Origin of the sequence: Xanthomonas cannabis pv. cannabis (assembly GCF_000802365.1) — a bacterium.
GTDB classification, from domain to species: domain Bacteria; phylum Pseudomonadota; class Gammaproteobacteria; order Xanthomonadales; family Xanthomonadaceae; genus Xanthomonas; species Xanthomonas cannabis.
In genome coordinates this window covers 1-57,671 of record NZ_JSZE01000014.1, presented here as the reverse complement: position 1 = coordinate 57,671, position 57,671 = coordinate 1, and the positions used below count along the sequence as shown (strand labels likewise).

Sequence of the window (57,671 nt, the reverse complement as noted above, 5' to 3'; positions counted from 1 at the left end):
CCACCACCTCTCCATCGCGGTTGTGCACTTCGTTCTCGAACCAGCGCAGATGCTTGCCGCCACCGGCAGTGGCTTCACGCAGCTCGGCCAGTACCTGGTCGTCGATCACGAAGTCCGCACTGACCGTTCCGCGCCCGGGTTTGATGAAATCGATGCTGCCGGCCTTGTCCCAGACGTAATAGTCGCGGCCCAGGTTCTGCATCACCAGCAGCATCCAGAACGGGTCGGTCATGGCGAACAGGCTGCCGCCGAAATGGGTGCCGACGTAGTTGCGATTCCACGGACGCTGCCGCAGTTCCACCCGCGCAAAACGGTAGTCGGCCGACAACACGGTGACGTGGATACCTGAAAACAGATACGGCGGCCACAGGTTGACGCCGAGTTTGAACAGGGAGGCGCGCATGCGGGCCGGAATCCATGGCGGGGCGGGTGCCCAGCATAACATTCGCATACGTATGGATGGGGCTTGGCCCGCACCTCGGCCTGCCCGCCGGTGTTCGTAGGAGCGGACTTGGCCGCGACGAGGTATGACCGCTGGTCGCCAATCGAGAGCTTCCCCGGTAAGGCTGCGTCGCGGCCAGGTCCGCTCCTACATGTCCATCTGGCGCCGCAGTGCCATCGGCTGTCAGAACACCAGCGCCGACATCTTGCGGCGATACCGGCCGACCAGGTCTTCGTCCTCGATCACACGGAATGCATCGATCAGGCTGCGGCGCGGCAGGTTGTCCTCGAAGCTACGGTCCTGGCGCAGCATTTCCAGGAACTGTTCCAGCGCTGCCTCGTCGTTGCCGTCGAGCAGGTGGCGCACGCCGAGCAGGTGGCGGGCGCGCAGGTCGGCGCCATTGGCGGCCACGCTGGCCTGCAAGGTGTCGGCATCGGGGGCGTCCTTGAGCACATTGGCAAAGCCCAGCCGGGCCTTGGCGCGCACCGCGCGGTCGTCGGTGGCCAGGTTGGCGGGCAGGGCGTCGATCAACTGCTCGGCCTCGGCGGTGTCGCCGGTCTTCAGCAGCGCCAGCGCCAGGTCCAGCTTGAGCTCGTCCTTGTCCGGCTCGGCGGCGATGGCCTCACGCAGGGCCGCTGCCTGCGCCTGCGGGTCGAGCGGGGTGGGAGCCACTTCTTCGACCACCTGCGCCTCGGCCGGCAGCACGCCATGCTGGGTCAGGAATTCGCGCACCTGGCCTTCCGGCATCGCGCCGGGGAAGCCGTCCACGATCTCGCCGCCCTTGACCAGGAACACCGTCGGCACCGAGCGGATCTGGAACGCCGCCGCGACCTGCTGTTCCTTGTCCACATCGACCTTGGCCAGCTCGAAGGCGCCGTGGTAGTCGGCGGCCAGCTTTTCCAGGATCGGCGTCAGTGTCTTGCAGGGCCCGCACCAGGTGGCCCAGAAGTCCACCAGCACCGGTGTCGTCAACGATTTCTGCAGGACCTCGGTCTCGAAGGTGTCGGTGGTGACATCGAATACATGCGGTTTGTCGGACATGGGCTTCCTGAAAGTAGTGACGGCAACAGTGGAGGGTAATGGTGGCAAACCCGGCCGACACAAGTCCGGCGCGGCTGCCAGGCCCAAGGGGTTCACGCCGCGCCCGCCCGGCACGACAATGCCGCGTCCTGGTGGCGCGCATGCGCCCCGCACCGGAGCACCACAATGGCAAGTACCGACAGCGCACAGCGCTACCTGGGCCTGATCGCGGCCACCGTCTTCGTGCTGGCGGTGGCCGGGTTTGGCGCCACGCTGCCCGGCTATCTGCAGGCCAGCCACCCGGTCGCGCTGCTGGGCGCGGCCGGCGTGCCGCACGCGCTGGGCTTCAACCTGCTGGCCTTCGTGCTCGTCGGCGTGCTGGGCATGGTGACGGGGGTCAGCCTGCTGGCGCGCATGCCGCCCAAGGCCGGCTGGAGCCTGCGCGTGGGTGGGCAACTGATCGTGCTGGCGGGGCTGGCCTTCGTCGGCATGGGCATGCTGCCGCTGGACCCCACCGACCTGGACGGCCGCGCCAGCCAGGCGCATGCCACAGCGTGGCTGTTGTGGGCGGTGGCCTTCGTGCCGGCCATGCTGTTGATCGCCGCGGCGCTGCTCAACGGGGCCGACACCCGTGGCCTGGCCTGGCTCAGCCTGGTGGCCGGGCTGCTGGTGGCGGTGCTGGCGTTCGGCCCGCCCGGCCTGCTGCGGCAGGCGATTGCCCAGCGGCTGGCGTTCCTGGCCTGGGTCGGCTGGCTGGCATTGGCCGCCTGGAGTTGGCCGGCCAAGTCGCCCGTGCTGCGGTAACGGTTTGGAGCACCTGCTGCACTGCGGTACCCTGTACCGCTTTGCACCGCCCGAGCATCCGCTCCCAATGTCCACCGTCGAACCGAACGCCTACGACCCCCAGCAGGTCGAATCTTCCGCCCAGCAGTTCTGGGATGCCACCCGCGCCTTCCAGGTCGACGAGAACTCGGACAAACCGAAGTTCTATTGCCTGTCGATGCTGCCGTACCCGTCCGGTGCGCTGCACATGGGCCATGTGCGCAATTACACCATCTCCGATGTGGTGAGCCGCTACAAGCGCATGACCGGCCACAACGTGATGCAGCCGATGGGCTGGGATGCGTTCGGATTGCCGGCGGAAAACGCGGCGATCAAGAACAAGACCGCGCCGGCCAAGTGGACCTACGCCAACATCGACCACATGCGCGGGCAGCTCAAATCGCTGGGCTATGCGATCGACTGGTCGCGCGAGTTCGCCACCTGCACGCCCGAGTACTACGTGCACGAGCAGCGCATGTTCACCCGGCTGATGCGCAAGGGCCTGGCCTATCGCCGCAACGCGGTGGTGAACTGGGACCCGATCGATCAGACCGTGCTGGCCAACGAGCAGGTCATCGACGGCCGCGGCTGGCGCTCCGGCGCGCTGGTGGAAAAACGCGAGATCCCGCAGTGGTTCCTGCGCATCACCGACTATGCGCAGGAACTGCTCGACGGCCTGGACCAGCTGGACGGCTGGCCGGATTCGGTCAAGACCATGCAGCGCAACTGGATCGGCCGCTCGGAAGGGCTGGAGATCCAGTTCGACGTGCGCGACACCGACGGTGCACCGCTGGACCCGCTGCGCGTGTTCACCACCCGCCCGGACACGCTGATGGGCGTGACCTTCGTGTCGATCGCCGCCGAGCATCCGCTGGCGTTGCATGCGGCCAAATCCAATCCGGAGCTGGCCGCGCTGCTGGAAACGCTCAAGCACGGCGGCGTCTCCGAAGCCGAGCTGGAAACCCAGGAAAAACGCGGCATGCCCACCGGCCTGACCGCGGTGCATCCGATCAGCGGCGAGCAGGTGCCGGTGTGGGTGGCCAACTTCGTGCTGATGGGCTACGGCACCGGCGCGGTGATGGCGGTGCCCGGCCACGACCAGCGCGATTTCGAGTTCGCCAACAAGTACAAGCTGCCGATCGTGCAGGTGGTCAAGCTGCGCGAGCCGCGCAACGACGACGAGCACAGCTGGGACGCCAGCCAGTGGCGCGACTGGTACACCGACAAGAGCCGCCCGCTGGAGCTGATCAATTCGGCCGAGTTCGACGGCCTGGATTTCGGCGGCGCCTTCGAGGCACTGGCCGAGCGTTTCGAGCGCAAGGGCCAGGGCCAGCGCCGGGTCAATTACCGCCTGCGCGACTGGGGCGTGAGCCGCCAGCGCTATTGGGGCTGCCCGATCCCGGTGATCTATTGCGCCAAGTGCGGCGCGGTACCGGTGCCGGAAGACCAGTTGCCGGTGGTGCTGCCGGAGAACGTGGAATTTGCCGGCACCGGTTCGCCGATCAAGACCGACCCGACCTGGCGCCAGACCACCTGCCCGGACTGCGGCGGCCCGGCCGAGCGCGAGACCGACACCTTCGACACCTTCATGGAGTCGAGCTGGTACGTGGCGCGTTACACCAGCCCCAACGCACGCGACATGGTCGATCGCCGCGCCAACTACTGGATGCCGGCCGACCTGTACGTGGGCGGCATCGAGCACGCGATCCTGCACCTGATGTACTTCCGCTTCTATCACAAGCTCATGCGCGACGCGCGGCTGGTGGACAGCGACGAGCCGGTGACCAATCTGCTCACCCAGGGCATGGTGATCGCCGACACCTTCTATCGCGATGCCGATAACGGCGGCAAGGACTGGATCAATCCGGCCGACGTCGAGATCCAGCGCGATGAGCGCGGCCGCGTCACCGGCGCGGTGCTGATCGCCGACGGCCAGCCGGTGCACATCGGCGGTACCGAGAAGATGTCCAAGTCCAAGAACAACGGCGTGGACCCGCAGTCGATGGTGGCCAAGTACGGCGCCGACACGGTGCGGCTGTTCTCGATGTTCGCCGCCCCGCCGGAGCAGTCGCTGGAGTGGAACGAGGCCGGCGTCGATGGCATGGCGCGCTTCATGCGCCGGCTGTGGGTGCAGGTGCACAAGCATGTGGGCGAGGGCGCTGCCGTTGCACTGGACGCCGCCGCGCTGAGCGCCGAGCAGAAGGCGATCCGCCGCAAGACCCACGAAACCATCGGCAAGGTCAGCGACGACTATGGCCGCCGCCACAGCTTCAACACCGCGATCGCCGCGGTGATGGAACTGTCCAACGCGCTGGCCAAGTTCGACGATGCCAGTGCGCAGGGCCGGGCGGTGCGCCAGGAAGCCCTGGAAGCGATGGTGCTGCTGCTCAACCCGATCACCCCGCACGCCAGCCACACGCTGTGGCAGGTGCTGGGCCACGGCGAGACGCTGCTGGAAGACGTGGCGTTCCCGCAGGCCGATGCCGGCGCGCTGGTGCGCGATGCGCTGACCCTGGCGGTGCAGATCAATGGCAAGCTGCGCGGCACCATCGAGGTGGCCGCCGATGTCGGACGCGAGCAGATCGAAGCGCTGGCCCAGGCCGAGCCGAACGCGGCCAAGTTCCTGGAAGGGCTGAGCGTGCGCAAGATCATCATCGTGCCCGGCAAGATCGTGAATATCGTGGCGGGCTGATCGTTGCCGATCGCCGGTCCGGGCAGTGTCGCGGACCGGCGTGGCGACGCGCAGGTGAGATTGCCGCAGTGGCGTGTGGTCATTCATTTCACCGGCGCGTGGCGACGCGTTTGTCATTCCCGGGCGCCGCGTTTTTCGCGGCGCCCTCTCAAGCCCCGTTCACGCGGTGTCGGGCAGGCTAGCCGCCTGTTGCCGCCGCCGGGGCGCTCATCCAGACTGTGCCCATGATTCGATTTCCTACTGCCTTCGCTGCGTCCCTCGTGCTGGTCTCCAGCCTCACCGCCTGCGGCTTCCATTTGCGCAATTCGCTTGCGTTGCCGCCCGACACCCCGGCAGTGAAGGTGCAGTCCGCAGTGCAGTACAGCGAACTGGCCAAGTTGCTGCGGCGCGGCCTCAAGGCGGCTGGCGCCACCCTGGCCGATGAAGATGCCAAGACCGGCTTTGCGCAGGTGCAGGTGCTGTCCGAGCGTTGGGGCGACCTGCCGATCGCCATCGACAGTCAGGGCCGTGCCCAGGAATACAGCCTGCGCTATGCTGCCATCTTCACCGTTACTACGGCCAACGGCTCGGTGCTGGTGCCGCAGCAGGTGATCGAGCTGTCGCGCGACTACGTGTCGCCACCGGTGGATGCCACCGGCACCGCCACCGAGCGCGAGATCCTGGCCGACGAACTGCGCAAGGACATGTCCGCATCGATCCTGCGTCGCATCGACAGCGTGGTGCGTGCGCGTATCCAGCGCGGCGAAAGTCTGGAGAGCACCCCGACCGCGCCGCTGCCGCAGGCCACCACGCCGCCGGTGCAGCCGTCCACGCCCGAGTCGAGCGTGCCGGCGTCGCTGCCACCGGCGCCGACCTCGAACAACTGAGCGCGTGGGTATCGATACGACGACGCAGTGGCCAGGCAGGCACCGCCGACTGGCGCCGGCTCGCGCGCTGGCGGCGGCGCGACTGCTGACTCCGCGGGCCATGACGCGCCAGCGGCGCCTGGTCGCTGCCAGTCTGCACGCGCGGTCCTAGCCCATGGAACTTCGCCCAGAACAGCTCGCCGGCCAGTCCAGCCAGCCCTTGCAGCCGGCCTATCTGATCGCCGGCCCGGAAACCCTGCGTGTGCTCGAAGCCGCCGACGCCATTCGTGCGCGCGCGCGCGCCGAAGGCATTGGCGAGCGCGAGGTGTTCGATGCCGACGGTCGTGATTTCGACTGGAACCAGCTGGATGCCAGCTTCAACGCGCCTAGCCTGTTCAGCCCGCGCCGTCTGGTCGAGGTGCGCCTGCCCAGCGGCAAGCCCGGCAAGGACGGCGCCGAGGTCATCACCCGTTTTTGCGCCAATCCGCCGCCGGACGTGGTGCTGCTGATCACCGCCAACGACTGGAGCAAGGCGCACCAGGGCAAGTGGGCCGAGGCCGTGGGCCGCATCGGCACCATTGCGGTGGCCTGGGCGATCAAGCCGCACGAATTGTCCGACTGGATCGAGCGCCGCCTGCGTGCACACGGCCTGCGTGCCGACGCGGCCGCCGTGCAGCGGCTGAGCGAGCGGGTGGAAGGCAATCTGCTGGCCGCCGCGCAGGAAATCGACAAGCTCGCCCTGCTGGCCGACGGCAAGATACTGGATCTGGAGGCGATGGAATCGCTGGTGGCCGATGCCGCGCGTTACGACGTGTTCCGCCTGGCCGAAACCACCTTCTCCGGCCAGCCGGTTGCGGTAGTCCGCATGCTGGCCGGGTTGCGCGCCGAAGGCGAGGCAGTGGCCGCGCTGATGCCGATCCTGATCAAGGAACTGTTGCGCACCGCCGCGCTGGCCAAGGTGCAGGCCAACGGCGGCAACCTGGCCGCTGAAATGAAGTCGCAAGGCATCTGGGAAGCGCGCCAGGCCCCGTTCAAGCGCGCGCTGCAGCGCCACCCCGAACCGCGCCGCTGGGAGCGTTTTGTCGCCGAGGCCGGCCTGGTCGACCGCATGGCCAAGGGGCGCGCCGACGGCGATGCCTGGGTCGGCCTGGAACGCCTGCTGGTGGCGGTCGCCGAAGCGCGTGCGGTGAGATTGCTGGCGTGAAGGCCGGGAGAGCCGGGACCCGGGACCCGGGACCCGGGTCCCGGCTCCACCTCTACTACGGCGGCACCTTCGACCCGATCCACCTGGGCCATCTCGCGATCGCCTGTGCGGCGCGCGACGAGCTGCAGACGCGCGTGCAGCTGATCCCGGCGGCCGATCCACCGCACCGCCCGGCGCCCGGCGCCACCGCCGCGCAGCGCGCGCACATGCTGGAGCTGGCGCTTGCCGATCGCCCGGGGCTGCTGCTGGATACCCGCGAACTGCAGCGCGCCGCGCATAGCGGTGCGCCGTCCTACACCGTGGACACCTTGCGCGACCTACGTGCCGAACTTGGCCCCGGCGCGCCGATCGCCTGGCTGCTCGGCGCCGATGCCTTTGTCGGGCTTGAGCATTGGCACGAGTGGGAGGCCTTGTTCGGGCTGGCGCACCTCGTGGTGGCCGCACGTCCGGGCACCGCGCTGGAGCTGGCCGAAGCGCCGCAGCTGGCTGCGGCGGTGCAGGGCCGCTGGGTCGCCAGCGCCGACGACCTAGTCACTGCGCCGGCGGGTCGCCTGTATCTGCTGCATCAACCGTTGCGCGGCGAATCGGCCAGCGCCGTGCGCTCGCGTATTGCTGCGGGCGGCGCCTGGCAGGCGCTGGTGCCGCCGCCGGTGGCCGGAGTGATCCAGCGCGAGGGCCTGTATGGCAGCGCCCGGCCGGCTAGCTGAACACGCGTCCGCCCGGACCGGCCTATAATTCACGCCAATTCCATCGAGTCGCCGCTTTGACCAGCCAAGCCCAAGTCATCAAGACCTCCCTTCCGAATCCGCCGCCGTCGGTGCCGGCCCTGTTGGCCACCGTGCGCGAAGCCGTGGAGGAACTGAAAGCCAAGGACGTGGTCGAGATCGATGTGCGCGGCAAGTCCAGCGTCTGCGATTACATGGTGATCGCCTCCGGCACCTCGACCCGCCACGTCAAATCGATCGCCGACGAAGTGGTCAAGTTCGCCAAGCGTCTGGACGTGATGCCGCTGGGTGTGGAAGGCGAGCGCGAAGCCGAGTGGGTGCTGGTCGACCTGGGCGATGTGGTGGTGCATGTGATGCTGCCGCGCGTGCGCGAGTTCTACGCACTGGAACGTCTGTGGACCGTGGGCGATCAACGCCCGTCCGACGAAGACGAGTCCGGCGCAGTCGAAGACTGACAACGCCCGGCATGCCGAAAAAAGCCCGCGTATCGCCGGCTTTGCCCGATTCGCAGGCATTACGGCAACTGCGCGGCCAGCCAGCGCGGGCGGGCGGTGCGCCGCTATCGCCGGCGCGCAAACGCTTTGACCGGCTGCTGCACGATCTGCAGGGCCACCGGTCCCGATTGCAGGCCTGGCAGGTGGCGCTCGCCCAGTGGCGCGAGCGCTATCACGGCGAACTGCAGCCCTTGTTGGACCTCCGCCGCGAGGCCGACGTTGCCCTGGTCGAACAACTCGACCGCGCGTCTGTCGCCATCAAGTTGGGCAAGGCCGAACGGCAATTCCTGTCCGAGCTGTTGTGCGATATCGCCGGCCCGTTGATCGAGGCCGGGCACGAGGCGCTGCGGCCGATTTACGATCGCCATAGCGCGGTGAGCTATGCGCAGGAAGTGTCCGAATCCGACGCGTTGATGAAGCAGATTCTTGGCGACGCCTACGGGCTGGATGCCGACGAACTGGATGGCATCGATTCGCCCGAGGAGCTCTACGAACGCGTCAGCGAGCGCTTGCAGCAGGAACACGCGCAGCAACAGCAACGCGAGACGCAACGTCGCACGCGCGCCGAAAAGAAAGCGGTGGCCGGCAATGCCGAACCGCCTCCGCTGCGCGAGCTATACCGCAAGCTGGCCGGCAATCTGCACCCCGACCGCGCCAAGGACAGCGACGATCACGCATCGCGCACCATCCTGATGCAGCGGCTCAATGCCGCCTACAAGGCCGGCGATCTGCTGGGCCTGCTCGAACTGCAGGCAGAAATCGGCCTGCTGGATGCGCAAGGCGTGGACGCAATGAGCCCGGCACGCTTGCAGGACTACAACCGCGAACTGGATCGGCAGTGCAAGGCGTTGCAACAGCAGGTCGCGCAGCAGGCGACGCAGTTCTGCCAGGAGTACGGACTGGAGCTGCCATCGCGTCCCAAGCCTGAGCGGCTGTCCCGGTTGATGGCGCAACTCAAGCGCGATGTCGAAGAGGATCTGTGGGATGCCCAGCAGAGCCTGCGCGAGCTCGCCGACCCGTCGGCGTTCAAGCGCTGGCTCAAGCTGCAGCGCGCCATGGCGGGCATGCCCGACGCGCCCTGGTTCTGACGGGCGCGCATTCGCCAACCAGCGGAAGTCGGCCGATCCCGCAGCTCACCTGAGCGATGCCGGACGCAACACCTTGTCCGCCCGGCATCGCTGGTTTTGCAACACGCTCATGAATACGCGTATAGCAGCCATCGCAAGGCGGCTGGGCAACGCCAACCGCCGACAGCCGCTTTCCGCCAATGACCGGCAAATCATGGCCGGACATTCACGACCGGCCATGATCGCGCGGGTCCACCGCGACGTTTACAACGGGCCGCGTTCCCACGGCCCGGTGATCGCCAGGGTGATGCCCGGGGTCTGGATATTGACGAACAAGGTGCGCGCCAACGGGTCCCAGCACGCACCGCAGAACTCGGTGTCGCGGTAGTCGCCTTCGGCAATGGTCTTGCCGGCATCGGCGATCTGCTGCGAGGTCAGCTGCACGTTGTTCTTGGCCAGATAAAACGATTCGCCGTTGCGGGTCAGGCCCAACAAGCGTGCGCCAGGGCCGTATTCGTCCGGGCTTTCGCCGCCGTCTTCGCACAGCACCACGCCGCCGCGCGCGCTGACCGTCACGTTGTCCGGGTTATGTGCGGCCAGCTGGTTGCCGCTGACGAATAGTGCGCTCAGGCGCTGGGTAAACAGGTCCAGCACCCACACCGCGCCATTGCCGTAACCGCGGCGTCCCTGCGCATCCACACCGGTGCTGGTGTCCACGATGAACAGCTTGCCGTAGCTGTACCAGATGCCCTCGCCGCGGCTCATGCGCAGCGCGCCATCGGCCCAGGCCTGCGCGAACGGCCCGCTCAAGGTGTCGTTGGCGCCGATGTCGGCAAAGCCGGCCGGTGCGGCGATGCTGTCCAGATCGGGCTCGGCGATATCCACCCACTCCAGCTGGAACTGCTGGCCGATGCTGGCCACGGTCAGGTCGGCATTGCGACGCCCGCGCACGCGTGCGGCCTGCAGCCGGCCGCCGTTTTCCAGCGAACCGTTGCGGCCGCGCCGGTCGTTTGGAATGAAGCGGTACAGCCCGGCCTTGTTGCGGTCGTCCTCGGTGAGATAGACGATGCCGGTGCGCGGATCGATCGCCACTGCCTCGTGGCTGAAGCGGCCCAGCCCGACCAGCGGGCGACCAGTGGTGCGCTGGCTGTCCGGGTCCACTTCGAACACGTAGCCGTGCTTGCGGCCGGTGCTGGATACTGCGTTGGTCTTGATCTCCTCGCAGCTCAGCCAGGTGCCCCACGGGGTCGGGCCGCCGGCGCAGTTGACCAGGGTGCCGCCCAGGCTGGGCTCCAGGCTGCCCCAGCCGCGGCGGCCGTAACTCAGCGTGGTGGTGCCGCCGCCGGCCAGTTGGGTGCCGCTGACGATGCCGGTGTCGTACATCGCCGGTGCGCGGAACGGCGTGGTCGCACCGCGTTCGTGGTTGCGGATCAATACGTATTCCAGGCCGCGCAACGGGTCGCTGCCCGGACGCCAGTCGGGCCGACGCAGGCCGACCACGGCCATGCCGTCATGGCGGTCGGGGCAGGGCTGGCCATCGTCCATGCGGTCGCCGCTCCAGCCGAACGAGCGGTAGCTGAAACCGCGCGGCAGCTGCAGCAGCGGCAGTCCGGTGCTCTGGTCGGCGACCGGTGCGAGCGGGCCATACCGGCTGGGCACCGGGGCAAGTTGCAGCGGCGGCGAGGAACTGTTGGCGGCCTGGGCCTGGCGCGACTGCAGCGCACTCAAACTGCCAAGCGCACCCGCGGCCATCACGGCAGCGCTGCCCTTGAGCACCTGGCGGCGGGCGGGATCGAAAATCGGCATCGAACGACTCCTGCGGGCTGGGTAGTGCGCCGACCCTAGAAGCCCGCTGTAACCGCACCATGACACCGCTGTGATCGACCCGGTTCCGATGCCCAGGCTGTGACGCGGATATCATGTGGTCATGAAATGCCGACTTATCGCTACCGGCGAGCGCGCACCGGCCTGGGTGGCGCAGGGCTTTGCCGAATATCAGAAACGTCTCTCGCACTGGATGCCGCTGGAGCTGGTCGAGATCGAACCCGGCCTGCGTGGCAAGGGCCGCGATGCACAACGCGCCATCGACGACGAAGGCCGCCGCGTGCTCGCCGCACTGCCCAAGAACGCCTACGTGGTTGCGCTGGACATCCCGGGCCGCCCGCTCAGTTCGGAACAGCTGGCCCAGCGCATGGAACACTGGCGCGGGCAGGGCCGCGATCTGGCGTTTCTGATCGGCGGCCCCGAAGGTCATGCCGCCGAGGTGCTGAAATCCGCCAGCGAAAGCTGGTCGATTGGCCCGCTGACCCTGCCGCACATGCTGGTGCGCCTGATCGTCGCCGAGCAGCTGTACCGCGCTGCAGCGATGCTGGCCAACCATCCGTATCACCGCGCCTAAGCGGCATGCGCGAGGGCAGTATGCCGCGTCTCGCCGCTGCGCTTTCGAGATGGGTGTGCGGGCGAGTAGACGCGCGCATCCTCAATCCGATCCGCGAGACCGCACGTCGTCGCGTGCACGCAAGGCGCACTGCAACGATGCGCATGCAACAGCTGAAACCGTGGCCTTGCAGCAGCCGGCTGCGCAACGCCAGACCATGCGGCGACCGGGCATCCGGATCGCCGCAGGTGATGACGCATCAGTTCAACGAAAAACTCACCGGCACCAGGCCGTAGGCCTGCACGGCCTGTCCGTTCTGCATCGCCGGCTGGAAGCGCCAGTTGCGCAGCACCTGGCTACGAGCCGCCAGATCGAGCGCGCGATGACCGCTGCTGGTCTGCACGCTCACCTCGGCCGGGCGCCCATCGGTGCCGACCAACACGCGCAGCAGCACCGTGCCCTGCTGCCCGGCACGCAGTGCCGCCACCGGGTAACTCGGCGCCGGTGAGCTCAGGTACTGCAACTGGCCTGCCTCGACCGGGCCGCTGGGCTCGGCAATCGCCGGCGCGCTGTCAGACACCGCCTCCGAGACCGCAGGTAAGGCGAACGTTGCGTTGTCGACCGCCGCGGGCTCACTGATCACCGGGGTCTGCACCTGCACCGGCACCGTGGTCGGCGGTGTGTGCGTTGCCTTCGGCTTGAACTTCACCTCGATCGGAAACACCGGGGGCGGCGGCGTCTCGATGGTGATGGGCATGACCCAGCGTTCTTTCGGTGCGGGCTGCTGCGGAATTGCCCGGTACGAGAGCGGTATCAACAACAACCCGCCGGCCAGCAGATGCAAGGCCACTGCCGTGCTCATCGCCAGAACGCGCGACGTGTCGATGCCGGTGGATCGGGGAGAAACCTGCGATTGCGTGCGAACCATCATCCACCTCCTCAACGGAACTGCGGAAAGGACCAGCGCGACCCGGACGCACTACACCATCCGGTAGCGTAGGTTTACCGCGACCTCTGCGCGGGCACAAGCGATTTCGACGCGCTGGAGGTCGGCTGGTCGATTCGCCCCGGTCGCATCGATCCGCACACATTTGGCACGCCTGACTCGTGCCGGAAGCGGGGTGGGTGCCATCGCAAGGCGAGGCAACACAATTTTTGGCGTGCCCAACAAAAAACTGCCCTCGGGGAGGGCAATCTGGAAAGCAAGCCGAACGCGGTTGCGGTCAGGTCAACGCCCCAACTCGAACGTCACGTCCAGGTTGATCGACAAGGTGCTCTCGCCCGGGGCGACCTGGGTGTCCATCTCGGCCTTGGCCGAGCGCATCGAGGCGGCCATCATCATCGGGCGCACGCCGCCGCCGCTGCGGCCTTCGGAGATGCTGACGATGCGGCGCACCTTCAGGCCCAGCGACTTGGCATAGGTGTTGGCGCGGGCCTGGGCCTTCTTCAGCGCGGCCACGCGGGCCTCGTCGTAGGCCGGTTCGGGCTGGTCGACCGAGAAGCTGGGGCCGTTGATGTCGTTGGCGCCCTGGGCGACCAGCGCGTCCAGCACCTTGCCCAGGCGCGAGATGTCGCGGACCTTGAGGCTGACCGTGTTGCTGGCCTGGTAGCCGTTGATCTTTGGCGCTTCGTTTTCCTTGTAGGTGTACTGCGGGCTGAGGTTGATGCCGGTGGTCTGCACGTCCTTGTCGGCGATGCCGGCGGCCTTGATCGCGGCCATGACCTTGCTCATCTGTTCGGCGTTCTGGCGCATGGCGGCGTTGCCGTCGGCGGCCTGGGTAACCACGCCGGCAGACAGCGTGGCGATGTCCGGTATGCGCTTGGCGTCCGCTTCGGCCGACACGTTGAGCAGGGTGCCGTCGTTGGGAATGGTGTAGCTCGGAGCGGTCTGGGCGTGGGCGGTCATGGCGGTTCCGGCAGCGATGGACAGGGCCAGCAACAACGGTTTGAGGGTGGTACGCATGAGATCTCCTTGTCTGTAGGGGAAGCGTGTTGCCGGTTCGATGAACATGTTGTGAGTCGAACGCGACCACTGCCGCCCGGATCGGCAAGCGGGCGGGGAGGGGCAACAGGTATGCTGGACGGATGCTCTATCTCGCCTCCCGGTCGCCGCGCCGGCAAGAACTGCTGCAACGCTTGGATGTGCCTTTCCAGACCCTGCAACTGGACGTGCCCGAACTGCGCGCGCCCGACGAATCGCCTGCGCAATACGTGCAGCGCGTCGCGCTGGACAAGGCGCGTGCCGGCCTGGCGCAGGTGCAGTCCAGCGACCCCGATGCGATCGTGCTCGGCTCCGATACCGAGGTGGTGCTGGGCGAGCGGGTGTTCGGCAAGCCGGTCGATGCGGACGATGCGATCGCCATGCTGAGCCTGCTGTCCGGGCGTACCCACCAGGTGCTCACGGCCGTGGTTCTAGTCTGCGCGCAACGCGCCCCGGTGCAGAAGCTGGTGGTGTCGGAGGTGACCTTCGCGCCACTCGATGCTGCGCAGATCGCCGCGTACGTGGCGTGCGGCGAGCCGATGGGCAAGGCTGGCGCGTATGCGATCCAAGGCCGCGCCGAACGTTTTATCAGCCATCTGTCCGGCAGCTATTCCGGCGTGATGGGATTGCCGCTGTTTCACACCTCGCAGTTGCTCACAGCCCTCGGAGCGCATTGATGTCGGAAGAGATCTTGGTCAACGTCACCCCGCGCGAAACCCGCGTCGCGGTGATCGAGAACGGCATGCTGCAGGAGCTGCATATCGAGCGCGGCTGGCGCCGGGGTGTGGTCGGCAATATCTACAAGGGCAAGGTGCAGCGGGTGATGCCGGGCATGCAGGCGGCATTTGTCGAGCTGGGTCTGGAGCGCGCCGCGTTCCTGCACGCCAACGACGTGGTGCGCCCGGCGCCGGCACCGGCCAGCGTGGTCGATACCGAAGAAACCCCGATCCCGCCGCCGCCGGCGGCCGCGGTGCCGATCGTGGAACTGCTGCGCGACGGCCAGGACATCGTGGTGCAGGTGGTCAAGGACCCGATCGGCACCAAGGGCGCGCGGCTGACCACGCAGATCAGCATCCCCTCGCGTTATCTGGTGCTGCTGCCGCAGTCGAAGATCGTCGGGGTGTCGGCGCGGATCGAGGACGAGGCCGAGCGGCTGCGCCTGAAGACCATCGTCAGCGAGGTCTCGGCCCAGCACGGCGGTTTCGGCTACATCATCCGCACCAACGCCGAAGGCCAGCCGGCCGAAGCGCTGGCCGAGGACATCGCCTACCTGTCGCGGGTCTGGAACGTGGTCGAGCGGCGCGGCCGCGAGGCACCGCCGTGCAGCATCATCTACGAAGACCTGAGCCTGCCGTTGCGTGCGGTGCGCGATCTGATCCGCCGTGACGTGGAGAAGGTCAAGGTCGATTCCAACGAGACCTTCGTGCAGTTGCAGGCATTCGTGGCCAAGTACATGCCGGTGCTGGCCGAGCGGCTGGAGCTGTATACCGGCGACCGGCCGATCTTCGACCTGTACGGGGTCGAGGACGAGATCGGGCGCGCGTTGAACAAGCAGGTGCCGCTCAAGTCCGGTGGCTACCTGGTGATCGACCAGACCGAGGCGATGACCACCATCGACGTCAACACCGGTTCGTTCGTCGGCCAGCGCAATCTCGAGGAAACCGTGTTCCGCACCAACCTGGAGGCCGCGCAGGCGGTGGCGCGGCAGCTGCGGCTGCGCAACCTGGGCGGCATCATCATCATCGACTTCATCGACATGGACGATGCCGAGCACCGCCGCCAGGTGCTGCGCACGCTGGAGAAAGCGCTGGCGCGCGATCACGCCAAGACCACCGTGTACGAATTCTCGCCGCTGGGCCTGGTCGAGATGACCCGCAAGCGCACCGTCGAAAGCCTGGAGCGGCAGCTATCCGAAACCTGCGGCCAGTGCAGCGGGCGCGGCACCATCAAGACCGCCGAGACGGTGACTTACGAGATCTTCCGCGAGATCACCCGCGCGGTACGCCAGTTCGATGCCGCGCGGCTGCTGGTGATCGCCTCGTCGAAGGTCGTCGCCCGCATCACCGACGAAGAGTCGGCCGCGGTGGCCGAGCTGGAGGAATTCCTCGGCAAGAGCATCCGCTTCCAGTCCGACGACCAGTATCTGCAGGAGCAGTTCGATGTGGTGCTGCTGTGAGGCGGGGAATGGAGAGTCGGGAATCGGGAATGGGGGTGGAGCGAAAGGCGCTCTGCGGGGTGCCGGTGACATCTTTAGAATGGCGGCGCGCGCGGATGGATGATCGTGTGCGCGGCGCGGTTTGTGCTCCTGCGATTCCCTATTCCCTATTCACCATTCCCCGCCGTTAATGCCCACCCCGCTGCGCCGCCGTCTCCGTCTGTTTCGCCGCTATGCGATCACTGCCACCGCGCTTGCGCTGGTGGCGATCGCGTTGCTGGTGGGTGCGGCCAGCCAGGCGTTGCCGTTGGCCGAGCAGCGGCCGCAGCAGATCGCCGCATGGCTGAGCGAGCGCGCCGGCCAGCCGATCGCGTTCGATCGCCTGCAGACCGAATGGACCCGGCGCGGCCCGTTGCTGCGGCTGGATGGCTTGCGGATCGGCCCGCATGGCGAGGTGCGTGTGGGCCAGGCCGAAATCCTGCTGGCGATGTACGCCGGCCTGTTGCCCGGCCATTCGCTGACCGAGGTGCGTCTGCGTGGCCTGGCGCTGACGCTGCAACGTAGCGACGATGGCGTGTGGTCGGTGCAGGGTCTGCCGGCCGGGTGGCGTTCGGACCCGCTGGAAGCATTGCGCCGGCTCGGCGAGATCCAGGTGGCCGAGGCGCGCCTGCGCGTGGCCGCGCCGTCGATCGGCGTGGATACCACGCTGCCGCGCATCGACCTGCGCCTGCGCGTCAACGGCTCGACGGTGAAGGTCGGCAGCCGCGCCTGGATCGACCTGCAGCGCGCACCGTTGACCACGGTGATCGCGTTCGATCGCGACAGCGGCGACGGCAGCGCCTATGCACAAGCCGACCCGGCCGAGCTGGCCGCCTGGGCGGCATTGCTGCAGTTTGGCGGTATGCGCGTGGACGGCGGCGGCGGACGCCTGCAGGCCTGGGCGCAGCTGCGCGCGCGCCGGATCACTGCAGTCACCGTGGATGCCGATCTGCAGCAACTGCGATTGTCCGGCGCGGCATTGCCCGAGCAGACCGCACGCCGCACGCTGGTGTGGGAGCGGCTGCAGGCGCGTGCGCGCTGGCAGACCATCGACGGCGGCTGGCGCATGGATGCGCCGCTGCTGCGCTTGGGCCAGGCGGCCAGGCTGCAGCGGCTGGACGGGCTGAGCATTGCCGGCGGGCGCCGTTATGCGGTGGTGGGCAAACACCTCGATGTCTCGGGCCTGATCGCGGCGGCCGCCTTGAGCGAGCAGCTGTCGCCTGGCCTGCGGCGCTGGCTGAGCCTGTCCCGTCCGCAGTTGCGCCTGGCCGATCTGCAGATCGCCGGCGAGCAGGGCGGAGCGGTGCGCGCGCACGGCCGGATCGAGGAACTGGGCTTTCTGCCGGTGGGCAACGCGCCGGGCATCAGCGGCCTGCGCGGCCGGATCGATGGCGATGCACAGGCGATCCAGCTCGACCCCGCAGCGGATGCCACGCTGCGCTTCGACTGGCCGACCGGGTTCGGAGTGGTGCACGAGCTGCAGCTGGCCGGCAGCATCGTGGGCTGGCGTGACGGTGCCGGCTGGCAGGTCGCCACGCCGGCGTTGCGCGTGCAGGCCAGGGACTATGGTGCCAGCGTGCGCGGCGGGCTGTGGTTCCAGAACGATGGCAGCCGCCCGCGCATCCAGCTGGCCACGCAACTGGACGATGTCGCCCTGCCGGTGGCGCGCAAGTTCTGGATCCGCTCCAAGATGAGCAAGGCGGCCATCGACTGGCTGGACACGGCGGTTGCCGGTGGCGTGATCACCGGCGGCACCGGCCTGGTCAGCGGCGATCTGGACGACTGGCCGTTCGACAACAACGACGGGCGCTTCGAGGCGTTTGGGCATATCCGCGATGGCGTGATCCGCTTCCAGCCGGACTGGCCGGCAATGGAACAGGTGCAGGCCGACCTGCGCTTCGTCGCCAATGGATTCTCCCTGCAGGGCAGCGGCGATCTGGCCGGCACCCCGATCAGGCAACTGGAGGCCGGCATCCCCAGCTTCACCACCTCTGAGCTGTACGTGCGCGCCTCTACCCAGGCCGATGCCGCGCAGCTGTTGGGCATGCTGCGCAAGAGCCCGTTGGAGCGCCGCTACGGCGACACCTTGCGCAATCTCACGGTGTCCGGCCCGGCGGCGGTGAGCTTCGATCTGCTGCGGCCGTTACGCACCCACGGGGTGGGCGGTCACCTGCAGGGCACGGTGGCACTGCAGGGCGCCAGGCTGGCCGACGCGCGCTGGAACCTGGCCTTCGACCAGGTCAGTGGCCAGGCCGAGTATCGCGACAGCGGCTTTGCGGCCGAGCAGCTGAGCGTGCAGCACCAGGGCCGCAGCGGCACGCTGGCGCTGCGCGCCGGTGGCTTCGTGCAGGACCCCGGGCAGGCGTTCGAGGCGCGGCTGGGTGCCACCCTGGATGCCAAGGAATTGTTCGACCGCGCACCGCAGATGGAGTGGCTGCGCCCCTACGTGCATGGCAGCGCACCATGGCAGGTGGGGGTGGATGTGCCACTGCCGACGCCCGGCCAGCCCGATGCGCAGGCCATGCTGACGCTGCGTTCCGAGCTGGTGGGCACCACCCTGGACCTGCCCGCGCCGCTGGACAAACCCGCCGCCCGGCCGCTGGATACCCAGGTCAAGGTGGCGCTGCCGGTGGGCGATGGCGATATCGACGTGGCGTTCGGCAAGCTGGTGGCGCTCAAGGCCAGCAGTCACGGCGAGCAAACCGGCGTGCGCGTGGTGATGGGTACCGACACCGTGAGCGAGCGCCCGCCCGCGAACGGGTTGGTGGTGACCGGCCGCACCGCCTCGCTGGATGCGATCGACTGGATCAGCCTGGCGCGCGGCAGCAGCGCTGCAGACACGCCGGCGCTGCCGGGCCAGCCGGCCACACCCAAAAAAGATGCCGTTCCCCTGCAGCAGGTCGACGTGCAGGCAGACAGGCTGCTGATGATCGGCGGCGTGTTTCCGCAGACGCGGCTGCGGTTGCGGCCGACCCGCGACGCAGTGGCGGTGACGCTGGATGGCCCCTCGCTGGCCGGCCAGCTGACCGTGCCCAATGCCGACGGTGGCACCGTGCAGGGCAAGCTCGGCACCGTGCGCTGGCAACCGGTGGCCGAGGCCCCCGAGCCTGCGGCGCCGGAGCCCGGCGATCCGCTGGCCGGTGCCTTGCCCGAGCCGGCGCGACGGGCGGTGGCCGAGTTCGACCCGGTGTCGATCCCGCCGCTGGCGCTGGATATCGATGACCTGCGCGTGGGCAAGATGACCTTCGGCGCGGCCACCCTGCGCAGCAGCCGGCTCACCGATGGCATGCAGGTCGATCAGCTGCAGCTGCGCTCGGAGGACCAGAGCATCGGCCTGACCGGCGCCTGGCGCGGCAAGGGCGAGGCGGCCAGCACGCGGCTGTCGGCGCGGGTGGACAGCCGCAATCTCGGCAATCTGCTGCAGAACCTCACCCTGGGCGGCCAGCTGCGCGGGGGCGAGGGCCAGCTGGAACTCAATGCCGGCTGGCAGGGCTCGCCGACCGGCTTTGCGCTCGGCTCGCTGGACGGCAACCTCAAGGTCGATGTCCGCAATGGCCAGCTGCTGGAAGTGGAGCCGGGCGCCGGGCGCGTGCTGGGCCTGCTCAGCGTGGCGCAGCTGCCGCGCCGGCTGATGTTCGACTTCCGCGATTTCTTCTCCAAGGGGCTGGCCTTCAATACGCTGGACGGTGAGGTGCGCTTTGGCGAAGGCTTCGCGCGTACCGACGCCATCCGCATCGCCGGCCCGGCGGCGGATATCGCCATCCGTGGGCAGACCGACCTGCGCGCGCAGACCTTCGACCAGACCGTGGACGTCAACCCCAAGGCCGGCAATCTGCTGACCGTGGTCGGCGCCGTGGCTGGCGGCCCGGTCGGCGCGGCGGTGGGCGCGGCCGCCAACGCGGTGCTCGGCAAACCGCTGGGTGCGATCGGTGCCAAGACCTACCACGTCACCGGCCCATGGAAGGACCCGCAGGTGGATGTGGTCGAACGCGACGTGCGCGAGCGTGCGCCGGGCAAACCGGCTGCGCCAACGGCAACCCCAGGCACCCCCGGTCGGTCGCCACGCTGACGCGCTCGATTGCGTCAGCGTCAGCGAGGATCGGTGCTGATTGGTCTCGGGCCCTCAATCCGTGCGTCGATCGAATGCAGTACGCGCCAGCCGGCAAGCCATGCATGCTGACGCATTGCCGCATTTATTCGGCGGGGCTGTCACTGTCGGCGCGGCTGAACATCGGCAGGCGCAGCCGCGAGCGGTGCCCAGGCGCCGGCGGTTGCCCAGGCGCGGGCACGCCCAGAAAGTAGCCGCGTTGCCATTTTTCACGCGCCGCCGCCGATTGCGCGTCCGGCAGTGCATCCAGAAAGCGTGTACGGCTGTGGGTCCAGTCGGCATGTTGCTGCGCCAGCTGCGGCGCTTCGGAAAGCGGCTTCCATTGTGGCTGCACCTGTTCGATCAACTGCCGCTGCAGCGGGAACAGATGGCAGAACGGCTCGCCCGCTTCGAAGCGCACCCGCCCGGGCCGGGTGAAGCGCCAGTTCATGGTGAAGGTGTGGGGGCTCCAGTCGGTTTCCACCAGGCCGCTCAACGCGCCGATGCCGTCCTTGGGCCGGTTCAACGGGCCGGTGACGAACAGGTCGATGCCGGTGTCGGTGCGGAACAGGCAGGGCACATGGAAGGTCAGCACGCCATAACCGAAGTGGCTGATCGCCGGCGCGACCGTCTCTGGGTCAGCGTTGATGGTGATTGCCGCCAGCGCGTCGCCGCCGTCCCACTCGGCGTCGAAACCCGACTGGCACAGCAGCTCCCAACCATGCGCATTGGCGATCGCCAGCGGCAGGCAACGGTAGGCGTAACGCTGGTCGGTGGCATCCATCCACGCGCGCTCATGCGGGGCGGGGCGGATGTCCAGCGTGTGGCCATCCAGAACGTGGGCGATGAGCTTCATGCGCGGGCGATCGATAACGAGCTGGCGGCGATGATAGCGGCGCCGCATGTTCAGCCGAACGACTTGTCTCCCCGGCGCGCGGGCCCCATCCTGACCGCATGACCGATCACGCACTCACTCTGGCCGAAACCCGGCTGCTGCTTCCTTCCGGCCTGGATGCCGGCCATCTTGACCGCACCTTCGGCGCCCTGCTGGGGCCGGGCATCGACTTCGGCGATCTGTATTTCCAGCATTCGCGGCGCGAGAGCTGGAGCGTGGAAGACGGCATCGTCAAGGACGGTGCGCATTCCATCGAACAGGGCGTGGGCGTGCGCGCCATTGCCGGCGAAAAGACCGGGTTTGCGTATTCCGACGACATCCAGCGCGAGACCTTGCTGGAAGCGGCGCAGTCGGCCCGTGCGATCTCGCGCGACGGCGGCGCGCAGTCCACGCGCGCGCTGGTGCGTGGCAATGGCCGGGCGTTGTACCCGGCCACCGATCCGATCGACGACATGGACAGCGCCACCAAGGTAGAGCTGCTGCGCCGCATCGACCAGTACCTGCGCGCCGCCGACCCGCGCGTCAAGCAGGTGATGGTGAGCCTGTCCGGCGGCGTGGACACGGTGTTGATCGCCCGCAGCGATGGCGTGCTGGCCGCCGACGTGCGCCCGCTGGTGCGCCTGAACGTGCAGGTCATCGTCGAGCACAGCGGCCGCCGCGAATCCGGTTATTCCGGCGGCGGTGGCCGGTATGGCTACGCCGAGCTGTTTGCCGAGGGCCGCCCGGAAGGGTTTGCGCGCGAAGCGCTGCGCCAGGCGCTGGTCAACCTGGAGGCGATACCGGCGCCGGCCGGCGTGATGCCGGTGGTGCTCGGCCCCGGCTGGCCCGGCGTGCTGCTGCACGAGGCGGTGGGCCACGGGCTGGAAGGCGATTTCAATCGCAAGGGCACCAGCGTCTACGCCGGCCGCATCGGCGAGCGCGTGGCGTCGCCGGGCGTGACCATCGTCGACGACGGCACGCTGGACGGACGCCGCGGCTCGCTCAACATCGACGACGAAGGCACGCCGACCCAGTGCACCACGCTGATCGAAGACGGCGTGCTGGTGGGCTACATGCAGGACAGCCACAACGCGCGCCTGATGGGAGTGGCGCCCACCGGCAATGGCCGCCGCGAATCGTTCGCGCACCTGACCATGCCGCGTATGACCAATACCTACATGCGCGCCGGCCAGCACGACCCGGAAGAGATGATCCGCTCGGTCAAGAAGGGCATCTACGCGGTGAACTTCGGCGGCGGCCAGGTCGACATCACCAGCGGCAAATACGTGTTCTCGGCCACCGAGGCCTACCTGATCGAAGACGGCAAGGTCACCGCGCCGGTCAAGGGCGCCACCCTGATCGGCAACGGCCCGGAAACCATGCAGAAGGTGCGCATGATCGGCAATGATCTGGCGCTGGACGAAGGCGTGGGCGTGTGCGGCAAGGACGGGCAGAGCGTGCCGGTGGGTGTCGGCCAGCCGTCGCTATTGATCGACGGCATCACGGTTGGCGGGACGCAGGCCTGAGATGCGGGGATTCGGGAATCGGGATTCGGGATTCGCAACGGCAGGAGCGCAGAGCGGGGCGTCGGGCGTTTGCGGTTTGCCGGTTCAGCAGACGGGATTCGGGAATCGGGAATCGGGATTCGTAACGGCAGGAGCGCAGAGCAGTGCGTCGGGCGTTTGCGGTTTTCCGGTTCAGCAGACGGGAATCGGGAGTCGGGATTTGGGAGTGGCAACGGCCGGGATGGCCGTTGCCTCGATTGATGGATCGGGCAGATCCTTATTCGTCACCTTCCGACGCCGATTCGTCGTCGTCCAATCCCGAATCCCCACTCTCCAATCCCTGCTCTTGAGACAGCTCGCGCAGCACCTGGAACAGTTCGCGGTACGCGCGCGGGGGTTTGTTCTTGGCGCGTTCGTGGATCGCGTTGCGCACCAGCTGGCGCAGCTGCTGGCGGTCGGCGGCCGGGTAGGCTTCCAGCAGTTCGGCCAGCGCGACGTCGCCTTCGGCGAGCAGGCGCTCGCGCCAACGCTCGACCCGGTGGATCGCGGCCACCTCGCGGCGCGCGGTGTCGCTGTTGGCGTCCAACGCATCGCGGATCGCGGCCAGGGTTTCGTCGTCCTCGCGGCGCATGTGCTTGGCCAGAAACGCCAGCTGTCGCTTGTGGGCGATGTGTGAGGTGATGCGCTTGCTCTCTTCGATATGCGGGATCAGCGACTCGGGCACCGGCAGCTTGGCCAGCTGCGCCGGGGTCAGCGCCACCAGCTTTTCGCCCAGGTCGAAGATTTCCAGCGCCTCGCGCCGCTGCTGGCTGCGGCTGGCGCCGCGAAATTCACCGGTCTCTTCATCACGTCCGCGCATTGCCACTACATCCCGAAACTTGGTTAGTTGACTTTCCGGCCACGAACGGCCGGACTCCGGCGGAAGACTCCGCACCAAATTCAGACACTCCGGCCACGGATGGCCGAGCTTTCGCGGACGGATCCGCATCCAAATTCAGACAGTCCGACCATGGATGGTCGGGCTTTCGCGGACGGATCCGCATCCAAAGGATAAAGCATTGAACGCACTCTCCTCCGAAACCCGTGTCGCCGACGACAGCTTGCAGCGTCTGGACGCATTGACCGATATCTCGCAGCGCCTGCTCGAGCGCGCCCGTGCAGCCGGCGCCACCCAGGCCGAAGTGAGCTGTAGCGAAGAGCGCGGCCTGGACGTCAACGTACGCCTGGGCGAGGTGGAAACGGTCGAATCCACCCGCGACCGCGGCATTGCAGTGACCGTCTACTTCGGCAAGCGCAAGGGCAGTGCCAGCACCGCCGACCTGCAGGAGTCCAGCCTGGAAGCCACCGTCGCGCAGGCCTGTGCCATCGCGCGCTACACCGAAGACGACGTGGCCGCCGGCCTGGCCGATCCGGAGCTGATGGCGCGCGAGTTCCCTGACCTAGACAGCTGGCACCCGTGGGCGCTGGATGCCGACACTGCGGTGGATCTGGCCCTGGCCTGCGAAAGCGCCGGACGCGACGCGGACGCGCGCATCAGCAATTCCGACGGCGCCTCGGCCAGCACCGGGCTCAGCCTGTCGGTCTACGCCAACTCGCATGGGTTCATCGGCCGCGAACGCGGCACCCATCATTCGATCAGCTGCGCGTTGATTGCCGGGCAGGGCGACGGCATGCAGCGCGACGGCTGGTACAGCAGTGCCCTGGCGCGCGAGGACCTCGAAGCGCCGGAGGCCATTGGCCGCCACGCTGCCGAGCGCACCCTGGCGCGTCTGCAGCCGCGCTCCCTGCCCACCGGGCAGTTGCCGGTGCTGTTTGCGCCGGAGGTGGCGCGTCCGCTGGTCGGCCATCTGCTCGGTGCAGTGTCCGGCGGCGCGCTGTATCGCCGCGCCAGCTTCCTGCTCGACAGCGTCGGCACCAGGCTGTTCCCGGACTGGTTCAACATCGAAGAGCTGCCACATCTGCGCCGCGGGCTGCGTTCGGCCGCGTTCGATGGCGAAGGCGTGGCCACGCGGCAGTCGGCGCTGATCACCGACGGTGTGCTGCAGCGCTACGTGCTGGGCAGCTATTCGGCCCGCAAGCTGGGTCTGCAGACTACCGCCAACGCTGGCGGCGTGCACAACCTGCAGGTCAGCGCCAACGCCGGCGATCTGGCCTCGCTGATCGGCGGCATGTCGCGCGGGCTGCTGGTGACCGAGCTGATGGGCAACGGCGTCAATCCGGTGACCGGCGATTACTCGCGCGGCGCCGGCGGCTTCTGGATCGAGAACGGCGCCATCGCCTATCCGGTGGACGGGCTCACCATTGCCGGCAACCTGCGCGAGATGTTCGCCGGTATCGAAGCGGTGGGTAGCGATGTCGACCCGCGCTCGCACGTCAAGATCGGCTCGGTGCTGATCAACCGTATGACCGTGGCGGGCGATAGCTAAGCTAGGCGTTCCTCCGTTGGGTCACTGCGCCGCCTGCGCTCGGGCGCAGTGACGCATGAATCATGCAGGCGCCGGTCTCGCAAGTGGTGAGTGGGGACGTCGGGTTCGGGTGGTGCGCGCTGCACGGACCGGACCTGGCTGCCGTGAGAGACCATGTCTTCCCGCACTGGTGGCTGGCTGAATCGTTGTTATAGTCCGCCGCACCACAATCATGTTCGGGGAGACATATGAGCGAATTCGACACCCACACCGCACCGCCACCGCCGCCGATCGGCACCAGCACGCCGTCCGAAGAACGCACCCTGGCGCTGGCTGCGCATCTGCTCGGCATCCTGACGTCCTTCATCGGTGCGTTGGTGATCTGGCTGATCAGCAAGGACGCCAGCCCGTCCAAGCCGTTCGCCACCGATCAGGCCAAGGAAGCGCTGAATTTCCAGATCACCGTGATCATTGCCTATGTCCTGGCGGTGATCCTGACCATCGTCTCATTCGGCATCCTGTTCTTCGTGCCGACGCTGGTCTGGGTGGCCAACCTGGTGTTCTGCATCCTGGCCGCAGTCAAGGCCAACAACGGTGAGCATTACCGTTACCCGTTCGCGCTGCGCCTGATCAAGTAATCGGCGCGGTGCGAACAGCAAAGGCCCGGCATCGCTGCCGGGCCTTTGTCGTTTCAGGCGATGGCGCGATCAGTTCTGCGCCGGGGTGTTCTCGGCAAAGTACTCGTGGCTGTCGGCATTGGTGATGGCCTGGGCCGGGTTGCTTTGGGCCAGGCTGCGCGCGCCGGACTGACCGTAGACGCGGTCCTGGGTACCGGCCACCACGGTGAAGTGGCTGGTCTCGTGCACCAGCGTGCCCGCCTTGGAGTCGGTGCCGGTGGTAGACGCGCTCCAGAACGCGTTGCAGACATGGATCTCGTACGGCTGGTTCGGATAGACGTAGGCGAAGGCGTCCGCCAGATCCGCTTCGCAGCTGCAATTGATCGTCAGCTGGCGGTTGTTCTGGTCCAGCGCGTTGTCGATGTTGACGAAGTTGGAGCTGACCCGGCTGTAGCGCGAGGCGTTATAGGCGCCGAACCAGGTGGTGTAACGCGCGCCAGTGCTGCCCGCATTGAGGTAGTTGCGCGCGTTTTGCGAGTAGTTGCGCGCGGCAGTGACGGCACTGGCGGCCTGGTTGGTGCGGGTGGTGCTGCAGTTGAGGTAGTTGATGCCGTTGACCACGGCGGTCGGGCCGACTGCGAGCTGGCGCTGCACGCCGCGGCGTGCGCCGTCCAGCCACACGGTCAGCGGGCTGCTGGTGGCCACCGCGGGCAGGCCGTTGGCGGCTTTCATCAGGCTGCCGTCGGACAGCGAGGCGTACTGCAGGGTGGAGCGCACCTGGATGGTGTAGTGGCCGCTGGTGGACAGGTCGTAGGCGCCGGCCAGATCGACCTCACCTTTCACGCTCTGGCCCGGCTGCAGGATGGTGAAGTCGGCCGCCTTAGGCAGGCCGCGCTTGACCAGGCGCCCGGTGTAGTCCACTGGCGTGCCATCGCGGCTCACTTCCAGAATGCCGTTGTCCAGCGACTTCAGCGGCAGCTGATAGGTCGGCACGCGTGCGATCTGGCTGCCGTTGTTGGTGACGGTGACGGCGATCTTGCCTTGATGACGGCCAGCCTGATCGGCCACTGGCGACAGTTCGATTGTCAACGGAACCGGGCCGCGCACGGACTGCGCCTGCGCCGAACCGAGCACACCGACAACGGCGAGCGTGCCTGCTGCAAACGATGCGAGAAAAACATTTTTCACCAGTGACTCTCCTTGGTCGGGGGATGCCTGCGAGTGCGGGCCAGCCAAACCTAGGTAGCGCGAGCGGGCGCGACAAGTCGTTCAATTAACGATATTTCTGATGACAGATAATCCAGAAGTCCGAGAAAGTCACTGCCGATGTCGATAATTCAGGAATAAAGTATGATGCCCGTCGTTTCTTGACGCCGGGCGTGTGTCAGCGGCTGACACAAACCTCGGTGATGAAAGTTTCATTTTGTGACCTTCTTCTCCGGTCGCCCGATCGCCCTCACGGCTGCAACCGTGCGCTGGCGCACGGAGTGCGCAGATTGGGTCGCCTTCGTCAGTGGGGGCCGATCAGAACGGCTGCCAGCGGGATGCCGGAAGTCGGCGACGTGCGTGGTGGGCCGCCCGCTTTGGCGCCGTGTTGGAGTGCACTCAAGCGTCACTGCGATGCTCGACGGCAACCGCGAGCAGGTCGGCCGGCCATGTCGCAGCCACCGGCGTCGGGTCGCGCCGTGCCGATGCACCGGGCAGCCCCTGCGTGCGTTGACCCGCTTGTATGCGCCAGCGCTGGCTCGTGGCGCCAGCGCAGCGGTGCTCTGCGTCTGTCGGTAACGCAGTGAACGAGCAGCGCTTTCGGCGCACCGTCTCTCCCGGCCGAGCACAACTGTCCAATGGAGGAGTGTGGTCGGGCACCACCGTCGCCTGGCTGACGATAGTGGCCGTGGCGAGGTGATTCAGTGCGCGCGGTCTACCGCGAACCGGCCCAGGCTGGCCAGGGTGTCGCCCGGCTGGCCATAGGGCTGCAGGATGTCGTGCATGCGCGTCGCCAGCTCCGCCAATTTGGACTTGGCGCCGTCCATGCCAAGCAAGGCAGGGTAGGTGGACTTGGACTGTGCGGCGTCCTTGCCGGCGGTCTTGCCCAGCTGCGCCGAGCTCGATTCCACATCCAGGATGTCATCGCGGACCTGGAAGGCCAGGCCCAGTGCGTCGGCAAAGTCGTCCACGCGCTGCTGGTCGGCCGCGCCGGCATTGCCGGCCAGTGCGCCCATGCGCACCGCCGCGCGGATCAGGGCACCGGTCTTGAGCGCATGCATGCGCTGCAAGGCGTGCAGCGATTGCAGCTGGCCGGTGGCATCGATATCCAGTGCCTGGCCCCCGCACATGCCGGCAGCACCGGCAGCAGTGGACAGGCTCTGCAGCCAGCCCACACGCAGCTCGGCACTGACAGGTGCGGCGGCCAGCAGCTCGAAGGCGCGGGTCTGCAATGCATCGCCGGCCAGGATGGCGGTTGCTTCGTCGAAGGCGATATGCACGGTGGGCTGGCCGCGGCGCAACGCGTCGTCGTCCATCGCCGGCAGGTCGTCGTGCACCAGCGAGTAGGCGTGGATCAGCTCCACGGCCACCGCCGGTGTGTCCAGCAGGTCTTCCTCGGCGCCGAACAATGCGCCGCTGGCATACACCAGCAGCGGGCGCATGCGTTTGCCGCCGCCGAGCACGGCGTGCCGCATCGCGGCGTGCAGCCGCTGCGGCGCCAGTGCGGCATCCGGCAGGCCGGCTTCGAGGCTGCGTTCGGTACGGGCGATCCAGTGTTCGAACAGCGCGGAACTCACCTCAGCCGCCGTCCAGCGACGGCGGCTCGAACGCTTCGGCAAGCTCGGGGCGGGCGGGGTCGGTCAGCAATCGCACGCGCAGTTCGGCCTGTTCCAGCGCCTGCTGGCAATCGCGGTACAAGCCGATGCCACGTTCGTAGGCGGTGAGCGATTGCTCCAGGCTCAGGTCGCCGACTTCCATTTTCTGCACCAGTTGCTCGAGTTCTTCCAGCGACTGTTCGAAGCGGGCAACCGGGGATGTTTCGTTCAAGGACTTCTTGGCCATCGCTAAAGTGTGCGGCGCGCGCGCAGGCGGGTCAATTCGCCGTGGTGTCCGCGCGCCAGACCAGACGCGCTGCATTGGCCTGCAACCAGTGGCTCAACGTGGCCGAGACGATGCAATCGCCCGCGGCCAGGACCTGGTCGCCAGCCCACAGGATCGGCAGGCGATCGCGCTCCCACGGCGGCAGATCCGAGGCCTGCAGCAGATGCTTGAGCCGATGCGAATGCGCGCGCTGCGGCAGCACGATGCGCTCGCCACCGTGTCGGCCACGCACCAGCAGCGGTTGCGCAAAGCGCAGCCCCGGCGCGCCCAGCAGCTGCAGCTGCGCGCCATCGGGCAGGCAGAGCGGCTGCGCGCCGTCCCATGGCGCAGACCAGTGCGCCGGCCATGGGACGGACGGGCGGCGCAGGTAGAGACGGTGCCGCCAGCGGCGCACTTCGACCTGCTGCCACGCAAAACAGGCCTGCCGGTCGGCGGCGTGGTGCTCGATCTCCTGCTCAAGGGCTGCCACGCCGTGGGCGGGCAGCGGTGGCGCGCCGGCTGCGCTTGCCCATGCGCGCAGCAACCGCGGCCGGCGTGCCGCGGGCTGTGCGCGCAGCAGCTGCAGGTCCAGGGCGCCCGTGGCCGTCTGCATATCAGGCAGCAGTCTCAGGTCCTCGTGCAGCAGCAGCTCACCGGCGTCGGCACTCAGCTGCGCGCTGCGCGCCAGTGCGTCGGCCGCCTGCGGCCAGCGTTGCTGCAGCAACGGCAGCACCCGGGTCCGCAGGAAATTGCGGTCGTAGCGCGCATCTGCATTGCTCGGGTCTTCGATCCAGTGCAACCGGTGCACCTGTGCATACGCCTGCAGGTCGGCGCGTGCCCGCGTCAGCAACGGGCGCCACGCCATGCCGTCGGCAAAGCGCCGCTGCGCGCGCATGGCACCCAATCCATCCGGGCCGGAGGCGCGCAGTGCGCGCAGCAGGAAGGTCTCGGCCTGGTCGTCGCGGTGGTGGGCCAGTGCCAACCATTCGCCGGGCGCAAGGCTTTCGGCAAAGGCGGCATGGCGGGCCTGGCGCGCGGCCGCCTCCAGGCCCAGCCCGCTGTCGCGCGCGACCTGCACCTGCACGATGCGCAGCGGCACCTGCAGCGCCGCGCAGGTGTGCCGGCAATGCAGCGCCCAGGCATCGGCGTCGGCATGCAGGCCGTGGTGCACGTGCAGCGCCCGCAGGCCGCGCGCACGGTAGGCCGGAATCGCAGCCAGCGCGTGCAGCAAGACCGCCGAATCCATGCCGCCGCTGTAGGCGATCACCACCGGGCCGGGGGGAGTGGCGGGGAGCAATGTGGTGGCGTCGGTCACCGGGTGCTCACTGACGGCCGAACGCCGCGTCGCACGCGAGCTGCCGGTGTCTGCGAAGCAGCGGTGTGCCAGGCGGGTGTGGATCGCACCGCCTGGCCCGCGCACATGGCGGTGCCATGGCCATCGCGGTGTGCCGCGCATCGGCAAGCACAAGCCGATGCAGCCAGTCGCCCAGGCCGCTGCGCGTCATGCCCACCGCCGTCCGTTGATGCGTCAGACACGCCGGCAAGGTGAGGCTGGTCGCCGGCCCATCGGTCGTCATCGCGCCGCAAGCCGCCCATCAACGCGTGGCCGCCGCCTCGAACGTCGCCGGCTTGGGCAGCTCCACCGGCACGCCGGCGCTGTTGCAGGTGCCGACCTTGCACAGGCGCGCGCGCAGGCGCGGGGTGGCCTGCACGATGACGTGGTAGATCACGTTCTCCTCCAGGGTGCCGCGGAAGGCCGCGCTGCCCGGGCCGGTAGCCCAGATGCCGACGTCTTCGCCGCCATGGCTTTCGGACTTGGTCGGCACCAGCGACTCCTGCATGTAGCTGGGCGCCTCGGTGTCGACGTGGGTCAGGTCCGGGCGGCCGGCGGCCGGCTCGCTGTTGCTGGGTTCGTGCGGGTACTTCTTGGGGCCGGCCGGCTGCGCGTTGCTGGCGCCGGTATAGCCGGGGCCGTTGGCATAGCTGAGGGTGGTGTAGGGCTGGCCGGCCAGGTCGGTGGCCAGCTGGGTGCGGTCGCCTTCTTCGCCGCCGGTGCCGCGCACCTTGCCCAGAATCGGATTGCCGCGCACCGGGTAGCCGACGAAGTTGAGCGTGTGCGAATGGTCGGCGGTGACGATGATCAGCGTGTCCGGCGGCGCGGTCTGCACGGCAGCGCGCACCGCATCGGACAGCGACACGGTTTCATCGAGCGCGCGGTAGGCGTTGCCGGCGTGATTGGCGTGATCGATCCGGCCGCCTTCGACCATCAGTACGAACCCGTTCGGGTCACGCGACAGCGACTGGATCGCGGTGCGCGTCATCTCGGTCAGGCTGGGCTCGCCCTGCGGGGTGCGGTTGCGGTCGTGGTCGAACTGCATGTGGTCCGGTTCGAACAGCCCCAGCAGCGCCGGCGCGCCGGTTGCCGCTTTCAATTGCTGCGCGTTCCAGACATACGCGCCCTGCGGGTGCGCCTGCTTCCATTCGGCCACCAGATCGCGGCCGTCCAGGCGCAGGCCCACCTTGTCGTCGTATTCGGGGTCGCGCTCCTGCACGGTCTGGAACTGGCTGCGTCCTCCGCCCAGCACCACCTGCGGGCCGCGTCCGTAGCGCGCGGTGGACAACAGCTGCTGGGCGATGTCCTGGCAGCCGGCGGTGCGCGCGGACTCGGGAAGATCGGTGTCGTTTTCCCAGTTGCGGTCCGGCGAATGTGCATACGTTGCCGCAGGCGTTGCATGGGTCAGGCGCGTGGTGGTGACGATGCCGGTGGCCATGCCGGCGCTGTCGGCCAGTTGCAGCCAGCTCAGCAGGCCCTTGTTCAAGCTGTCGGCGCAGTCGCTGCGATTGCCGCTGCTGACCCCGATCGCGCCCATGTGCGACTTCACACCGGTGGTGATGGAGGTCATGGTGCCGGCCGAATCCGGCGTCTGCGAATCGGTGTTGTAGGTCTTGCTGAAGGCGGTGGCCGGGAACTGCTCCCACGACAGCAGGTTCTCCTCGCCGGGCCCGCCCTTGCGTTGGCCATCGAGGATGCGTGCAGCCGCCACGGTGGTCAGGCTCATGCCATCGCCCAGGAACAGGATCACGTTACGCGCCTTGCCGGCCATGGCGCCGTTGCCGGCGGCGCGCGCCGCACCGGAGCGATACCACCATTGCGGGGTCTCGCCGGTCGGATGGGTCACGGGTGGCACATCCACGTTGACGGCAGCGGGTGCAGAGGCGCTGCGTCCGGCAGTGGAGGCGCAGGCGGCAACGCAGAGCGTGGTGAGGGCGGCGAGGGCAGGCAGGCGGTAACGCATCGGGGTCGAACTCGTGGCTGAATCAGCGCCCATTATGCCGGCCCGCGTCCGTCGCACAGATGACACGCCGCTGTTCCAGTCGTGGCCTCGCGGGCAGGCCGGGCCTGCGATAAGGTGCATGCACTCTCCCCCCCCGGATGATTCGACGACATGAGACTGGTTGCGGCCTGGTTGCGCATTCCGTTCTGGCAGCGCGTGGTGGCCGGCTTCGTCCTGGGCGCGCTGGCTGGCTGGGCCATGGGGCCGGCGGCCGACGTGTGGTTCGGTCCACTGGGCGATCTGTACGTCACCCTGATCAAGATGATCGCCGTGCCGCTGGTGTTCTTCGCGGTGATCAATGCGATCTCCTCGCTGCACGGGCAGAAATCGGTGGCTGCACTGGGCGGGCGCACCTTCCTGTGGTTCGTGATCACCGCGGCCTTGGCCGTTGGCGTAGGGCTGGCGGTGGGCACGCTGCTGCAGCCGGGCGCCGGCCACTTCAATCTGAGCGTGGACTCCACCTGGAAGCCGCGCGATGTGCCCAGCCCGATCAAGGTGCTGCTGGACGTGGTGCCGTCCAATCCGTTCTACGCACTCACCGGCATCGGCACCAAGACCAATGCCGCTGGCGAAACCGTGCTGGCGGCCGGGCGCGGCTCGATCCTGCCGGTGATCTTCTTTGCCGGGCTGCTGGGCTTTGCGATGGTCAAGCTCGGCGAACGGGTGGCCGAGGCGCGCAAGCTGACCGGGCAACTGAGCGACATCATGATCCAGGTCACCCGCTTCGTGCTGGAGATGACCCCGCTCGGCACCTTCGGCCTGATCGCCAGCCTGGTCGGCAGCTACGGATTCGCCAAGCTGTTGCCGTTTGGCAGTTTCGTGCTGGCGCTGTATGTGGCCTGTGCGATCCATATCCTGGTGGTCTATAGCGGCCTGTTGCTGGTGCATGGGCTCAATCCGTGGAAGTTCTTCCGCGGCGCTGCGCCCGGCATGCAGGTGGCCTTCGTCAGTTCGTCGAGCTTTGCCGCCATGCCGGTGGCGATGCGCTCGATCACCCATAACCTGGGCGTGAGCAAGGACTACGCCGCGTTTGCGGTGCCGTTGGGCGCCAGCATCAAGATGGATGGTTGCGGCGCGATCTTCCCGGCGCTGTGCGCGGTGTTCATCGCGCAATACACCGGCGTACCGCTGACCGCCAACCAGTACTTCGTGGTGCTGATCGCCTCGGTGTTGGGCAGCTTCGGCACCGCCGGCGTGCCGGGCACGGCAGTGATCATGGCCACGGTGGTGCTGAGCGCGGCCAACCTGCCATTGGAAGTGATCGGCTACCTGTACGCCATCGACCGCATCCTGGACATGATGCGCACCATGACCAACGTGACCGGGCAGATGCTGGTGCCGGTGCTGGTGGCCAAGGAAACCGGCCTGCTCGACAAGACCATCTACGAGTCCGCCTCCACCAATGTGGGGCTGGAAGATCCGCCGGCGGACAGCGCCAAGCCGCTGCGCTGAGCGCCCTCGATGACGGCAGGATTTCCCGTGCTGCGCGAGCGCCTGGCGCAAGTGACCGAGCTGGAGATGGTCGACGGTGTGTTCGTGCAGCGCAGCCTGGCGCCGGATCCGTTCGAGGACCGCTACCTGCAGGTGCGGCGCAAGGAAGGGCGCCTGTATACCGATGCGCAGGTCCGCAGCCTGCCGCGCCCCGGCGGCAAGCTCGGCGCCAGCCTGGAATGGCAGGTGCGCGCGCTGTCCAGTGACTTGCTGGTGCAACACCTGCGCGCGCGCGCAGGGGAAGGCGCCATTCTTGAACTGGGCTGCGGCAATGGCTGGCTGTCGCAACGGCTCGCCCAGTCGCTGCAACGCGACGTGTGCGGCATCGACGTCAATCGCACCGAACTTGCGCAGGCCGCACGCGTGTTCGGTCACGACCAACGCCTGAGTTTCGTTGCCGCCGATATCCACACCCTGGCATTGCCGCGGGATGTGTTCGACGTCATCGTGGTGCCGGCGTGCATCCAGTATTTCGCCGACCCCGGCGCGCTGCTGGTGCGCCTGCTGGCGCAGCTGCGCGATGGCGGCGAGCTGCATATCCTCGACAGCCCCTTGTACGCAAGTTCGCAACGCGCCAACGACAGTGCCGCGCGCAGCCTGCGGTATTTCACCGGGTTGGGCGTGCCTGCATTGGCGGAGCAATATCACCAGCACACCTACGCCACCTTCGACCGATTTGCAGTGGAATGGCGGTTCGATCCGCGCCGGCTGGGTGCGCGGGTGCGGCGCCTGCTGGGGCTGCAACAGCCGCATTTCCCGTGGCTCTGCCTTCGCAAGCAGGACAACGTCGCGGCGGCGCGCGCGACGGCCTAGCGGTGCCTGCAAGCCGCATTGGACGAGGCTGCGATATAGCGGCCGGTGCGCAGGCCCGTCGCTTGCGGACGTCGACAGCCAGGTGGGTGCCGCGTCGACATCGCAATGGTGGCCGGCGTTGCGGTTCTGCTCGCAGGGCTGCAGAGCTCGCGCCGGATCAGCGCAGGTGACCGCTTTGCAGGTAGGCAACGTCGCCCAATGTTGCGAGCAGTGGACGCTGCCGCGCAACGCGTGCCCGCCGTTGCAGCCACATGGCACACTGCCGGCTCATCCATTGAGGGAGGCGGGCGGTGACCGGCCAACAGCGTGATCTGACATTTCGATTTCTGGCCGAGCCCAGCGACGTCAATTTCGGCGGCAAGGTGCATGGCGGTGTGGTGATGAAGTGGATCGACCAGGTCGGCTTCGCGGCGGCCAGTGGCTGGAGCGGGCATTACTGCGTGACCGTGGCGGTGGGCGGCATCCGCTTCGTGGCGCCGGTACGGATCGGCGACCTGGTCGCGGTATCGGCCAAGCTGGTCTACACCGGGCGCAGCAGCATGCACTTCGCCATCGATGTGCGTGCGCGCAGCCCGATGGGGGGCGACTCGCGCCTGTGCACGCACTGCATCATCGTGTTCGTGGCGATGGACCCGGACGGCGTCACGCCGGTGGAAGTGCCTTCCTGGCGGCCGGATACGCCAGAGGATCAACGCCTGGCCGAGTACGCGCTCAAGGTGATGGAGCTGAGCAAGGGCATCGAGGACACCATGGCCCATTACCAGGCCGATACCTCGCGGTAACCGGCACCGCAGGCCGCGCTGCCGCTGGGGTACACGCATGCCCAAGATGCCGCACGTAGCGTGAGGCCCGGCGCGCGCAGTGCAGCCGGCGGCGGGTGTACCCGTTGCCACGCAGCGGTCGCGGGCGATGCAGGACTGCAACGTGCCACGGCACTGCAACGAAAAGGCCGCGGGATCGCCGCGGCCTTTGTCATGCAATCGACGCAGTGTCTATACCGGCAATCAGAGCACCCGGCGTGCCTGGATGAACTTCTCGCTCCAGTAGCCGCTGGCCAGCGAATCCACGCGCACGTCCTTGCCGCGGCTGGGCGCGTGTAGGAACTTGCCGTCGCCGACCACGAGGCCGACATGATCGATGCGGCCACGCTCGCCGAAAAACACCAGGTCGCCTGCCTTCAGCGCGTTCGGGTCCTTGATCAGCTCGGCCGATTCGTCGCGGGCAATGTCGCGCGAGACGCGCGGCAGGTCGATACCCAGCGCGGTCTTGAAGACGTAGCCAACCAGGCCACTGCAATCAAAACCTTCGGTGGACTCGCCGCCCCAGACGTAGGGGGTGCCGAGCAGGGCCATGGCGCGTTGCAGGATCACCTGCACGCGGCTGTCGGCCACGGCATTCTGCGCAGCGTTGGCGGCGCTCTGCGACACGTCGTAGTTGGCCAACAGGCGGCTGAGGTCGCCGGCGAACATCGCCGAGCGGTCCATCAGCGGAATGGCGTCATTGGCAGCCAGGTGCGGAAGCAGGGCGGCCAGTGTTGCGGTGGCAGCGGCGTCGGCACGGCTGCGGGTTGCGGCTTTCTCGGCGGCGACGGCGCTGTCTGGCGTGGTCGTCTGCGGAGTGGATGAGGCGCTGTTGGCGGTCTGCGCCAGAGCGGGAAGTGCAGCAATCCAAAGGGCGGTGGCGCAAAGCAGGCGGAGCGGTTTCCGGAGCGGAAGCGGGGCGGCGCCAGGGCTGATCTGTTCGTCGTTCGTCACGCGGGAATCACAATTCTGCTGGCGATGCGGGATGATGCCCTGGTGAACGAATCGTTACGTTCAAAAAAAGTTAACTTTCCGTTTGATGACTTGTGATGTTCATCACATTTCAGTGTAAAACCCGCTTTGAACCTGAATAATGGTCACGCCAGTAGGCGCCATCCAGAAAATCCAAGCGGACCGTACCGCCGGTGGTTGGAGCATGCACGAAGCGACCTTCACCCACGTAAATGCCGACGTGGGTCACGCTGCCGCCGGCTCCGAAGAACACCAGATCGCCGGTGACGAGCCGTTCTGGCGGGATTGGCGGCCCCTGGATCGCAGCCAGCTCGCGCGAGGTGCGCGGCAGCATGACGGCCGCCACGTCCTTGTAGACATAAGTGACCAGCCCGCTGCAGTCGAACCCGGTCTCCGGTGTGTTGCCGCCAAACCGGTAGGGGGTACCGACCAGGCCCAATGCACGCATCAGGATGTCGTTGGCCGCTGCAGGGTTGGCCGGCGCCACCTGCGGCCAGACGCGCGGCGGCGGCGGGGGCGCGGCGGCCGGACGCCGCACCGGGGTCTGCTGCGCGCACCCGCCCAGCAGGAACAGGCCCAGTAGCAAACAGGCCGCGGCGCGATGGGTGCGGGCGGCGAAAACTGGCGTGATATGCATGGAGCCGGGATAATGGGCGGTTCGAAAGGTCGCCATGATGGCGGCGCACCCGGCGGCCGACAAGCCGTCCTCAACCGTCTGCCACCGGGCAGCCCATTCAGAGCCAGGCATGAAGATCGAAAAAGACAGCGTCGTCCGCTTCCACTACACCGTTTCGGAGATCGGCCAGGAGCCGATCGAGAGCTCCAAGGAGCGTGACCCGTTGGCGATCCTGATCGGCCACGGCAACATCATCCCCGGCCTGGAAGCGGCCATGATGGACAAGGAAGCCGGCGAAAGCTTCGGCGTCGACGTCAAGGCGACCGAGGCCTATGGCGAGTACCGCGAAGGCCTGAGCCAGCGCGTGCCCAAGAAGCATTTCGGCGCCACCAAGCTGGTTCCGGGCACCCAGGTGGTACTGCAGACCAACTTCGGCCCGCGTGCGGTCACCGTGCAGAAGGTTGGCATGAGCGTGGTCGATGTCGACCTCAATCACCCGATGGCCGGCAAGGACCTGCACTTCGATGTGGAAATCATCGAAGTGCGCGAAGCAAGCCAGGAAGAGCGCGACCACGGGCACGTTCACGGTGACGGCGGCCATCACCACTGAGCACTGCGGGCAGAGTGTCAGCGTTGCGGTGGCGGTGAACGGCTGGATTCCGGGTTCGGTCTGCACCTCGGATGCGTCCCGGGCCGCCGGAGCCGACGCTTCCTTGCCAGCGGGCACGCGCTGCGCCACGCTCGATGCAGCCGGTAACGGCGGCGTTTCCGACGGCCCGCCCTCCAGGCGGGCCGTTTGCGTTGTGCGGTGTACGCCATCGCACCCGATGGCCTGAGTTGCAATGACCCGACCCGATCTGCTCCCCATTGCCGCGACCGAGCGCATCGTCGTGTTGGACGTACTGCGCGGTTTTGCATTGCTCGGCATCCTGCTGATGAACATCGAGGCCTTCGTCGGACCGCTCGATCTGGCATTGAGCGGCGTGGAGCCGCACTGGCACGGCGCCGACCGCATCGCCGATGCGCTGGTCTATCTGTTCGTGCAGGGAAAGTTCTACACCCTGTTCTCGATGTTGTTCGGCATGGGCTTTGCAGTGATGGCGCAGCGCGCCGACCAGGCAGGGCGCGGGTTGATCGGCATGTACCTGCGCCGCACTGCCGGCTTGCTGGTGATCGGTCTGGCGCATGCATTGCTGCTGTGGTCCGGCGACATTCTGGTGACCTACGCCGTGCTGGCGGTCCTGCTGCTGAGTGCGCGCAAGGTGCCGACGGTGACGTTGCCGTGGCTTGCGGCGCTGGTGTACCTGTGCGCGCCGGCGCTGGTGATGCTGTACGGCAGTGCGATCGCGCTGATGCAGTCCGATCCGGCAGCAGCGAGCGACTGGAACACCGCCATGGCCGACGCCGCGCAGCAGGCAGCAGCCAACGTGCAGGCACAGCGCGCCGCATTTGGACACGGCACCTACCTGCAGGCCATCGCGCAGCGTTGGCATGACCTGCGCCAGGCGATGAGTGGGCTCAGCATCAATGGCCCGGCCATGCTGGGCATGTTCCTGTTGGGCAGCTGGTTCGTGCGCAGCGGCGCGATCGCGGCGCCCGAGCGCTTTCCACACCTGTTTCGCGCGTTGCGCTACGGGGCCGTGCCGCTAGGGCTTGCCGTCATGGTGGTCAGCTACGCGCTGGAACCATGGATGGACCCTGCGCGTGCGACGCTGCGCCTGTCCGGCGCGTTCGCGTTGGCGTTGATCGCGGGGCCGCTGATGAGCCTGGGCTATGCGGCATGGGTAGTGCGCTTTGCGTCGCGTCTGGCGTGGCTTGCGCCTGCCGGCCGCATGGCGCTGAGCAATTATCTGTTGCAGTCGGTGCTGTGCACGTGGGTGTTCTACGGGTACGGGCTGGGCTACTTCGAGCAATTGCCGCGCGTGTGGCAACTGCCGTTCGCAGTGGCGCTGTTCGCTGCGCAGGTGGTGCTGAGCCACCTGTGGCTGCGCTGGTTCCGCTTCGGGCCACTGGAATGGGTCTGGCGGAGCGTGACCTACCTGCGCGTGCCGCCGATGTGGCGCAGCAACGCCCGGGCCGGGTAGCCGCAGGTGAGCGCCGTGCGCGAGGACGTGGTGGTGATTGGTGCCGGCGCGATCGGCCTGGCCACTGCGCTGGCGCTCGTGGAAGCCGGCCGTCAGGTGCGCGTGCTCGATGCCGGCGCGTTGGGCGCTGCCACCTCGCACGGCAACTGCGGCACGATCACACCAAGCCATGCGCCACCGCTGGCGGCGCCGGGCATGATCGCGCAGGCGGTGAAATGGATGCTGACGCCGGACGCGCCGTTGTACATCCCGCCACGCCTGGATCCGGCGTTGTGGCGCTGGCTGTTGCGGTTCGCACGGCGCTGCAATGCGCGCGACTGGCACGCCAGTGCGCATGCACGTGCGGCCTTGCTGCACGACGCGCGCCACCGCCTGGACGACTGGGTGAAGCGTTACGCGCTGGACTGCGACTACCGGATCGATGGGCTGGACTATGTGTTCGGCGACGCACGCCGCTTTGCGCAGTACCGCGCCGAATGCGAGGTGCTGGCGCAGTGGGGCATCCAGACGCAGGTGATCGATGGCGCCGACTACGCGCGGCAGGATCCGGCATTTCGCGATGGCATCGCAGGTGCGATCCATTTCCCTGGCGACGCGCATCTGCGCCCGGAACGCTACACCGCGGAACTGGCCAGGGTGCTGCGCGCGCAGGGGGCGGTGGTCGATGAGCACTGCCGCGTGCATGCCGTGCTGCCGGAGGCATCCGGTGTCTGCGTGCACACCGACCCGGCGGTGCTGCACGCACGTGAGGTGGTGATCGCCACCGGGCCGTGGTCGCCGCAGTTGGCTGCGCAGCTCGGGCTACGCCTGCCGGTGCAGGCCGGCAAGGGCTATTCGATCACTTACAGCGCACCACCGTTGATGCCGCGCTGCCCGGTGGTGCTGAAGGATCGCTGGGTGTTCGTGGTACCGTGGCGCGACCGGCTGCGCATCGGCAGCACGATGGAATTTTCCGGCCACGACACCCAGCTCACGCCCGCGCGCCTGGCTGCGCTGGAACGTGCGGCCGCCGAATATCTGCATGCGCCATGCGGGCCGGCAGTGATCGAACGCTGGTATGGATGGCGACCGATGACCTGGGACGATGTGCCGGTACTGGGCGCCGTGCCGGCGCGTCCTCACGTCTGGCTCGCGGCCGGCCATGGCATGCTCGGGATCAGCATGAGCACTGCAAGCGGAAAACTGATGGCCGACCTGATCACGGGCCGCGCACCTGCGCTGGACCCGCATCCCTACCGGGCGGAGCGATTCGCATGAGTGCGCGTTACGACTATGACGTGGTGATTCTGGGCGGCGGTTCCGGTGGGCTGGCGGCCGGTTTTCGCGCGGCAAAACACGGCGCGCGCGTGGCGATCATGGAGCCCGGCGAGCTGGGCGGGACCTGCGTCAACCTGGGTTGCGTGCCGAAAAAAGCGATGTGGCTGGCGGCCGATCTGGCCGGCAAGATCGAGCTGGCCGGCGCGCTGGGGTTCGATGTGCCGCGCCCCGCGTTGGCATGGCAGGAGCTGGTCACACATCGGCAGGGCTACATCGCCAACATCCACGCGAGTTATCGGCGGCGTCTGAACGAAGATGGCGTGGTCCTGATCCCGCAGCGCGGCGTGTTGCAGGACCGTCATACCATCCTGGGTGGCGACGGCGTGCCAGTTACTGCCGAGCACATCGTCATCGCCACCGGCGCGCACCCGCTGCGCCCAGGCGTGGACGGCGCCGAGCATGGCGAGGTTTCCGACGATTTCTTCAACCTCTGTCATGCGCCAGCGCACGTGGCAATCGTTGGGGGTGGCTATATCGCGGTGGAAATCGCCGGCCTGTTGCAGGCACTTGGCAGCCGCGTGCACCTGTACGTGCAAAGCGATCGTCTGTTGGAACGCTTCGATGCGGAGTTGACGCTGCAGTTGGCCGACAACCTGCGCCACCTGGGCGTACGCCTGCATTTCGGTTTCACCACCACCGGTCTGGAGCGCGATGCGCAGGGCGGACTGCGCGTGCATGGTCATCCTGCGCATCCGCGCGAGCAAGGCAACGACGTGTTCGACAAGGTGTTCTTTGCCATCGGCCGGCGCGCCAACACGGCCGGCCTGGGCCTGGATGGCGTCGGTGTGACGCTCGGCGATAAGGGCGAGGTGGTGGTGGACGACGGGCAGACCACCAATGTGCCCAACATTCATGCGATCGGCGATGTGGCTGGCAAGGTCGGGCTGACGCCGGTGGCGATCGCGGCGGCGCGCAAGCTGATGGACAGGTTGTTCGGCAACGAGCCCGATGCGCGCATGGACTACGACGGCGTGCCCAGCGTGGTGTTCTCGCACCCGCCGCTGGGCCATGTCGGGCTGACCGAGGAGCAGGCACGCGAACGCTACAACGGCGAGGTGCGCGTCTATCGCAGCAACTTCCGCCCGATGCTGCATGCGCTGGCCGATGCGCCGCAGCGCAGCCTGTTCAAGTTGGTATGCGCAGGCCAGGAGGAGCGTGTGGTCGGCGTGCATCTGCTGGGCGAGAGCGCCGACGAGATGCTGCAGGGCTTTGCGGTTGCGGTGAAGATGGGCGCGACCAAGCGCGACTTCGACGAGACGGTGGCGATTCATCCCACCTCGTCGGAAGAGATCGTGTTGATGCATTGAGGGATGGCGGCGCGGGCGTCGCTATCGATGCTTGGTTGCCATGTGGCGGTGCATAAGGCGATGCCACGTAATGCCAGACTGCGATCTCCAGTGGCAGCCGTACCCGCATCCGGCACTGGGCCACCTCTCTCTCATAAGGGGGGCAGTGTCCCGATGGGAGCAGGATTGAAGCCTCTGCCAGCGGGGAGAGGCCTCAGCACAAGCGACTCATTGATCGAGCTCGATCTGATGCTCAAAGCTTTTTGTACTCTCATCGGGCGAATGACGACATATTGTGTTGCCTGAGCGGTTTGCTTGCTGCGCCCGTACCCTCACCCCAACCCCTCTCCCGGGGGGAGAGGGGCTTGCAACTTTCTCTTAGCCTACGGGGCGATCCGCACGCGCATATGCACCCCCGTCAGCTGGCATGCTTGCGCGATGTCCAGATCTCGCTTTTCAACGCCATTTCTATCCGCCACCTCTGCAGGGCATGCCGCCTCCAAGGGTGAGTCACTGTCCGGCGAGCAGGCGCGGCTGCGGATTCTCCAGGTGATCCGCGCGATTCCCGTGGGCGAGGTCGCCGGTTATGGGGACGTCGCCCAGCGCGCCGGCCTGCCGGGCCGTGCGCGGCTAGTGGCGCGCGTGCTCAGCGGCAATGACGACCCGCAGCTGCCCTGGCACCGCGTGGTGCGCAGTGACGGCCGGATCGCGCTGCCCAAAGGCTCGGCAGGCCATCGCGAGCAGTGTCAGCGGCTGCGAGCCGAGGGCGTCCAGGTGGAGCGGGGCCGTGTGCGCCGGGCCAGTGCCGCACAGCGGCTGGATGCGGCCGTGTGGGGGCCTTCATAGGGCTGCCGTTATCATCTGCAGCATTCTGAAGGAATGCCGCCATGCCCCAACTGCCGCCTGTCACCAAAGCCTTATTGATCGCCAACATCGGCCTGTTCCTGCTGCAGTGGGCGGTGGGCGACCTGGGTGCGGGCATGCTGCCATCCGATAGCACGCTGTCATGGCTGATGCTGTGGCCGCTGTCCAACGGCTTCGATGCGTTTTCGCCCGGTGCCAGCTTCATGCCGTGGCAGTTGCTGACCTACGCCTTCCTGCATGGCGGTTTCAACCATCTGTTCTTCAACATGCTGGCGCTTTTCATGTTCGGTGCGCCGCTGGAACAGACCTGGGGCCAGAAGCGCTTTCTCACCTATTACCTGGTGTGCGTGGCCGGAGCCGGCGTGTGCCAGTTGCTGATGGCCTGGTTCACCCAGAGCGGTGCGCCGGTGGTGGGGGCCTCGGGCGGTGTGTTCGGGCTGTTGCTGGCCTACGGCATGCTGTTCCCGAACCAGCGCGTGATGCTGCTGTTCCCGCCGATTCCAATGAAGGCGCGCACCTTTGTGATCGTGTTTGGCGCGATCGAATTGTTCCTGGGCGCGACAGGCTGGCAGCCGGGCGTGGCGCATTTCGCGCACCTGGGCGGCATGCTGTTCGGCTGGCTGATGATCCGCTATTGGCGCGGCCAGCCGCCGTTCGGTGGCAGCGGCGGCCGCAAGGGCGGTGGCAAGGGCCGCAAGCCGCCGTTGCGCGTGGTGCGCTGAGGTCGGGCTACGCATCGAGTCGCAGGAGCGGACCCGGCCGCCACGGCGGTTACCGGTAAAGCCTCGTCGCGGCCAGGTCCGCTCCTACGTTCAGCGTGTTTCAGCTGGTCGGTAAATCGACAAACGCGGAGACAAAAAAAGAGCGCGGATCCCGCGCTCTTTTTCATTGCCTGCCACTGCGTGTTGATTGCCAGTGACTTCCTGGCGCGTGAATCAACGCCAGATCTTGATCTGGTCGGCATCCACGCGCTGCATCGGCTGGCCCGGCTTGCAGGTGAATGCTGCTCCGAACTCCGGCAGGTTCGACAGCGGGCCATTGGTGCGCCACTGGCCCGGTGCACGGATGTCGGCGCTGGCGCGCTGCACCGCTTCGTTCGGCGACAGCTGCTGTGCCCACAAGCCGGCCCAGGCAGTGAAGAAGGCCTGCTTGTCGGCTTCGGTGGCGGCGGGTTGTGCCTTGCTGAAGGCCTGCCAGGCCAATTCGACGCCGGCCAGATCGGCCAGGTTCTCTTCGGCGGTCTGCGCGCCGTTGACCTTGGCATTGGGCACGCCCGGGTACGGATAGGCAGCGAACTGATTGGCTACCTTCCCGGTGAGCAGCGTCCAGCCGGTCTTCTCGGCCGGCGTCCACCAGCTACGCAGCTCGCCCTTGGCATCGACGAGCGAGCCCTTGGCGTCGATCGCGCGGGTCAGCTCGTGCGCCACCAGCGCACCGTAAGCGCCGTACTGGGCCGCCGGCGTGCTGCCGCTGGTCAGCACAGGTGCCTGCAACACGGCAGCGGTGACGATCAGGCGGTTCTGCGCAATGTCATAGGCGACGGCAGGCTGCTGCGGCAGCACGTCCCAGCGGCGGTCGGCGTTGCCCTTGCCGATGCGCTTCATTTCCTCGCGGTGACGCCAGGTCGAGGCGATCAGCATGTTGCCGCCGAAGCTGCCACGGCCCATCGGCTGCACGGTGTAATCCAGATCGCGACGCGGTGCGCCGACTTCGATCTTCATCGCGGTCAATTTGGCCTTGGCTTCGGCCACTGCCTCGCCGTTGCCCCAGCCGGTGCGCTCCAGCGCGGCCAGCTGTGCGTCGCGCACCTGGTCGGCGATGGCTTCGGCCTGGCGGCGGGTGTCGCTGCTCAGGTAACGCGCCACGTATTCGCGACCCAGCATCGGGCCGGCAGCCACATTGATGGCATCCAGCACCTGCTGCCAGCGCTGCGGCGCCACGGCGTCGCCACGCAGCAGGCGGCCGCGGAACTGGTATTCGGCATCGTGGAAGCTCTTGGACAGGTACGGCGCCATCGCATCGCCCACGCGCCAGCGCAGGTAGGCCTTCCACTGCTCCGGCTTGATGCTGACGATCATGCTGTCGAGCTGCTTGAACATGGCCGGGTCGGCCATCGACACCAGGTCGTCCTTGACGCCCTGGGCCTCCAGGAAGTCGGCCAGGCGCAGGTTCTTGTACTGCTTGGTCAGCTCCTTGGTGGCGATCGGGGCATAGTTGTTGAACGGGTTGTTGATGCCCTGTACCGACTGCGCGCTGCGTGCCAGCGCGGTCTCGATCTGCAGCACCGAAGCGGCATCGGCGTCGAGTTTGTCGGCGGCGGTGCCGGTGAGCGCCAGGATCTGCTTGACGTAGGCGCGGTAGCGGCCCATCAGCGCCTGGGTGTCGGCATCGGTACGGGTGTAGAACGCCGGGTCGGGCAGACCCATGCCGCCCTGCATGAAGTAGCCGATGTGGCGGTCCAGCGCCTTCAGGTCCACGTCGGGGCCGAAGTTGAAGCCGACCGGGATGCCGACCTGGTGCAGTGCGGCGATGGAAGCGGGCACATCCTTGGCCTTCTTGATCGCGTCGATGCGCGACAGCAACGGGGCGATCGGGTTGGAGCCGTCCTTTTCCACGGCGGCCTCATCCAGGCCGCTGGCCCAGAAGTCACCCAGCAGCTTCTGCACATTACCCTGCGGCGCCTTCATCGAGGCGTCCAGTAACTCACGCTGCTGCTGCAGTGCGCGCTCGGACAGTTGGCCCAGCGCGGTCACGGCGCCGGCCTGCGGCACCGGGTTGGCCTTCAGCCAGCCAGCATTGGCGTAGTCGTAGAAATCGGTGCAGGCCGCGGAGACGGCCGGGGCCTTGGGAGCTGCCTTCTTCTTGCGAGCGGCGTCGGCGTCGGGGGCGGACAGCAGCGTGATCAGGCTGAAGCCAAGAGCGAGGGCAAGCGGGCGAATGGTGGGCATCGAGAAGACAGGTGGCCAGAGTAAAGTCGGCGGAGTTTAGCAAGGCCGGGGGCCGTGCAGGCGGGCACCCGCTGCGGTTCGTCTCCGGTACCGGCCGTTTGCATGAACGCGACAGGCCCGCGTGTGCGGGCTCGTGCGCGCGCTCATGGGTTCGAAGCGCTTGCAGGCGCTTACCAGATCACCACGCGGTCCTTGTCCGGGCGCACCATCGCATCGCCTGGCTTGCAGGAGAACGCCTGGGCGAATTGCGGCATGTTGGACGGCGAGGCGATGGCACGCAGGTGGCTTGGCGAATGCGGGTCGGAGGCCAGATAGACCAGCTGCTGCTGCTCTCGGACCTGTTCGCGCCAGTTGCGCGCAAAGCCCAGGAAAAACCGTTGTTCCGGGCGGTAGCCATCGACCGTACGGGCACGCTCGGGATGCGTGCGCAGTGCAGTCTGCAAGGCGTCGTAGGCAATGTTGAGGCCGCCCAGGTCGGCAATGTTTTCACCCAGGGTGAGCTTGCCGTTGACGTGCAGGGTTGGATAGTTCGGCAGCGGCACATAGGCGTCGAATTGCTTGACCAGCACATCGGTGCGTGCTTCGAAGGCTTTGCGATCCTGCGGCGTCCACCAATTGACATTGTTGCCCGCGCCATCGAATTGGCTGCCCTGATCGTCGAAACCATGCGAGGCCTCATGGCCGATGATCGCGCCGATCGCGCCGTAGTTCAGCGCGTCATCGGCGCTGGCATCGAAGAACGGCGGTTGCAGGATGGCGGCCGGGAAACTGATGGAGTTTGTGCTGGGGCTGTAATACGCATTGACCGTCTGCGGCGTCGTCGTCCAACGCTTGCGGTCGGTGGGTTTGCCGATCTGCGCAATATCGTAGTGATAGTTGAACTTTGCCGCGGCCTGCAGGTTGCGGTAATACGCGCCGGGCACGATCTCCAGCCCGGACCAGTCGCGCCAGGTGTCCGGGTAACCGATTTTGGGCAGGAAGGTTTCCCACTTCGCCAAGGCCTTGGCCTTGGTCTGCTCGCTCATCCAGGCGACGTGCTCGATCCGTGTCTTGAGTGCGGCACGGATGTTGTTCACCAGTTCGGCGGCGCGTTGCTTGGTGTCGGGCGTGAAGACCTTGGCGACGTACAGTTCGCCCAGGCCTTCGCCCATGGCCCCGTTGACCGCACGAAGAACGCGCTTCCAGCGCGGCCGTTGTTCGGGCTGCCCGGACAGCGTCTTTCCATAAAAGGCAAAGTTGTTGTCGACGAACGCCTTGCTGAGCTGCTTAGACGCCTCGTCGATGGTGTGGAAGCGCAGATATGCCTGCCACTGCGCCACCGGCGCGGTGGCTAATTGTTGATCGAATGCCGCAAAGAAACGCGGTTGCGACAACGAGAAGCCAGGGCCGACATCCACACCCTGCGCAGCGAAGAATGTTGTCCACGAAAAGTGCGGCGTGATCTTGTCGGCATCGGCGACGCTGAGAAAGTGGTATTGATTCTTGGGTTGGCGGGCGTCGGTCGGCGCAAGCGATGCAGCGGCCAGGCGCGATTCGAGCGTCATGACGTCTTTGGCCTGGCGTTTGGCCGTGTCGGCATCGCTGCCGGTGAGTTCGAATGATTTGGCGATGTAGGCGAGGTAGGCTGCGCGGATGGGAGCGTATTGCGCAGCGGTGTAATAGTCCTTGGTCGGCAGGCCCAGACCACCTTCCTGGGCGAACGCGATCTGCTGCTCAGCCTTGTGGAAATCGGGGCCGGCACCGAACTCGAACACGAGTGCGTCGCCTTCTGCGTAGCGTTTGGTGATGTAGTCGGCAATCGCGGTGCTGGAGTTGAGTGCGGCAATTGCCTCCAGCTGCGGACGAATGGGGTCGTAGCCCGCTGCTTCGATGGCGCGTTCGTCCATGCCCGAGGCGTACAGCAAGCCCAGCTTGCGGGCCAGGGGATCAGTCTGTTGGTCCACCTGCTTTGCAGCGGCTTCGACAATCTGTCGCTGCGTGGCCAGGCTCCTTTCCACGAGCTCGTCGAACACCCCCCAGCTGGTCTGGTCGGGCGGGATCGGATTGGCCTTGTCCCACTTGGAATTGACGAAGTTATCCAGATTCGTGCACGCGCTTGACGCGGTATCCAGCTCTTCGATATCGAAGGCAGGCTTGGATGGAGTGGCGGCCGCAGTGGGTGCCTGCGTCGGTACGCTGCTGTCATCGGATGCGCGCTTGCAGCCCGTCAAAGCGACCAGCAGGGCAAGGGCGAGTGTGGAAGTCTTGATGGCTGACATGGCAGAAAGTGGCAGGAAGGAACACCGAGAATAGGCGGGCTCTGCCGTGCTGGCACATGCGTTGAGCTTTGTTGAGACTTGTAGTTAGGGTGCTGATTGCTGGGCAACAGATGTCTGATGGCGCAAGAAAAAAAAAGGGCAGCGGGCTTGCCCCGAATCCGAACCAGCCGTCGCAAACGTCAGCGGTGCGGCGCAGATCAACGCATGACCGCACGAACCATCTGTCGCCGATGCGTGCACCTGGTGCTCGCCGGGACCTGATGCGTGCAGTCAATGCATCGTGCACGGCGCTGGCCCGGCGCGTGAAGGCGCGGACCGCATGGCGCAGCGTCACAAGGCATCCCTAAATAAAAACGGGCGGCGACCTCTTGATCGCCGCCCGTCGTTTACAACGACCACGCAATTACCAGATCACAACCTGCTTGTCGCCCTGACGCACCATCGCATCGCCCGCCTTGCACGAGAACGCAGCGGCGAAGGCCGGCATGTTGGACGGTGCACCGATGGCGCGGAAGTTGGCCGGCGCATGCGGGTCGGTCTTCAGGCGCACGACGAGTTCTTCCGGGGTGAAGTTGCGGCGCCACACCGTGGCCCAGTTGAGGAAGAAGCGCTGGTCGCGGGTGATGCCGTCGGTCTTCGGGTCGTCCTTGCCGGCGGTGGCGGTTTTCATCGCGTCGTAGGCGGTATTGAGGCCGCCCAGGTCGGCAATGTTTTCGCCCAGGGTCAGGTCGCCCTTGACCTTGTCACCGGCCGGCGTGCGGTAGCTGTCGAACTGCGCTACCAACTTGCCGGTGCGTGCCTTGAACGCGTCCAGATCCTTCTGCGTCCACCAGCCCGGATCGGGGATGAAGTTGCCATCGGCGCCGAAGCGGCTGCCCTGGTCGTCGTAGCCGTGGGTCATCTCATGGCCGATCACCGCGCCGATGCCGCCGTAGTTCATTTCCTCCGGCGCATTCGGGTCGAAGAACGGCGGCTGCAGGATGGCGGCCGGGAACACGATCTCGTTCTGCAGCGGGTTGTAGTAGGCGTTGACCGTCTGCGGGCTCATGCCCCATTCGGTCTTGTCCACCGGCTTGCCGATCTTGGACAGGTTCCACTTGTAGTTGTATTCGGCCGCGGCCTGCACGTTGCCCAGGTAGCTGTCGCGGGTGGTGGTCAGACCATTCCACTCACGCCACTTTTCCGGGTAGCCGATCTTGGGCGTGAAACTTTCCCACTTGGCGATTGCCTTGGTCTTGGTCTCCGGGCTCATCCAGTCCAGCTTTTCGATGCGGGCCTTGAGCGCGGTGCGCAGATTGGTTACCAGGGTTTCCATCTTGGCCTTGGACTCGGCGGGGAAGGCGACCTTGACGTACATCTGGCCCAGCGCTTCACCGGTCTGGCCGTTGATGGTGGCCAGCACGCGCTTCCAGCGCGGCTTGATTTCCTTCTGGCCGCGAAGGGTCTTGTTGTAGAACGCAAAGCTCTCATCGACGAAGGGCTGGCTCAGGTACGGCGAAGCGCCATCGACGGTGTGGAAGCGCAGGTACGCGCGCCAGATCGCCGGGTCGGTGTCGGCAATCATCTTGCTCACTTCCTGGTGGAAGGCCGGGATCGCCAGCGAGAACATCTCCGGCGCGGTCACGCCCTGCGATTTGAAGAACTCGGTCCACGACCAGTTCGGGGTCAGCTTGTCGGCGTCGGCCGGCGAGATCGGGTTGTAGGCCAGCGAGGCATCGCGCGACAGTTGCGTGCTGGTCTTGGAGACCTTGGCGAGACGGGTCTCGAACGCGACCACCTGCTTGGCCTGCGCGGCGGCATCGGCCGCGGCCACGCCGGACAGTTCCAGCACCTTGGCGACGTGCGCCTGGTAGGCGTCCAGCTTGGCCTTGTTGCCGGCGCTGGTGTAGTACTCCGGGTCCGGCAGACCCAGGCCACCCTGCATGGCGTAGGCGATGTTCTGGCTGGACTTCTTGAAGTCCGCCTCGGCGCCGAAACTGAAGAGGTCGTTGTTGCCCTTGGCCGCGCTGCTGCGCAGATAGTCGACCAGCTTGGCCTGGTCGCTGATGGCGTCGATGGCAGCCAGCTCCGGCTTCAGCGGCTCGATACCCTGCGCGTTGATCTTGGCTTCGTCCATGCCGGTGGACCACAGGTCGCCGACGATCTTCTCCACGCCGGTGGCGCTACTGTCGGCCGCGGCCTGTTCCACCAATTGCTGCTGGACCGCATTGGAGCGCTCGTCGAGCATCTCGAACGCGCCCCAGCTGGTGCGGTCGCCCGGTACCGGGTTGGCGGCCAGGAACTTGGCGTTGGCGTAGGCGTTGAGGTCGGTACAGGCATTGCCGTTGGGGTCGAGGTCTGCCGCAGTGAACTGGTTCACCGCCGGCAGCTTGCTCTGGTCCAGGGTCAGCGTCTTGGGCGCCGCAGGCGCAGTGGTTGCCGCAGGTGCGGCGTCGCCGGCCGGGGCCGCCGGCGCAGCGTCGTCGGATTTCTTGCAACCACTGAGCGCGGCCGCCACGGCCAGGGTCAACGTCAATAGATGAGGTGTTCGAATCACAAAGGCTCCAGGAGCAGCAGTCGATTGGGAAGCTCCGTCGCCGGAGCCGTGGCCGGCACTCTACGCCTCGCCAGCCGGATGGCATGGTGTCGAAGGTCATGGGTGCGGGGTGTGTAGAGGGCCGGTTGGCGGGCTCCGACGCAGCTGCAGCAAGGGACGCACTAAAAAAACGGCCCCTTTCGGGGCCGTGGAGAAGTGCGTGTTCTAGTTCTGAACGCTGCGCTTAAAAGTCATAAGCCGCAGAGAGACGGACGAAGCGCGGTGGGTTGAAGTAGGTGCCCATGCCGTAAGTGTTGGAGACCGTGTAACGGTCGTCCCCGTACACCGCTTCCGTACGTGTGGCATCGCGGTCGTTGAGTACGTTGAAGACCTGCAGCCCGATGGCGAGCTTGTGATCGGCAAACGACGGGCGATAGGTCACGCCCAGATCCAGATTCGTCAGCCAAGGCGTGCGGCCTGCGTCGCCCGGACGAGAAGGAGAACCGGCGCAATAGTGGTAAGCCGACTCATAGCCGATCGGATCCTGCTCGCCCTGGCCGAAATAGCCCAGGCACGATTTTGGTGTGCCGGACAACACGCGCACCGTGGCAGATGCCATCCATTCCGGTGTGAACTGATAGGCACCGAATGCCTTGAACTGATGGCGGCGATCATTGGCCAGACTTCCACCTGCGTAGTACATCAGCTCTGCCGAGTCCCAGTCCTGCGTCTTGGAAACGTCAGCCTGCCCCAGATCGGATTTCACCTGGCCTTCGGTGTTGCCGTACAGATGCGACCAGGTGTAATCGACGCGGCCGAACCACTTTTCGTCGAACGGATGTTCCAGGAACAAGTCGACCGACACGTAGTTACGCTTGGCACCACTGGTGAATCCCCAATCCTCCTGAGACATACGCACCTGCGTGCGGCCCGAGCCGTCGACATTGGCCAGGTTGTAGGTGTTGGTTTCGCCAGGGTTGAACATCACGCAACCAGGAATGGCGACCGATGAGGCGTCAATGCCACCGGCTGCGAGCTTGTCGGCGATCCGGCCTGTATCGCAGACGTCATCGATCGCGGTCTGCAGCTTGCGATAGGTCACCTTTGCACCCGAGTTCCACTTCTCGCCGAGCGTCTTTTCAAAGCCCATCAGGAACTCATCCTGGTACTGAGACTTCAGATCGCTCGGTGCGAACGAATTCGGGTCGGGCGTCTGGCCGTATTCGCCGTTCGAAGACACCGGGCCCGGGCCCAGCGCTCTCAAGCCGGTCGGCTCTCCGTTCGCGTCCAAGCCGCTATACGCGAAATATTCGTCGGTGTAGGTGGACGCAGACGCTCCACGCACTGCAACACTGTTTGGCAGCGCCAGGTAGTAACGTCCAAGGTTGGCATACAGCTTCAGCGACGAATCGCCAAACACATCCCAGCTCACGCCCAGACGTGGTGCCCACTGGTCACCACTGTCAACGTACGGAGCGCCCGCACTATTGAAGTTGGTGAACTTGTCGTTGCGGATGCCAAGCAGGACCAGCCACTTGTCGGTGACCTGCCAGCGATCTTCCAGGTAGTACGCCTTCTGCTCAACGGCCATGCTGGTGGTCGTGGTGAAGATACGGCGCTGCGCATAGTAGCCATTGCCGCCCGATGGGCCGACACCCAGACTAGGACGGATGTCGACGGCCGGGTTGGACTGTCGTGCGAACAACCACTGGTATCCGGGGCCAGTGGTGCGAACACCTTCATCAGACGCATTGAAATACATGTTGTCCACGCCAGCGGTCAGGTCGTGGTCACCGAGCCGGTATTCGAGTTCAAGCCGCAGGCTGCGGGTCTTGTTCTGTGGGCGATCGGCCTTGGTGCGGTTGCTTGCCTGATCATTGGTGATCGGCGTACCCCCGGTCAGTGCAGGATCCTGATTGGTCACATTCTGCAGGTAGGGCAGGTTGGAAACGTACGGATTGCCCTGCAGATTGTCCTGGCGGCTACGGCCCCAGGTGGCATTCAAGGTCAGGTCATCGGTGAGATACCCGGTGTACTTGAAGATGTCGTAACGGTCTTTGATCTTGTAGGTATCGGCGAACGTCCCGCTACGACCACCACCGGACAAGGTGTCGTAGTCGAAATCGGTGTAATAGCCCGCGCGACGATCTGTGCTTTCGATGCGGGTGTATTCCAGAATGTTGCTGTCGTTGATGTTCCAGTCGATCTTGCCGTAGAACTTCGGTGCGCTGTACGAGTAATTGTTGCGACCCAGAATGCTTGCCGCGCTGGAGTTGGTGGACACGCCGTCGGTCTTGTCGGATTCGCCGGCAACAAATACGAAGAGCTTGTCTTCGATCAGCGGGCCGCCCGCATAAGCGCTATAGACGGTACGGTTGGCAGCGTCGTCTTTGCGGCTACGGTAGAGCGTTCCCGGCTGGTCTGCATTGGTGTATTCGAAGTCGGCTGGCAGTGTGTTGTTGGGGAAGCGCACGTTCTCAGGCGAGCTTGCGAGCGCTTTAGGCTCCCAGACGGCCTGAGCACCAAAATGCCATTCGTTGGTGCCGCGCTTGCCTACCTGATTGATCACGCCGCCGGTGGAGCGACCGTAACGCGCGCTGTAACCGCCGGTGTAGGTTTCCTGCTGGTCGATGGCACCGTACGGCAAGCTCACGCCACCCAGGTTGCTGAGCGGATTGCTGACGTTGAATCCGTTGATGTAATAAGCATTTTCGGTAACGCCCGCGCCGCCGAATGAAACGACCGAGCGTGAGCCGTTATCGAACGCGCCGCTTCCCGCGACAGCACCAGGTGCTAGCAGCGCAATTGCTTCGGCGCTGCGTCCAAGTGGCAGGATCGCAAGCTGCTGGGAAGTGATGACCGACCGTGCACTCGTCGAGCTCACATCGATCTTCGGTGCATTGGCGGCAGTGACAGTGATCGCGCCCAGCGTGGTTGCATCGGCGCTGCCTGCGGCGCTTGCGCCAGCAAACGACACTTCAGTGCCCGAGCCGACGCGCAGTTGCACGTTCTTGCGGGTATCGACGACCTGGTCGCCGCGCTTCAGGGTAACGGTATAGGCACCCACCGGCAGCGAGCCGAGGTTGTAACGGCCATTTGCATCGATGGTGATGGTGCGGCTGAGGCCGGTATCGCTCTGTACAACGATGGTGCTGCCGGCTTCGGACGGGGCGCTGCCGTAGATGCTACCGGTGGTGCTTTGCGCGTTGACCGCGCCGTTGGCTAGGCAGGCACCGAGCACGACGGCGAGGGCGGTGCGCTTGAGGAGTTGGCGACGAAACTGATTGCTCATTCCTGACCTTTGAACTGGATTTCGGATAAGGGGCGGTCATCGGGGAGTCAGATGGCCTTAACCCGAACGTAATGAATCCATGTCCAGCGGCGCAAGCGATTGGAATTAATTCTTAACTAAATTGGAGCTATCCGCACCGAAGGCGAGGAATTCGGCACAACGAACCAGCGTGCCGCACACGGAAAAGAGCAACCTCAACAATTGCGCGTTTGATCTGGTTACATTCGATACAGATATGCACGACGCGATGCGCGTAGAACATGCCATGCCACGGTCGCCGTCGCTGTGCTGGATGGCCACGTCACCTGCGCAAAAAAGAGCCCCGACCAGCGGGGCTCTCTTTCCTCACAACCCTCAGAACCGCACGGTCGTCCCCAGATAGAAGAACCGGCCCACGTTGTCGTACAACGCGGAGTTGAAGTCCGAGCCGAAGTAGTTGCGCGGCGGGTCTTTGTCGAAGGCGTTGTCGATGCCCAGGTAGACGTCGATCTTCGAACCGGGGAACTGATAGCCGAACTGGAAGTTGTGGTAGACGTACGAGCCGTTCTTGATCGGGCTGGCCGAGCCCGGATTGCTGTTGTAGCTTTCCGGGGTCACGCGCAGGTTGCCATCCACGTAGTTCATGTCCCACGAGGCGCGCCATTCGTTCCAGTTGTACTTGGTCTGGAACTGCGCGCGCCAGCGCGGGTCGGTCACGTAGGTCACGTACTCGTCGTATTCGGCCGGGAAATCCTGGAACACCCATTCGCGCGACTGGATCAGGCGCGTGCCGACAAAGCGCAGCACGGTGTTGCCTTCGCCGAGCTGGAAGCGATAGTCCATTTCCAGGTCCACGCCCACGCGACGCGAACGCGCCAGGTTTTCGTTCAATGCCTGCCAGCCGATGATGCTGTGCTCGGGATAGATGCGGCCCTGCGGGTCGGTGAAGCCGCCCAGCGGGGCACGCTGCACGAAGCCGCAGAAGCTGTTGCCGACGCCACCGGGGTTATCCACGCAACGCGTCGCATTGGTCTCGGCAGTCACGGTGCCGATGGCGTCGCGCAGATCGATGCGCCAGTAGTCGATCGACATGCCGAAGCCTTCGAAGAACTCCGGTTGCCACACCAGGCCATAGGACAGGCTGCGCGCACGCTCCGGCTTGAGGTCCGGGTTGCCGCCGCTCACGCCGGGGCGGGTGGCCGTGTAGGTGTCGATCCAGCCCACCGGGACACCCAGCGCACTGCAGTTGGCCTGACGCAAGCCCACATCGCCAGCCGTGCCCGGGCGATTGGTATTGGTGGGCAGGTAGTTGCAGGGGTCGTTGATGGTGGCGAAGTTCTCGCTCTGCGAGTCGTACAGTTCGCCGATGCTGGGCGCACGCACCGACTGAGCGAGGGTGCCGCGCAGACGCAGCGACGGGATGATGGTCCAGTCCAGGCCGATGTTCCAGGTCTTGGTCGAGCCGATGCTGCTGTAGTCCGAATAACGGCCAGCCACATCCAGCGCCAACCGATCCACGCCCGGCAGCCCGGCCAGCAGCGGAATGGTGCTTTCGACGAAGACGTCCTTGACGGTGTATTCGCCGCCGCTGTTGGGGATGGCATTGAGGAAGGTCACGCCCGATGCTGCCAACGGGTCGGTGATTTCCTCGCTTTGTTCCTTGCGGTATTCCACGCCGCCGGCAATGCCGATGTCGCCGGCCGGCAGCGACAGCAGGTTGCTATTGGCCACCGAGGCGCTGAACACGGTCTGTTGGATCTTGGCCTGCGAGCGCGCGGTGGTGTTGAACCACGCCGCCGCTTCCGGGGTGACCGCACCGTTGCCGAAGATGCTGAAGGGCACGCAGCCCTCGCGCGCCAGTGCCGAATACACCCGGCCGGTGTTGGGGTTGATCGCGCTTGGATCCAGGGTGGTGCGGCAGACGATGTTGCCGCTGGCATCGCGCGCGGCATCGATGCCGGCCTGCCAACGTTCGTTGATGCGGTTGTTGAGGTTGAGCCGGTCCACCGTGGTCTTGCCGTAGTTGGCAGACACGTCGTAGGTCCAGTTGTCGGTGAAATTGCCTTCGGCTCCGAGCACCGCGCGGTAGGTCTTGCGCTCGATGTTCTCGCCACGGCGGCCGGCGTCGACGTTGAAGCGGTTCATCAGGATCTGCGTGGCCCCGCGCGAATCCATCAGCGCGCCGAGTTCGGGGCTGACATACGGGTTCTGGCGGCGCACGCGCAGCGAGCTGTCGAATGCCGGCTGGCCGAAGAATTCCGAATCGGTTTCGCTGTATTTGCCTTCGAAGAACAGGCGATGGTTTGCGCTGATCTCGAAGTTGATCATGGTATTGACGCTCTTGCGGTCGAAGCCGGGCTGCAGGTCGGCCACCGCGTTGAGGTCGGCAAAGTCGCAATCCACACACGAGGTGTTGCTCACCACCGTGCCGTTGTAACGGTTACGACGGAAGCTGCCGTCGTCGTTGAACAGATAGCGGTTGCCGTACGTGGCCGGGTTGCGGAAGTCGAAGGTGCCCAGGTTGAAGGTGCCGCCGTAGGAGGTGCCGTGGTTGCCACCCGGGCCGCTGAGCACGGTCTGGGGGTTGCTCTCGCTTGGCGGGCGGCTTGGGTCGAAGCTGGGGTTCTGCACGCTGACCAGGTACTCGCGGCCGATGGCACGATTACCGCGGCCGAAGCGGTCCTGCTTGCTGTATTCGCCCGAGATGGCGATGTTGCCGCGGCCTTGCGCAAAGTCGGTGCCGGCAGAGAAGCTGGCAAACGAGCGGTTGTAATTGCCCTCATCGGCCAGGCCGGTTTGCGCGCGCGTCTCGAAACCGGTGAAGTTCTTCTTGAGGATGAAGTTGACCACGCCCGCCACCGCATCGGCGCCGTAGACGGCCGAGGCGCCGCCGGTGATGACTTCCACGCGTTCGACCCATTCCACCGGAATGGTGTTGACGTCCACGGCGGTCGAGCCGGGGCTGGCGCCCACATGGCGGCGGCCGTTGACCAGCACCAGCGTGCGGTCCACGCCCATGCCGCGCAGATCCAGCAGACCCAGGCCGGCAGTGCCAATGAAGCGGGTGGAATTGCCCAGGGTGTAACTCGGCGCCAGCGCTGGCATGCGTGCCATCAGATCGCTGATGGTGGTCGCGCCGGTGGCGCGGATTTCTTCGGCACTGATGGCGGTGACCGGGGAGGGGGTGACGAAACCGGTACGCGCGATGCGCGAACCGGTGACGGTGACCTTGTCCAGGTCGGTGGTGTCGGGCGCCATGCCATTTTCCGATTGCGCGGCAACATGGCCGGCCGGTGCGACCAGCGCGGCCAACAAGGCGGCGCTCAAACGATGACGACGGGTGCGTTGCGGGAGACGACTCGACATGACCTTTGCAGATTCCTGTACTGACGATTTGGGGTAACAGCTGGGCTCGCTGAGCGCTGGCTGAATTGAGTCTCGAACGTAACAACTCCTTAATCGTGTGTCCACAATTGTGAAATATGTCGGTGGTTGACACGTGCTTGCATCAAGGCCGGCTACCGCTGTAGAGCCGGGCATGTACGGCGATGTCGACACGAGCCGGTAAACTGCACTGCTTCGCGAGCGCATGGTCAGGCAGTGACCGCGTGCCGCATACGATGAACCGGGTAGACAATGGCGATGAAGTTGAAACAACACGTGCGCGCCGCGACGGGTGCAGCTCAGGGCCGCGACGCATGAGCGGCGAACGCAGAATTGCCGCACATGCAGTGCAGGGCGCGCTCGCCCCGCATCCGCGCATCCGCAATGTCATTGCGGTGGGGTCGGGCAAGGGTGGGGTGGGCAAGTCCACCACGGCAGTGAATCTGGCACTGGCGCTGCGTCAGCAGGGCGCACGCGTGGGCGTGCTGGACGCCGATATCTATGGCCCCAGCGTGCCGGCGATGCTGGGCCTGAGCGGGCGCCCGGATAGCCCGGACAACAAGTCGATCGAGCCCTTGCGCGCGTTCGGGATCGAGGCGATGTCGATCGGCCTGTTGGTGGATCAGGACACGCCGATGATCTGGCGCGGCCCGATGGCCACCTCCGCCCTGACCCAGCTGTTCAACGACACCCTGTGGGACGACCTGGATTATCTGCTGATCGACCTGCCGCCCGGCACTGGCGATATCCAGCTGACCCTGTCGCAGAAGATTCCGGTAGCCGGTGCGGTGATCGTCACCACGCCCCAGGACATCGCCACGCTGGATGCGCGCAAGGCCTTGAAGATGTTCGAAAAGGTCGAGGTGCCGGTACTGGGCATCGTCGAGAACATGGCGGTGCATACCTGCAGCAACTGCGGGCATCGCGAGCACCTGTTCGGCGAAGGCGGTGGCGAGCGCATGGCCGCGCAGTATGGCGTGCCGCTGCTGGGGTCGTTGCCGCTGGCGATCGGGATCCGCGAGCAGGGCGATGCCGGTCAACCCATTGTGGTGGCCGCGCCGGAATCGACAGCAGCGCAGGCGTATCTGGCGGCTGCCGCGCGCCTGGCCGAGGAATTGGGCAAGCGCCCGCGCGCCAGCATCCCGATTTCGGCCTCGCTGCTATAGGGCAGCCAACAAACGACTGCGCTCACCGCCAGGCGGGCGCGGCCGGTGTTCGGAATCGCATGTACCACTCTGCGGCGCCGTCTACGCCCGTCTGACGTCTGCTCGCTACGTGCTGTTAGCCACTCTCAGTACAC

General features: G+C 66.5%; 44 protein-coding genes and 1 other RNA gene (1 of these 45 running past the window's edge). 26 read left to right on the top strand and 19 right to left on the bottom strand.

The annotated features are described in order from the left end of the window. On the bottom strand, positions 1-403 hold the 5' portion of the coding sequence (locus tag OZ10_RS03500; RefSeq protein ID WP_039412570.1) for a DUF4442 domain-containing protein. Its footprint begins 47 nt before the window's first position; only the first 403 of its 450 coding nucleotides appear in the window; its start codon is at positions 401-403; the stop codon falls past the left edge of the window. 222 nt (positions 404-625) lie between these two features. Further along, positions 626-1,483: a thioredoxin gene (gene trxA, locus OZ10_RS03495; protein ID WP_039563966.1), complete on the bottom strand. Its 858-nt coding sequence runs from the start codon at positions 1,481-1,483 to the stop codon at positions 626-628. A gap of 165 nt (positions 1,484-1,648) precedes the next feature. Between trxA and OZ10_RS03490 the strand changes: the two genes are divergently transcribed. The 7 genes from OZ10_RS03490 (at position 1,649) to OZ10_RS03460 (ending at position 9,332) form a co-directional block, all read left to right on the top strand. Then, entirely contained in the window at positions 1,649-2,266 is a 618-nt protein-coding gene (locus OZ10_RS03490) for a DUF998 domain-containing protein (protein WP_039412574.1), read from the top strand. Between the two features lie 67 nt (positions 2,267-2,333). Further along, on the top strand, positions 2,334-4,976 hold the full coding sequence (gene leuS, locus OZ10_RS03485; RefSeq protein WP_039563968.1) for a leucine--tRNA ligase: 2,643 nt from the start codon (positions 2,334-2,336) through the stop codon (positions 4,974-4,976). A 224-nt stretch (positions 4,977-5,200) separates the two neighbouring features. Further along, positions 5,201-5,842, top strand: coding sequence for an LPS-assembly lipoprotein LptE (locus OZ10_RS03480; protein WP_039563965.1), 642 nt, complete (start codon positions 5,201-5,203; stop codon positions 5,840-5,842). Positions 5,843-5,996: 154 nt separating this feature from the next. Beyond that, a complete protein-coding gene (holA, locus tag OZ10_RS03475) occupies positions 5,997-7,025 on the top strand; it encodes a DNA polymerase III subunit delta (RefSeq protein ID WP_039412577.1) in 1,029 nt (342 codons plus the stop codon). Continuing rightward, positions 7,013-7,732, top strand: coding sequence for a nicotinate-nucleotide adenylyltransferase (gene nadD / locus OZ10_RS03470; RefSeq protein WP_425511559.1), 720 nt, complete (start codon positions 7,013-7,015; stop codon positions 7,730-7,732). The genes holA and nadD overlap by 13 nt, the downstream gene beginning before the upstream one ends. A 56-nt stretch (positions 7,733-7,788) precedes the next feature. After that, positions 7,789-8,205: a ribosome silencing factor gene (gene rsfS, locus OZ10_RS03465; RefSeq protein ID WP_039412581.1), complete on the top strand. Its 417-nt coding sequence runs from the start codon at positions 7,789-7,791 to the stop codon at positions 8,203-8,205. An 11-nt stretch (positions 8,206-8,216) separates the two neighbouring features. Next, positions 8,217-9,332 (top strand): J domain-containing protein, encoded by a 1,116-nt coding sequence (locus OZ10_RS03460; protein ID WP_039412583.1) that lies wholly within the window; start codon positions 8,217-8,219, stop codon positions 9,330-9,332. Between the two features lie 243 nt (positions 9,333-9,575). On the opposite strand, the gene OZ10_RS03455 is transcribed toward OZ10_RS03460, so the two are convergent. Further along, positions 9,576-11,117 (bottom strand): alkaline phosphatase PhoX, encoded by a 1,542-nt coding sequence (locus OZ10_RS03455; protein ID WP_039563964.1) that lies wholly within the window; start codon positions 11,115-11,117, stop codon positions 9,576-9,578. A gap of 121 nt (positions 11,118-11,238) precedes the next feature. Between OZ10_RS03455 and rlmH the strand changes: the two genes are divergently transcribed. After that, entirely contained in the window at positions 11,239-11,709 is a 471-nt protein-coding gene (gene rlmH, locus OZ10_RS03450) for a 23S rRNA (pseudouridine(1915)-N(3))-methyltransferase RlmH (RefSeq protein ID WP_039563963.1), read from the top strand. Between the two features lie 238 nt (positions 11,710-11,947). On the opposite strand, the gene OZ10_RS03445 is transcribed toward rlmH, so the two are convergent. Beyond that, positions 11,948-12,556, bottom strand: coding sequence for an energy transducer TonB (locus tag OZ10_RS03445; protein WP_425598922.1), 609 nt, complete (start codon positions 12,554-12,556; stop codon positions 11,948-11,950). Between OZ10_RS03445 and OZ10_RS22790 the strand changes: the two genes are divergently transcribed. Continuing rightward, the gene (locus tag OZ10_RS22790) at positions 12,444-12,683 is read left to right on the top strand and encodes a hypothetical protein (protein WP_236726944.1); all 240 of its coding nucleotides are present in this window, start codon (positions 12,444-12,446) and stop codon (positions 12,681-12,683) included. The genes OZ10_RS03445 and OZ10_RS22790 overlap by 113 nt on opposite strands. A gap of 233 nt (positions 12,684-12,916) precedes the next feature. Here OZ10_RS22790 and OZ10_RS03440 read toward each other — a convergent pair whose 3' ends face one another. Further along, entirely contained in the window at positions 12,917-13,651 is a 735-nt protein-coding gene (locus tag OZ10_RS03440; RefSeq protein WP_039563961.1) for an SIMPL domain-containing protein, read from the bottom strand. A gap of 122 nt (positions 13,652-13,773) precedes the next feature. On the opposite strand from OZ10_RS03440, the gene OZ10_RS03435 reads away from it, so the two are divergent. From OZ10_RS03435 to OZ10_RS03425, 3 genes are all read left to right on the top strand, one after another. Then, positions 13,774-14,346, top strand: coding sequence for a Maf-like protein (locus tag OZ10_RS03435; RefSeq protein WP_039563959.1), 573 nt, complete (start codon positions 13,774-13,776; stop codon positions 14,344-14,346). Then, entirely contained in the window at positions 14,346-15,845 is a 1,500-nt protein-coding gene (gene rng, locus OZ10_RS03430; RefSeq protein ID WP_024939725.1) for a ribonuclease G, read from the top strand. Before OZ10_RS03435 ends, rng begins: the two co-directional genes overlap by 1 nt. A gap of 169 nt (positions 15,846-16,014) precedes the next feature. After that, positions 16,015-19,932, top strand: coding sequence for a YhdP family protein (locus OZ10_RS03425; RefSeq protein WP_039411746.1), 3,918 nt, complete (start codon positions 16,015-16,017; stop codon positions 19,930-19,932). A 124-nt stretch (positions 19,933-20,056) separates the two neighbouring features. On the opposite strand, the gene OZ10_RS03420 is transcribed toward OZ10_RS03425, so the two are convergent. Then, positions 20,057-20,806: a DUF6065 family protein gene (locus OZ10_RS03420; RefSeq protein WP_039411750.1), complete on the bottom strand. Its 750-nt coding sequence runs from the start codon at positions 20,804-20,806 to the stop codon at positions 20,057-20,059. Positions 20,807-20,904: 98 nt separating this feature from the next. Here OZ10_RS03420 and tldD point away from each other — a divergent pair, with 98 nt between their 5' ends. Beyond that, positions 20,905-22,350, top strand: coding sequence for a metalloprotease TldD (tldD, locus tag OZ10_RS03415; RefSeq protein WP_039411753.1), 1,446 nt, complete (start codon positions 20,905-20,907; stop codon positions 22,348-22,350). Between the two features lie 256 nt (positions 22,351-22,606). On the opposite strand, the gene yjgA is transcribed toward tldD, so the two are convergent. Next, a complete protein-coding gene (gene yjgA, locus OZ10_RS03410) occupies positions 22,607-23,188 on the bottom strand; it encodes a ribosome biogenesis factor YjgA (RefSeq protein WP_039411756.1) in 582 nt (193 codons plus the stop codon). Positions 23,189-23,387: 199 nt separating this feature from the next. On the opposite strand from yjgA, the gene pmbA reads away from it, so the two are divergent. Together pmbA and OZ10_RS03400 are read left to right on the top strand one after the other, a co-directional pair. Beyond that, a complete protein-coding gene (gene pmbA / locus OZ10_RS03405; protein WP_039563957.1) occupies positions 23,388-24,755 on the top strand; it encodes a metalloprotease PmbA in 1,368 nt (455 codons plus the stop codon). 227 nt (positions 24,756-24,982) lie between these two features. Continuing rightward, positions 24,983-25,372 carry a DUF4870 domain-containing protein gene (locus OZ10_RS03400; RefSeq protein WP_039563956.1) on the top strand — a complete coding sequence of 130 codons (390 nt, stop codon included), beginning with the start codon at positions 24,983-24,985 and terminating at the stop codon, positions 25,370-25,372. Positions 25,373-25,441: 69 nt separating this feature from the next. On the opposite strand, the gene OZ10_RS03395 is transcribed toward OZ10_RS03400, so the two are convergent. From OZ10_RS03395 to OZ10_RS03375, 5 genes are all read right to left on the bottom strand, one after another. Beyond that, on the bottom strand, positions 25,442-26,539 hold the full coding sequence (locus tag OZ10_RS03395; RefSeq protein ID WP_039563955.1) for a M35 family metalloendopeptidase: 1,098 nt from the start codon (positions 26,537-26,539) through the stop codon (positions 25,442-25,444). Positions 26,540-27,258: 719 nt separating this feature from the next. Next, the gene (locus OZ10_RS03390; RefSeq protein WP_039411769.1) at positions 27,259-28,134 is read right to left on the bottom strand and encodes a polyprenyl synthetase family protein; all 876 of its coding nucleotides are present in this window, start codon (positions 28,132-28,134) and stop codon (positions 27,259-27,261) included. 1 nt (position 28,135) lies between these two features. Then, a complete protein-coding gene (locus OZ10_RS03385; RefSeq protein ID WP_039411772.1) occupies positions 28,136-28,399 on the bottom strand; it encodes an exodeoxyribonuclease VII small subunit in 264 nt (87 codons plus the stop codon). A 31-nt stretch (positions 28,400-28,430) separates the two neighbouring features. Then, positions 28,431-29,732 carry a tRNA lysidine(34) synthetase TilS gene (gene tilS, locus OZ10_RS03380; protein ID WP_039415637.1) on the bottom strand — a complete coding sequence of 434 codons (1,302 nt, stop codon included), beginning with the start codon at positions 29,730-29,732 and terminating at the stop codon, positions 28,431-28,433. A gap of 280 nt (positions 29,733-30,012) precedes the next feature. After that, positions 30,013-31,746 carry an alkaline phosphatase family protein gene (locus OZ10_RS03375; protein ID WP_052209957.1) on the bottom strand — a complete coding sequence of 578 codons (1,734 nt, stop codon included), beginning with the start codon at positions 31,744-31,746 and terminating at the stop codon, positions 30,013-30,015. A 117-nt stretch (positions 31,747-31,863) separates the two neighbouring features. Here OZ10_RS03375 and OZ10_RS03370 point away from each other — a divergent pair, with 117 nt between their 5' ends. The 3 genes from OZ10_RS03370 to OZ10_RS03360 all read left to right on the top strand — a co-directional run bounded on the left by OZ10_RS03370 (position 31,864) and on the right by OZ10_RS03360 (position 34,838). Further along, a complete protein-coding gene (locus OZ10_RS03370) occupies positions 31,864-33,204 on the top strand; it encodes a dicarboxylate/amino acid:cation symporter (protein ID WP_039563953.1) in 1,341 nt (446 codons plus the stop codon). 9 nt (positions 33,205-33,213) lie between these two features. Then, positions 33,214-34,056 carry a class I SAM-dependent methyltransferase gene (locus OZ10_RS03365; protein ID WP_039406083.1) on the top strand — a complete coding sequence of 281 codons (843 nt, stop codon included), beginning with the start codon at positions 33,214-33,216 and terminating at the stop codon, positions 34,054-34,056. 290 nt (positions 34,057-34,346) lie between these two features. Continuing rightward, positions 34,347-34,838, top strand: coding sequence for an acyl-CoA thioesterase (locus OZ10_RS03360; RefSeq protein ID WP_039406085.1), 492 nt, complete (start codon positions 34,347-34,349; stop codon positions 34,836-34,838). A gap of 222 nt (positions 34,839-35,060) precedes the next feature. Here the strand turns inward: OZ10_RS03360 and OZ10_RS03355 are convergent, their stop codons facing one another. Continuing rightward, positions 35,061-35,810 carry a C40 family peptidase gene (locus OZ10_RS03355; protein WP_039406086.1) on the bottom strand — a complete coding sequence of 250 codons (750 nt, stop codon included), beginning with the start codon at positions 35,808-35,810 and terminating at the stop codon, positions 35,061-35,063. Positions 35,811-35,919: 109 nt separating this feature from the next. Continuing rightward, on the bottom strand, positions 35,920-36,465 hold the full coding sequence (locus tag OZ10_RS03350) for a C40 family peptidase (RefSeq protein WP_039406088.1): 546 nt from the start codon (positions 36,463-36,465) through the stop codon (positions 35,920-35,922). 109 nt (positions 36,466-36,574) lie between these two features. Between OZ10_RS03350 and OZ10_RS03345 the strand changes: the two genes are divergently transcribed. From OZ10_RS03345 to OZ10_RS03320, 6 genes are all read left to right on the top strand, one after another. Then, positions 36,575-37,054: an FKBP-type peptidyl-prolyl cis-trans isomerase gene (locus OZ10_RS03345; RefSeq protein ID WP_039406090.1), complete on the top strand. Its 480-nt coding sequence runs from the start codon at positions 36,575-36,577 to the stop codon at positions 37,052-37,054. Between the two features lie 232 nt (positions 37,055-37,286). Then, positions 37,287-38,528, top strand: coding sequence for a DUF418 domain-containing protein (locus tag OZ10_RS03340; RefSeq protein WP_039406092.1), 1,242 nt, complete (start codon positions 37,287-37,289; stop codon positions 38,526-38,528). Positions 38,529-38,534: 6 nt separating this feature from the next. Beyond that, positions 38,535-39,785 carry an NAD(P)/FAD-dependent oxidoreductase gene (locus tag OZ10_RS03335; protein WP_039563952.1) on the top strand — a complete coding sequence of 417 codons (1,251 nt, stop codon included), beginning with the start codon at positions 38,535-38,537 and terminating at the stop codon, positions 39,783-39,785. Beyond that, a complete protein-coding gene (gorA, locus tag OZ10_RS03330) occupies positions 39,782-41,152 on the top strand; it encodes a glutathione-disulfide reductase (protein ID WP_039563951.1) in 1,371 nt (456 codons plus the stop codon). Before OZ10_RS03335 ends, gorA begins: the two co-directional genes overlap by 4 nt. Positions 41,153-41,569: 417 nt before the next feature. After that, the gene (locus OZ10_RS03325; RefSeq protein ID WP_081419278.1) at positions 41,570-41,977 is read left to right on the top strand and encodes an MGMT family protein; all 408 of its coding nucleotides are present in this window, start codon (positions 41,570-41,572) and stop codon (positions 41,975-41,977) included. 41 nt (positions 41,978-42,018) lie between these two features. Further along, positions 42,019-42,717 (top strand): rhomboid family intramembrane serine protease, encoded by a 699-nt coding sequence (locus tag OZ10_RS03320; protein WP_039563949.1) that lies wholly within the window; start codon positions 42,019-42,021, stop codon positions 42,715-42,717. A gap of 213 nt (positions 42,718-42,930) precedes the next feature. Here OZ10_RS03320 and OZ10_RS03315 read toward each other — a convergent pair whose 3' ends face one another. The 5 genes from OZ10_RS03315 to OZ10_RS03295 all read right to left on the bottom strand — a co-directional run bounded on the left by OZ10_RS03315 (position 42,931) and on the right by OZ10_RS03295 (position 56,353). Next, the gene (locus tag OZ10_RS03315; RefSeq protein ID WP_039563948.1) at positions 42,931-44,943 is read right to left on the bottom strand and encodes a M13 family metallopeptidase; all 2,013 of its coding nucleotides are present in this window, start codon (positions 44,941-44,943) and stop codon (positions 42,931-42,933) included. A gap of 170 nt (positions 44,944-45,113) precedes the next feature. Continuing rightward, positions 45,114-47,201, bottom strand: a complete 2,088-nt coding sequence (locus OZ10_RS03310) for a M13 family metallopeptidase (protein ID WP_039406110.1) — start codon at positions 47,199-47,201, stop codon at positions 45,114-45,116. Positions 47,202-47,604: 403 nt separating this feature from the next. After that, complete coding sequence (locus OZ10_RS03305; protein WP_039406111.1) at positions 47,605-49,716, bottom strand: M13 family metallopeptidase; 2,112 nt, start codon at positions 49,714-49,716, stop codon at positions 47,605-47,607. Positions 49,717-49,960: 244 nt separating this feature from the next. After that, entirely contained in the window at positions 49,961-53,008 is a 3,048-nt protein-coding gene (locus OZ10_RS03300; RefSeq protein WP_039563947.1) for a TonB-dependent receptor, read from the bottom strand. Between the two features lie 354 nt (positions 53,009-53,362). Further along, positions 53,363-56,353, bottom strand: a complete 2,991-nt coding sequence (locus OZ10_RS03295; RefSeq protein WP_039406113.1) for a TonB-dependent receptor plug domain-containing protein — start codon at positions 56,351-56,353, stop codon at positions 53,363-53,365. A gap of 332 nt (positions 56,354-56,685) precedes the next feature. Between OZ10_RS03295 and apbC the strand changes: the two genes are divergently transcribed. Further along, positions 56,686-57,537, top strand: a complete 852-nt coding sequence (gene apbC, locus OZ10_RS03290) for an iron-sulfur cluster carrier protein ApbC (RefSeq protein WP_039563945.1) — start codon at positions 56,686-56,688, stop codon at positions 57,535-57,537. A 59-nt stretch (positions 57,538-57,596) separates the two neighbouring features. Continuing rightward, a non-coding RNA gene (locus tag OZ10_RS20520) (sX9 sRNA) lies at positions 57,597-57,658 on the top strand. The last annotated feature ends 13 nt before the right edge of the window (positions 57,659-57,671 follow it).

Excerpts from the sequence above, each read along its gene's own strand:
- OZ10_RS03325 (WP_081419278.1), top strand. The coding sequence starts at position 41,570 with ATGTCCAGATCTCGCTTTTCAACGCCATTTCTATCCGCCACCTCTGCA.
- OZ10_RS03455 (WP_039563964.1), bottom strand. The coding sequence starts at position 11,117 with ATGCCGATTTTCGATCCCGCCCGCCGCCAGGTGCTCAAGGGCAGCGCT.
- OZ10_RS03350 (WP_039406088.1), bottom strand. The coding sequence starts at position 36,465 with ATGCATATCACGCCAGTTTTCGCCGCCCGCACCCATCGCGCCGCGGCC.
- OZ10_RS03440 (WP_039563961.1), bottom strand. The coding sequence starts at position 13,651 with ATGCGTACCACCCTCAAACCGTTGTTGCTGGCCCTGTCCATCGCTGCC.
- OZ10_RS03320 (WP_039563949.1), top strand. The coding sequence starts at position 42,019 with ATGCCCCAACTGCCGCCTGTCACCAAAGCCTTATTGATCGCCAACATC.
- rlmH (WP_039563963.1), top strand. The coding sequence starts at position 11,239 with ATGAAATGCCGACTTATCGCTACCGGCGAGCGCGCACCGGCCTGGGTG.
- apbC (WP_039563945.1), top strand. The coding sequence starts at position 56,686 with ATGAGCGGCGAACGCAGAATTGCCGCACATGCAGTGCAGGGCGCGCTC.
- gorA (WP_039563951.1), top strand. The coding sequence starts at position 39,782 with ATGAGTGCGCGTTACGACTATGACGTGGTGATTCTGGGCGGCGGTTCC.
- trxA (WP_039563966.1), bottom strand. The coding sequence starts at position 1,483 with ATGTCCGACAAACCGCATGTATTCGATGTCACCACCGACACCTTCGAG.
- OZ10_RS03300 (WP_039563947.1), bottom strand. The coding sequence starts at position 53,008 with ATGAGCAATCAGTTTCGTCGCCAACTCCTCAAGCGCACCGCCCTCGCC.
- OZ10_RS22790 (WP_236726944.1), top strand. The coding sequence starts at position 12,444 with ATGACCCAGCGTTCTTTCGGTGCGGGCTGCTGCGGAATTGCCCGGTAC.
- OZ10_RS03400 (WP_039563956.1), top strand. The coding sequence starts at position 24,983 with ATGAGCGAATTCGACACCCACACCGCACCGCCACCGCCGCCGATCGGC.
- leuS (WP_039563968.1), top strand. The coding sequence starts at position 2,334 with ATGTCCACCGTCGAACCGAACGCCTACGACCCCCAGCAGGTCGAATCT.
- OZ10_RS03375 (WP_052209957.1), bottom strand. The coding sequence starts at position 31,746 with ATGGGCGCTGATTCAGCCACGAGTTCGACCCCGATGCGTTACCGCCTG.
- holA (WP_039412577.1), top strand. The coding sequence starts at position 5,997 with ATGGAACTTCGCCCAGAACAGCTCGCCGGCCAGTCCAGCCAGCCCTTG.
- OZ10_RS03340 (WP_039406092.1), top strand. The coding sequence starts at position 37,287 with ATGACCCGACCCGATCTGCTCCCCATTGCCGCGACCGAGCGCATCGTC.
- OZ10_RS03480 (WP_039563965.1), top strand. The coding sequence starts at position 5,201 with ATGATTCGATTTCCTACTGCCTTCGCTGCGTCCCTCGTGCTGGTCTCC.
- OZ10_RS03425 (WP_039411746.1), top strand. The coding sequence starts at position 16,015 with ATGCCCACCCCGCTGCGCCGCCGTCTCCGTCTGTTTCGCCGCTATGCG.
- OZ10_RS03315 (WP_039563948.1), bottom strand. The coding sequence starts at position 44,943 with ATGCCCACCATTCGCCCGCTTGCCCTCGCTCTTGGCTTCAGCCTGATC.
- OZ10_RS03310 (WP_039406110.1), bottom strand. The coding sequence starts at position 47,201 with ATGTCAGCCATCAAGACTTCCACACTCGCCCTTGCCCTGCTGGTCGCT.
- yjgA (WP_039411756.1), bottom strand. The coding sequence starts at position 23,188 with ATGCGCGGACGTGATGAAGAGACCGGTGAATTTCGCGGCGCCAGCCGC.
- OZ10_RS03490 (WP_039412574.1), top strand. The coding sequence starts at position 1,649 with ATGGCAAGTACCGACAGCGCACAGCGCTACCTGGGCCTGATCGCGGCC.
- OZ10_RS03295 (WP_039406113.1), bottom strand. The coding sequence starts at position 56,353 with ATGTCGAGTCGTCTCCCGCAACGCACCCGTCGTCATCGTTTGAGCGCC.
- OZ10_RS03460 (WP_039412583.1), top strand. The coding sequence starts at position 8,217 with ATGCCGAAAAAAGCCCGCGTATCGCCGGCTTTGCCCGATTCGCAGGCA.
- OZ10_RS03365 (WP_039406083.1), top strand. The coding sequence starts at position 33,214 with ATGACGGCAGGATTTCCCGTGCTGCGCGAGCGCCTGGCGCAAGTGACC.
- OZ10_RS03420 (WP_039411750.1), bottom strand. The coding sequence starts at position 20,806 with ATGAAGCTCATCGCCCACGTTCTGGATGGCCACACGCTGGACATCCGC.
- OZ10_RS03370 (WP_039563953.1), top strand. The coding sequence starts at position 31,864 with ATGAGACTGGTTGCGGCCTGGTTGCGCATTCCGTTCTGGCAGCGCGTG.
- rng (WP_024939725.1), top strand. The coding sequence starts at position 14,346 with ATGTCGGAAGAGATCTTGGTCAACGTCACCCCGCGCGAAACCCGCGTC.
- OZ10_RS03435 (WP_039563959.1), top strand. The coding sequence starts at position 13,774 with ATGCTCTATCTCGCCTCCCGGTCGCCGCGCCGGCAAGAACTGCTGCAA.
- OZ10_RS03385 (WP_039411772.1), bottom strand. The coding sequence starts at position 28,399 with ATGGCCAAGAAGTCCTTGAACGAAACATCCCCGGTTGCCCGCTTCGAA.
- tldD (WP_039411753.1), top strand. The coding sequence starts at position 20,905 with ATGACCGATCACGCACTCACTCTGGCCGAAACCCGGCTGCTGCTTCCT.
- OZ10_RS03345 (WP_039406090.1), top strand. The coding sequence starts at position 36,575 with ATGAAGATCGAAAAAGACAGCGTCGTCCGCTTCCACTACACCGTTTCG.